Annotated in this window: 59 protein-coding genes, 2 tRNA genes and 1 other RNA gene (2 of these 62 running past the window's edge); 33 read left to right on the plus strand and 29 right to left on the minus strand. The window is 40.8% G+C overall.

Translation table 11 applies throughout. The features are described from left to right. The 5 genes from H6679_02325 to H6679_02345 all read right to left on the minus strand — a co-directional run. Nucleotides 1–653 carry the 5' portion of a site-2 protease family protein gene (locus H6679_02325; protein MCB9493089.1) on the minus strand. Its footprint begins 73 nt before the window's first position, so 653 of the gene's 726 nt are visible here — the first part of the coding sequence; its start codon is at nt 651–653; its stop codon lies beyond the left edge, outside the window. A 115-nt stretch (nt 654–768) separates the two neighbouring features. Then, nucleotides 769–2,040, minus strand: a complete 1,272-nt coding sequence (locus H6679_02330) for a hypothetical protein (GenBank protein MCB9493090.1) — start codon at nt 2,038–2,040, stop codon at nt 769–771. 92 nt (nt 2,041–2,132) lie between these two features. After that, nucleotides 2,133–2,678: a hypothetical protein gene (locus H6679_02335; protein ID MCB9493091.1), complete on the minus strand. Its 546-nt coding sequence runs from the start codon at nt 2,676–2,678 to the stop codon at nt 2,133–2,135. Between the two features lie 19 nt (nt 2,679–2,697). Next, nucleotides 2,698–3,405: a hypothetical protein gene (locus tag H6679_02340; GenBank protein ID MCB9493092.1), complete on the minus strand. Its 708-nt coding sequence runs from the start codon at nt 3,403–3,405 to the stop codon at nt 2,698–2,700. Nucleotides 3,406–3,455: 50 nt separating this feature from the next. After that, nucleotides 3,456–4,334, minus strand: coding sequence for a hypothetical protein (locus H6679_02345; protein MCB9493093.1), 879 nt, complete (start codon nt 4,332–4,334; stop codon nt 3,456–3,458). A gap of 354 nt (nt 4,335–4,688) precedes the next feature. Here H6679_02345 and H6679_02350 point away from each other — a divergent pair, with 354 nt between their 5' ends. The 17 genes from H6679_02350 (at nt 4,689) to lepB (H6679_02430) (ending at nt 23,246) form a co-directional block, all read left to right on the plus strand. After that, the gene (locus tag H6679_02350) at nt 4,689–7,082 is read left to right on the plus strand and encodes a tetratricopeptide repeat protein (GenBank protein ID MCB9493094.1); all 2,394 of its coding nucleotides are present in this window, start codon (nt 4,689–4,691) and stop codon (nt 7,080–7,082) included. A gap of 147 nt (nt 7,083–7,229) precedes the next feature. Beyond that, complete coding sequence (locus H6679_02355; protein ID MCB9493095.1) at nt 7,230–9,455, plus strand: tetratricopeptide repeat protein; 2,226 nt, start codon at nt 7,230–7,232, stop codon at nt 9,453–9,455. A gap of 93 nt (nt 9,456–9,548) precedes the next feature. Continuing rightward, a complete protein-coding gene (locus tag H6679_02360; protein ID MCB9493096.1) occupies nt 9,549–10,559 on the plus strand; it encodes an SIS domain-containing protein in 1,011 nt (336 codons plus the stop codon). 10 nt (nt 10,560–10,569) lie between these two features. Further along, complete coding sequence (gene rpmE / locus H6679_02365; GenBank protein ID MCB9493097.1) at nt 10,570–10,773, plus strand: 50S ribosomal protein L31; 204 nt, start codon at nt 10,570–10,572, stop codon at nt 10,771–10,773. A 111-nt stretch (nt 10,774–10,884) separates the two neighbouring features. After that, on the plus strand, nt 10,885–11,967 hold the full coding sequence (gene prfA / locus H6679_02370) for a peptide chain release factor 1 (GenBank protein ID MCB9493098.1): 1,083 nt from the start codon (nt 10,885–10,887) through the stop codon (nt 11,965–11,967). Nucleotides 11,968–11,986: 19 nt separating this feature from the next. Next, nucleotides 11,987–13,054, plus strand: a complete 1,068-nt coding sequence (gene mnmA / locus H6679_02375) for a tRNA 2-thiouridine(34) synthase MnmA (protein ID MCB9493099.1) — start codon at nt 11,987–11,989, stop codon at nt 13,052–13,054. 100 nt (nt 13,055–13,154) lie between these two features. Then, nucleotides 13,155–14,180 carry an ankyrin repeat domain-containing protein gene (locus H6679_02380; GenBank protein ID MCB9493100.1) on the plus strand — a complete coding sequence of 342 codons (1,026 nt, stop codon included), beginning with the start codon at nt 13,155–13,157 and terminating at the stop codon, nt 14,178–14,180. Then, nucleotides 14,146–15,000 carry an ankyrin repeat domain-containing protein gene (locus H6679_02385; protein ID MCB9493101.1) on the plus strand — a complete coding sequence of 285 codons (855 nt, stop codon included), beginning with the start codon at nt 14,146–14,148 and terminating at the stop codon, nt 14,998–15,000. The genes H6679_02380 and H6679_02385 overlap by 35 nt, the downstream gene beginning before the upstream one ends. 44 nt (nt 15,001–15,044) lie before the next feature. Next, a complete protein-coding gene (locus H6679_02390; protein MCB9493102.1) occupies nt 15,045–15,680 on the plus strand; it encodes an ankyrin repeat domain-containing protein in 636 nt (211 codons plus the stop codon). A 441-nt stretch (nt 15,681–16,121) separates the two neighbouring features. Then, nucleotides 16,122–16,517, plus strand: an RNA gene (rnpB, locus tag H6679_02395) — RNase P RNA component class A. Between the two features lie 126 nt (nt 16,518–16,643). Further along, the gene (locus H6679_02400; GenBank protein MCB9493103.1) at nt 16,644–17,261 is read left to right on the plus strand and encodes a PASTA domain-containing protein; all 618 of its coding nucleotides are present in this window, start codon (nt 16,644–16,646) and stop codon (nt 17,259–17,261) included. 108 nt (nt 17,262–17,369) lie between these two features. Next, a complete protein-coding gene (locus H6679_02405) occupies nt 17,370–18,056 on the plus strand; it encodes a hypothetical protein (GenBank protein MCB9493104.1) in 687 nt (228 codons plus the stop codon). Nucleotides 18,057–18,083: 27 nt separating this feature from the next. Next, nucleotides 18,084–19,175, plus strand: coding sequence for an ABC transporter ATP-binding protein (locus H6679_02410; protein MCB9493105.1), 1,092 nt, complete (start codon nt 18,084–18,086; stop codon nt 19,173–19,175). Continuing rightward, nucleotides 19,175–20,059, plus strand: a complete 885-nt coding sequence (locus tag H6679_02415; GenBank protein MCB9493106.1) for an ABC transporter permease — start codon at nt 19,175–19,177, stop codon at nt 20,057–20,059. Before H6679_02410 ends, H6679_02415 begins: the two co-directional genes overlap by 1 nt. Before the next feature lie 102 nt (nt 20,060–20,161). Then, a complete protein-coding gene (locus tag H6679_02420; GenBank protein MCB9493107.1) occupies nt 20,162–20,866 on the plus strand; it encodes an ABC transporter permease in 705 nt (234 codons plus the stop codon). Then, nucleotides 20,859–21,968 (plus strand): extracellular solute-binding protein, encoded by a 1,110-nt coding sequence (locus H6679_02425; protein ID MCB9493108.1) that lies wholly within the window; start codon nt 20,859–20,861, stop codon nt 21,966–21,968. Before H6679_02420 ends, H6679_02425 begins: the two co-directional genes overlap by 8 nt. 24 nt (nt 21,969–21,992) lie before the next feature. Continuing rightward, nucleotides 21,993–23,246 carry a signal peptidase I gene (lepB, locus tag H6679_02430; GenBank protein ID MCB9493109.1) on the plus strand — a complete coding sequence of 418 codons (1,254 nt, stop codon included), beginning with the start codon at nt 21,993–21,995 and terminating at the stop codon, nt 23,244–23,246. 74 nt (nt 23,247–23,320) lie between these two features. On the opposite strand, the gene H6679_02435 is transcribed toward lepB (H6679_02430), so the two are convergent. After that, on the minus strand, nt 23,321–24,454 hold the full coding sequence (locus tag H6679_02435; protein MCB9493110.1) for an NUDIX hydrolase: 1,134 nt from the start codon (nt 24,452–24,454) through the stop codon (nt 23,321–23,323). Nucleotides 24,455–24,935: 481 nt separating this feature from the next. On the opposite strand from H6679_02435, the gene H6679_02440 reads away from it, so the two are divergent. From H6679_02440 to H6679_02465, 6 genes are all read left to right on the plus strand, one after another. Next, nucleotides 24,936–26,240 (plus strand): APC family permease, encoded by a 1,305-nt coding sequence (locus tag H6679_02440; protein ID MCB9493111.1) that lies wholly within the window; start codon nt 24,936–24,938, stop codon nt 26,238–26,240. An 18-nt stretch (nt 26,241–26,258) separates the two neighbouring features. Next, nucleotides 26,259–27,506: a signal peptidase I gene (gene lepB, locus H6679_02445; protein MCB9493112.1), complete on the plus strand. Its 1,248-nt coding sequence runs from the start codon at nt 26,259–26,261 to the stop codon at nt 27,504–27,506. Then, the gene (gene metG / locus H6679_02450; protein MCB9493113.1) at nt 27,493–29,454 is read left to right on the plus strand and encodes a methionine--tRNA ligase; all 1,962 of its coding nucleotides are present in this window, start codon (nt 27,493–27,495) and stop codon (nt 29,452–29,454) included. Before lepB (H6679_02445) ends, metG begins: the two co-directional genes overlap by 14 nt. Nucleotides 29,455–29,576: 122 nt before the next feature. Further along, complete coding sequence (locus H6679_02455; GenBank protein ID MCB9493114.1) at nt 29,577–30,440, plus strand: methyltransferase domain-containing protein; 864 nt, start codon at nt 29,577–29,579, stop codon at nt 30,438–30,440. Nucleotides 30,441–30,463: 23 nt separating this feature from the next. Further along, complete coding sequence (locus tag H6679_02460; protein ID MCB9493115.1) at nt 30,464–31,330, plus strand: methyltransferase domain-containing protein; 867 nt, start codon at nt 30,464–30,466, stop codon at nt 31,328–31,330. A gap of 74 nt (nt 31,331–31,404) precedes the next feature. Beyond that, a complete protein-coding gene (locus H6679_02465) occupies nt 31,405–32,262 on the plus strand; it encodes a methyltransferase domain-containing protein (protein MCB9493116.1) in 858 nt (285 codons plus the stop codon). 39 nt (nt 32,263–32,301) lie between these two features. Here the strand turns inward: H6679_02465 and H6679_02470 are convergent, their stop codons facing one another. From H6679_02470 to H6679_02490, 5 genes are all read right to left on the minus strand, one after another. Next, entirely contained in the window at nt 32,302–32,901 is a 600-nt protein-coding gene (locus H6679_02470) for a hypothetical protein (protein MCB9493117.1), read from the minus strand. Nucleotides 32,902–32,932: 31 nt separating this feature from the next. Further along, complete coding sequence (locus H6679_02475; protein ID MCB9493118.1) at nt 32,933–33,511, minus strand: hypothetical protein; 579 nt, start codon at nt 33,509–33,511, stop codon at nt 32,933–32,935. Nucleotides 33,512–33,594: 83 nt separating this feature from the next. After that, nucleotides 33,595–34,074, minus strand: a complete 480-nt coding sequence (locus tag H6679_02480; protein MCB9493119.1) for a hypothetical protein — start codon at nt 34,072–34,074, stop codon at nt 33,595–33,597. Between the two features lie 11 nt (nt 34,075–34,085). After that, nucleotides 34,086–34,508 (minus strand): NUDIX domain-containing protein, encoded by a 423-nt coding sequence (locus H6679_02485; protein MCB9493120.1) that lies wholly within the window; start codon nt 34,506–34,508, stop codon nt 34,086–34,088. A gap of 78 nt (nt 34,509–34,586) precedes the next feature. After that, on the minus strand, nt 34,587–35,768 hold the full coding sequence (locus tag H6679_02490; GenBank protein ID MCB9493121.1) for a hypothetical protein: 1,182 nt from the start codon (nt 35,766–35,768) through the stop codon (nt 34,587–34,589). Between the two features lie 209 nt (nt 35,769–35,977). Between H6679_02490 and cyaB the strand changes: the two genes are divergently transcribed. Further along, nucleotides 35,978–36,640, plus strand: coding sequence for a class IV adenylate cyclase (cyaB, locus tag H6679_02495; protein MCB9493122.1), 663 nt, complete (start codon nt 35,978–35,980; stop codon nt 36,638–36,640). Between the two features lie 15 nt (nt 36,641–36,655). Here cyaB and H6679_02500 read toward each other — a convergent pair whose 3' ends face one another. The 7 genes from H6679_02500 to H6679_02530 all read right to left on the minus strand — a co-directional run bounded on the left by H6679_02500 (nt 36,656) and on the right by H6679_02530 (nt 41,034). Further along, nucleotides 36,656–37,144 carry a M48 family metalloprotease gene (locus H6679_02500; GenBank protein ID MCB9493123.1) on the minus strand — a complete coding sequence of 163 codons (489 nt, stop codon included), beginning with the start codon at nt 37,142–37,144 and terminating at the stop codon, nt 36,656–36,658. After that, nucleotides 37,145–37,501, minus strand: a complete 357-nt coding sequence (locus H6679_02505; protein MCB9493124.1) for a hypothetical protein — start codon at nt 37,499–37,501, stop codon at nt 37,145–37,147. Between the two features lie 240 nt (nt 37,502–37,741). Next, nucleotides 37,742–38,215, minus strand: a complete 474-nt coding sequence (locus H6679_02510; GenBank protein MCB9493125.1) for a hypothetical protein — start codon at nt 38,213–38,215, stop codon at nt 37,742–37,744. Nucleotides 38,216–38,439: 224 nt separating this feature from the next. Then, the gene (locus H6679_02515) at nt 38,440–39,099 is read right to left on the minus strand and encodes an alanyl-tRNA editing protein (protein ID MCB9493126.1); all 660 of its coding nucleotides are present in this window, start codon (nt 39,097–39,099) and stop codon (nt 38,440–38,442) included. A 9-nt stretch (nt 39,100–39,108) separates the two neighbouring features. Then, complete coding sequence (locus H6679_02520) at nt 39,109–40,038, minus strand: hypothetical protein (protein ID MCB9493127.1); 930 nt, start codon at nt 40,036–40,038, stop codon at nt 39,109–39,111. Nucleotides 40,039–40,052: 14 nt separating this feature from the next. Further along, complete coding sequence (locus H6679_02525) at nt 40,053–40,427, minus strand: TfoX/Sxy family protein (GenBank protein MCB9493128.1); 375 nt, start codon at nt 40,425–40,427, stop codon at nt 40,053–40,055. Nucleotides 40,428–40,593: 166 nt separating this feature from the next. After that, entirely contained in the window at nt 40,594–41,034 is a 441-nt protein-coding gene (locus tag H6679_02530; GenBank protein MCB9493129.1) for an NUDIX domain-containing protein, read from the minus strand. A 99-nt stretch (nt 41,035–41,133) separates the two neighbouring features. Here H6679_02530 and arfB point away from each other — a divergent pair, with 99 nt between their 5' ends. After that, nucleotides 41,134–41,562 (plus strand): aminoacyl-tRNA hydrolase, encoded by a 429-nt coding sequence (gene arfB / locus H6679_02535; protein MCB9493130.1) that lies wholly within the window; start codon nt 41,134–41,136, stop codon nt 41,560–41,562. A 1-nt stretch (nt 41,563) separates the two neighbouring features. Here the strand turns inward: arfB and H6679_02540 are convergent, their stop codons facing one another. From H6679_02540 to H6679_02560, 5 genes are all read right to left on the minus strand, one after another. Continuing rightward, on the minus strand, nt 41,564–42,412 hold the full coding sequence (locus H6679_02540; GenBank protein MCB9493131.1) for an SDR family NAD(P)-dependent oxidoreductase: 849 nt from the start codon (nt 42,410–42,412) through the stop codon (nt 41,564–41,566). A gap of 111 nt (nt 42,413–42,523) precedes the next feature. Next, nucleotides 42,524–43,015, minus strand: coding sequence for a cupin domain-containing protein (locus H6679_02545; protein ID MCB9493132.1), 492 nt, complete (start codon nt 43,013–43,015; stop codon nt 42,524–42,526). 42 nt (nt 43,016–43,057) lie between these two features. Continuing rightward, nucleotides 43,058–43,603: an acetyltransferase gene (locus H6679_02550; protein ID MCB9493133.1), complete on the minus strand. Its 546-nt coding sequence runs from the start codon at nt 43,601–43,603 to the stop codon at nt 43,058–43,060. 30 nt (nt 43,604–43,633) lie between these two features. After that, nucleotides 43,634–43,709, minus strand: a tRNA-Asn gene (locus tag H6679_02555). Between the two features lie 21 nt (nt 43,710–43,730). Further along, nucleotides 43,731–43,807, minus strand: a tRNA-Val gene (locus H6679_02560). 302 nt (nt 43,808–44,109) lie between these two features. Here H6679_02560 and H6679_02565 point away from each other — a divergent pair. Then, nucleotides 44,110–44,871 carry a hypothetical protein gene (locus tag H6679_02565; GenBank protein MCB9493134.1) on the plus strand — a complete coding sequence of 254 codons (762 nt, stop codon included), beginning with the start codon at nt 44,110–44,112 and terminating at the stop codon, nt 44,869–44,871. Between the two features lie 23 nt (nt 44,872–44,894). Further along, nucleotides 44,895–45,875, plus strand: coding sequence for a hypothetical protein (locus H6679_02570; GenBank protein ID MCB9493135.1), 981 nt, complete (start codon nt 44,895–44,897; stop codon nt 45,873–45,875). A 185-nt stretch (nt 45,876–46,060) separates the two neighbouring features. Here H6679_02570 and H6679_02575 read toward each other — a convergent pair whose 3' ends face one another. The 5 genes from H6679_02575 to H6679_02595 form a co-directional block, all read right to left on the minus strand. Continuing rightward, nucleotides 46,061–47,734 (minus strand): leucyl aminopeptidase, encoded by a 1,674-nt coding sequence (locus H6679_02575; protein MCB9493136.1) that lies wholly within the window; start codon nt 47,732–47,734, stop codon nt 46,061–46,063. Between the two features lie 112 nt (nt 47,735–47,846). After that, nucleotides 47,847–49,370, minus strand: coding sequence for a leucyl aminopeptidase (locus H6679_02580; GenBank protein ID MCB9493137.1), 1,524 nt, complete (start codon nt 49,368–49,370; stop codon nt 47,847–47,849). Nucleotides 49,371–49,392: 22 nt separating this feature from the next. Beyond that, a complete protein-coding gene (locus H6679_02585; GenBank protein MCB9493138.1) occupies nt 49,393–49,767 on the minus strand; it encodes an iron-sulfur cluster assembly scaffold protein in 375 nt (124 codons plus the stop codon). After that, the gene (sufS, locus tag H6679_02590; protein MCB9493139.1) at nt 49,709–51,010 is read right to left on the minus strand and encodes a SufS family cysteine desulfurase; all 1,302 of its coding nucleotides are present in this window, start codon (nt 51,008–51,010) and stop codon (nt 49,709–49,711) included. Before sufS ends, H6679_02585 begins: the two co-directional genes overlap by 59 nt. A gap of 39 nt (nt 51,011–51,049) precedes the next feature. After that, nucleotides 51,050–52,237 carry a WD40 repeat domain-containing protein gene (locus tag H6679_02595; GenBank protein ID MCB9493140.1) on the minus strand — a complete coding sequence of 396 codons (1,188 nt, stop codon included), beginning with the start codon at nt 52,235–52,237 and terminating at the stop codon, nt 51,050–51,052. A 78-nt stretch (nt 52,238–52,315) separates the two neighbouring features. Here H6679_02595 and H6679_02600 point away from each other — a divergent pair, with 78 nt between their 5' ends. From H6679_02600 to H6679_02610, 3 genes are all read left to right on the plus strand, one after another. Beyond that, a complete protein-coding gene (locus tag H6679_02600) occupies nt 52,316–52,774 on the plus strand; it encodes a rhodanese-like domain-containing protein (protein ID MCB9493141.1) in 459 nt (152 codons plus the stop codon). Nucleotides 52,775–52,887: 113 nt separating this feature from the next. After that, nucleotides 52,888–53,382: a hypothetical protein gene (locus H6679_02605; protein MCB9493142.1), complete on the plus strand. Its 495-nt coding sequence runs from the start codon at nt 52,888–52,890 to the stop codon at nt 53,380–53,382. A 24-nt stretch (nt 53,383–53,406) separates the two neighbouring features. After that, the gene (locus H6679_02610; protein MCB9493143.1) at nt 53,407–54,444 is read left to right on the plus strand and encodes a GDP-mannose 4,6-dehydratase; all 1,038 of its coding nucleotides are present in this window, start codon (nt 53,407–53,409) and stop codon (nt 54,442–54,444) included. Here H6679_02610 and H6679_02615 read toward each other — a convergent pair. Beyond that, nucleotides 54,441–55,193 carry an ankyrin repeat domain-containing protein gene (locus H6679_02615; GenBank protein ID MCB9493144.1) on the minus strand — a complete coding sequence of 251 codons (753 nt, stop codon included), beginning with the start codon at nt 55,191–55,193 and terminating at the stop codon, nt 54,441–54,443. The genes H6679_02610 and H6679_02615 overlap by 4 nt on opposite strands. A 174-nt stretch (nt 55,194–55,367) precedes the next feature. Here H6679_02615 and H6679_02620 point away from each other — a divergent pair, with 174 nt between their 5' ends. The 3 genes in view from H6679_02620 to H6679_02630 are tightly spaced (at most 19 nt apart) and all read left to right on the plus strand, a layout consistent with a single transcriptional unit that may run on beyond the window. Further along, the gene (locus H6679_02620) at nt 55,368–55,883 is read left to right on the plus strand and encodes an NUDIX domain-containing protein (GenBank protein MCB9493145.1); all 516 of its coding nucleotides are present in this window, start codon (nt 55,368–55,370) and stop codon (nt 55,881–55,883) included. Nucleotides 55,884–55,902: 19 nt separating this feature from the next. Further along, nucleotides 55,903–57,432 (plus strand): ATP-grasp domain-containing protein, encoded by a 1,530-nt coding sequence (locus H6679_02625; GenBank protein ID MCB9493146.1) that lies wholly within the window; start codon nt 55,903–55,905, stop codon nt 57,430–57,432. Beyond that, nucleotides 57,423–57,671 carry the start of a hypothetical protein gene (locus H6679_02630; protein ID MCB9493147.1) on the plus strand. 336 nt of this gene lie beyond the right edge of the window, so only the first 249 of its 585 coding nucleotides appear in the window; its start codon is at nt 57,423–57,425; the stop codon falls past the right edge of the window. The genes H6679_02625 and H6679_02630 overlap by 10 nt, the downstream gene beginning before the upstream one ends.

Consider the following 57,671-nt stretch of genomic DNA (forward strand, 5'->3'; position numbering starts at 1 on the left):
TCATTAACGCCAGGAGCAACAAAAATAAGTAAGATAATGATTAAAGAATACTCTTCAAGTGCATCAAACTTTGGTTGCAGTGACTGTGGGAGCGTGTAGCGTAGTGCCCGGCCGCCATCAAATGGTGGGAGCGGAATTAGATCAAGTAGGCCAAAAAAGATGGCAAGCTCAAGTGTCGTTCTGAAGATGTCGATTAAGGAAACCGTGATGTTTTGGGCGGCTCCCGATAGCAATGTATACTTTATAAAGATGGTGAGCAATGTTGCTAACATAAAGTTGCTTAGTGGGCCAGCAAGTGAGGTGAGTATCCCACCAATACGGTAATGCTTGAAATTCAAGTCGTTGACCGGTACAGGGATTGTCCAGCGAACTCCTAGGATGATAAGGACAATAAACAGCTCAGTTCGAGAGACGACATCTGGAAAGAGTGCGCTGGCAAAGAAAAAGAACAACAAAATTGCACAGAGCCCCATTAGGTCAATGTGAGCCAGAGGGTTAAGTGTTAGAAAACCGTATTCTTGTGCAGTGTCATCACCCATAACCTTGGCTATAAGAGCTTGAAAAAAACCTCGAAATGAGAACACAAGCAAAAAAGCAGGAAAGGCAATGGCAATATCTTTTGTTAATGCTAACAACTGTTGATTGTACATCATTTAAAATTTCCCTATTTGTATTTTTTAGAAAACAAAAAGATTATTTTAGGTAGCACAATTGAGTGTAGCAAGAACTGGCAAAAAGTACATGCAAAGCCTTTAAGGCAAAACTCTGTTATGAAGCGTGGACATAGCTGTAGTTATGAGCATTGTTTTCTTGATGTGCTCGCGTTAGGTAATTAATAACGTCACACCTGCGCTGTAATGCCCGATTCCTGCCTGGCGAGGTATTCTTTGACATGTGTATGTGGTATGCCAGTGGCCATTGGTATTGTGTGTTATCAAGCAGAGAACAGGCCGTAGTTTTGGCTCCACTTTTTACCAGTAAATCTACCACGTTCACATCGATAGTACAGTGTAGTGCACGTAGCCATGATTTTGGAAAAAATGGATTAGGAGTATTGGGGTCTACAAAGGCAAGGAGTGTTCTTATTTGGTCTAAAATTACATCACTTGGTTCATTGTTTTGTCTGGCTATAAAATAAAACAAAAGTGCGTCTCGTGAAATTTGACTCAAAGATCTAATGTCTGATCCAGTCACACAGGCGGAGAGCATTTTTTCTAGTGAAAGTGAGTGGCCGGGGTCAGCATCAGACAAAATTCTCAGAAGACCGTTGAACCACAAACCTTGAAAGTCTGAACTGTCAGCGGTAAAGTCTGCTCCGTGACTAATTAATGCGTTTGCTAAAGCGAAAAAAATTTGAGCATTGTCAGGATCTTTGTTTTGTTTGTCTATCACATAAAAAAGACAGATGTTTTTTGTCGTTTGTGTCAGCCTACTATAGTCTACTATTTCTGCTCCGTGATCGAGTAGTGCTTTGACTGTTTGTGAGTGCTCCGCGTAGTGTAGCGGCCGTTCGTTAAATGAGCTTCCATTTGGATTTGCTTTACTTTTAAGCAATATGCGTATCATCCAGTAATAGACCTTTGACAGGGTTGGTTGATCGATAGCTCCATTTTGTTTTTTGATTAAGAGCTCAAGGGCTCTATCCATTGCTTCTTGGGTAAAATTATAGCATTGAAGTGTGTGTTGGATTGTTTGCTTATACGTTTTTTCTAAGCAATTTTTTTGTGGGATATGAATGTTGTGAGTAAATGGAAGCTGGACTAGGCTGTGAAAGCTAGTAGCCAGTACAGCCAAAACATCCTCAAGATTTGCATTGTAATCAAACGCGGCTGGTTTGCTGTAGTATGGGATGTGCTCGCAGCTTCTACTGAGCGGTAATTCGTGTGGAAATCTACCCCCGTAAGGCTTAAGTGGTGGCGTGTAGCACTGTACGGTTCTTCTTTGTTCTAGCTCAAAACCATCCGAACTAAGGGTAAGTTCTGAAGCTTGGATAGTTATTATGTTAATTGCAAATAACGTGATAATTAAGTTTTTTTTCATTATTACCTCTCCTTGATGATTGCCTTCCCCAATTTTGTTTTTTCATATTCAGAAAAAAATAACAAAATAATTGAGGTGCTGTAAAGATTTTTTTAGTTCAAAATGGCATTTTTTGTTGTGGTGGTTGGGGGGGCATGTTTGTTGCTTTTATATGGTACATTCTGCTGAGAAAAATTGTATGACATTAGTATGTTCTTAATGCTTTGATTGCACGCTTTGTCTAGTGCTGTCTGACCAAGGGCATCGCTGCTATGTGGATTTGCCCTATAAATCATGAGCCAGATGATGGCCATTTCGTACCATGGTTTTGTTACAAGAATGTGCAGTATGGTATCAACCCACGTTTGAGGTGGAAAATTAAATTCATATGCCCTAAAGATTGTAAGAATTGCCCCTGAGTGTTCTTTATGTGTATGTATTTTGAAAATAAATGACTTAAGCATCTCAAATGGGATGAGATTTGGATCAGCGCCCTTACGCAGTGCAAAGCTCATCATTTCATTTGATTGCTCTTGCAGCGCAGCATTAAGCATCTGGTTCCAGCGACGTTGAAGCGATGGGGACTCGTGTATCACTTTAACGGGGACAAAACTTGCGATGATATGAATTATTTTACTGTAGTTTTTCTCTGACAACATGAATTGTACTTAATTTTTTCTATTTGTTTATTCTTTCTCTTTCTTTTGCCCTAAGAAAAGTCTTTAAGTTGATCAGTGTTTGCCTTGACTCCTCTTGATTGCACCGAGCGAGTCGATAAAGGCGAGCATATTGGTGTGGGCTATGGTCCTGATTGTTTCGTGCAAAAATATCAGCTCCATAGAGTACCAAAATTTCAGCGATATTGCGATCATACGCTTTGTGTAAGGGAGTGTTGCCACGTTCGTCACGACTTTGAGGTCGGGCACCCATGTGCAAGAGTTGTACGATTTCTTGTTGGTACCACGACGTTGTTACTAAGCAGTGAAGTATTTTGTTACACCACTTTTTGAATGCTTTCTTGGAACAGTCTATCGAGGTGAAGTTGAAAGAGTGAAAAATAGATTTTATGGCATTAACATGCGTTTCTTGGTGGTGCATTACGAGGATGAAATTGGTGAGCGTTTCAATAGGAATTAGGTTTGGGTCAGCACCCTGTTGTAGCGCAACAGAAATCATTGTGTAACTGTTGCCTTGGATGGCTTGCTGCAAATTCGCATTCCATGTTTCATATGCTTGACGTATCTGGGCTGCCTGGGGCGTGTCGTAGTAAGGTGCTGTAGAGTGAGGGGTAGCTACTTTGTTAGAAGTTCCTGTAGTAGCACAAAGACCGAACAGACTGGCAGAAAGCAATCCTGTATGTATGACAATATGCCGCGCAATATTCACTTTTGACTCCTTATTGTTGAATGATGAATTTTAGAAAATTACTTACTACTTTAATCCAGGATAATAGCAATGTTTTCTACAAGCTCGTCGGTAAATCCTGGGAAATCTTGTTGGCTAGATGCTGCACTATCAGCATTGTGCTGGACCGCTTTAAAATCTTGTTGTGCTTTGCGAAGGTAAAAGGCCAAATGTAGCAATTTGGCAGCTTCACAATTTCCCCCTGCCGAGCATTCCTTTGGTATTTTGTTGTAGCGTTTGTGGAGCGTCTCTAGTGGCGTCCACCAGTGTTTATTACGTAGGGTAGGGTTGGCTCCATATTTAAGCAATAACTCAGCAATTGCTTTGTTGTAGACAACATGAAGCGTTGAGTTTCCAGAACGAGATTTTTGGCAGTTAGGGTTTGCGCCCCATCTTAGTAATTTTTCAACAATCTCTGGGTGCAGTTCAGTTTGCACGAGATGATAGAGCATACGATCAAGCCATCTTTGAGAAGGCCGTCGTCCCTTGATATCAAGTTTTTCAAAAACTTTTTTTATAGCAAGGCTGTGTGCTGAATTGGTACAATTTTTTTTTAGGTAGCCACCGAGTTGTTTGTAGTTGCATCCGTTTGGTGTTGCACCAACAAGAAATGCTAGGCGTAAAATATCGTGAAAGAAGTATTGTGATTCAAGTCCTGCTCGTAGGCAGCCGTTGGCTATATCGGGTGAGATATATTTATTGAGTAGTAAAGTGATGCCAACTGTTAAAACACGAGGATCATGAACACCCTGCTCCTGACAGTCCTGGGCTGCTTGCATTTGTTCATTTTTTAAAACACGCTGTTTTTCATGCAGTGCTGCCTTTCTAATTTCGCTATCATTTGCTGCGTTTTGTGCGTGAGGTAGTGTAGCAATAGCAAAAGCGATAAAAAGATATTTTTTTTTCGTCATTACGTTCTCCTCTTCGTGCAGAATAAAAGTAGACCACGCTGGAAAGCGTGGTCATAACATGCTTAAAGCATTAAGTGTGTTGTGACAATCGATCCTACAGAATATCACTAACGTTTGAGATTGTCACTGTCTTAAGTAGTTAAGAGACATGATATTGTCAAGAAACATAGGCAAACACTATCGTAAAAATATAGTTATGCAAAGGTCATAGGGTTTGGGGGTGTTTTTTTGCTGAAAAGCAGTGCGTTAGCCTGTGGCCACATAGACAAATCATTTTTTTTCATTAAGATTTTGTTGTACGTACAAGTCAATTTTTTGTATCACACATTTTTCGTTTAAAAAAGGAGAAGGGTAATGGCACAAAAGAAGCGTGTTAGCCAGCATGATTTTGAACATGGCGTTATTTTGGAGCGTCTTAAGCAACTGTATGACAAACACCAGAAATCGTTTTTAGGATTATTCCCCTATTTTTTGCTTAGTTTGAGCACGTTTTTTTTGTATGTCTGGTCACTACATTATCCCTTTCAATTTGATGACATCGCAAATATTTCAAAAAAGTTTGCGATTCGTTTTGATAATCCTTTTTCTCGTTGCTTGACCAGCACGCGCTGGCTGGGGGAGTGGCTGAACAGCGTCAATTACAAAATTGGTATGTTTGATCCGTTTTCTTATCGCTTGATTAACGTGTGTATGCACATCGTTGCAGGAATCATGGTTTTTGTTTTGGTCAGACGCTTATGCCAGAGCCTGAAAGAGAATGCGTTTTTGTATAACAATGCATTGTATGTTGCGTTTGCAACAGCTTCCTTGTTTTTGCTGCATCCTGTGCAAACACAGACTGTATCATATGTTATTCAGGCGCGTTTAGAAGGGCTTGCGAGTTTGATGGTATTGTCCACGATATTTTGCTTTGTACGCATGGTTCATGCACAGGCTGGTGTACAAAAATATTTGTTTGGTGCCCTTACGTTTTTCTTTGCCTTTGTCTCATGTGGAACCAAAGAGCTTGTGGTGGTTTTGCCGGCACTGCTCGTGCTTGTTGATTGGTTTTTTCTCGCGCAGCAAGAATGGGATGAGTTTAAAAAACGCCTAGTTTTTCATGGAGCGTTTTGGGTGTTTTTTGCCAGTGTTATTATCCACTATCTTGGGCTTAAGTTTGTTACCGATGCAGTTATGGCAAAAGTTATTACGGGAAATAACCGCGGTAACGTGCTTACTGAAGGCGCACTTGACACAATCCGAGCTTCGGAGTTTTTTATTTCTGAGTTTAAGGTTATCGTTCACTATCTGTGGATGTTCATTTGGCCATTTGGTATCAGCGTTGAGTATGACTGGAAAATTGAACAAAGCATTTTTGCACTCAAGGTTGTAGGGCCATTTTTAGTGTTGGCAACATTATTTTTACTTGCCTTGTCGTGGATTAAAGTGCGCCGTATGGCTCCGTGGGCGTTTGGTATTTTTTGGTTTTTTATTGCTATTGCTCCACGAGCAAGCATTATACCGTCACCAGAGCTTGTTTGTGATTACAAATCATACCTAGCATCGTTTGGCATGATGTTTATGTTGGGCATTCTGTTGGTTAGACTGTTGCATACCATCTTGCCTGCACTACAGTGGGTGTATGAGTCAACATATGCTCGTGAGTTGCAGCTTATTGGTATTATGGTGCTTATGTTACCGGTAATATATTCTGCTTACCTACGTAACAAGTCGTGGGAAACCTGTGTGGCGTTTTGGGAAGACAATGCGGCAAAAGCCCCGGGTAAAGCACGAGTTCATAACAATCTGGGGGTAGCACTTTCAGAAGTTGGTCGCTTTGATGAGGCTATTGCATCATACAAGCGTGCTATTGATCTTGATAAACACTACTCCGATCCATTGAGTAATATTGCTGTTTCTTACTCGCTTAAAGGTGAGACTGATAAAGCAATTGAGTCACTCAAGGGGGCGATTCATATTTGCCCAAATTATCCTGAGGCGTACAATAATTTAGGTACGTTACTGTTGCAAAAAAAGGAATATGATGATGCAGAGCGTGCACTAAATATAGCAATTCAGCTTAGACCGTATTACGGAAAGGCATACTACAACCTAGCCCGCATGCATGAAGAACGTGGGGATAATGATAAGGCGTGGGAGTTTTTGAAGAAGGCAACAGAAGGTGACTTAGATACGCCAGAAGTTTTGCTCAAGCTAGGGCAGCTTGGACTTAAGGTTAAAAAGTACACAGAGTCGGCTCGAGCGCTTGAAAAAGTTGTTGAACTTGGTGTGTACAATGAGCAGGTTCAGTTCAATTTGGCAAATGCTTACTTCATGTGCGGTAAACTGGAGCGTTCATTGCAAATTTATGAAAATCTTGTCAGAAACAATCCTGTTGAATCACGCTATGCCTACAACTTAGCTGAGGCATATTTCAGTAATAACGAAATTGAACGAGCTATGGAGATGTTTAGAAAAACAACAACACTGCCAAATCCTATAGCGCAGGCATTTTTTAGAACTGCTCATTGCATGGAAAAACTTGGCAACTCTGACCAAGCACGAGCATATCTAAATGAATTACTGGAGCTCAATGCCCCAGAAGAATTTAAGAAGATTGCCAAAAATGAACTAACACGAATTGAGCTGCAAACGCAGGTTAATGAAAACGATGGTAAGCGTGTTAAATTTAGTCAGCTACAAAAAGCATTTGCAGACATAAATGAAAATACCAAAGGAGCCCAAGAGGGGCAGAAGGCAGGTGCATAGAGACAGGAAAAGGACAAGTTCTGGCCCCCCGATAAGTCATCACAGAAGTGGGAATCGAGGGCGACTCGGAGATAAAAATCGTCATCCCCGATGCTAATCGGGGATCCAGATAAAGGAAAAAGTCATTTTTCTAAGAAGGAGAGAGTGATGAGTGGTATTGGAACGCTGTTGTTTACACGATCAGCAAAGTCTGACAAGTGGCTCAAGGTGTTGGTTGCTGCACTACTAGCACTAGGAGCATTTGTTGTTTATTTTCCAACGTTGGTGTATGGCTTTATCTTTGATGACCTGCCAACAATTATTCGGTATCCGCATGTTCGTGTGCTTGATATTAAAGGACACCTGTTTACAAATTCTCGCTGGGTTTCTCGTATTCTTAATCAGCTGACCTACCACTTTTGCCAAACATCACCATTTGGCTATCGTATTTTTAATATTTTTGTTCATTTGGCTATTGGGTGTATGATTTTTGCCCTTTTATCGATGCTTTTTGCTCGTATGAAGCGAAATGAATTTTTCGTTAAGCACGGTTTGCTACTTTCTACCCTGACAACAGGATTATTTTTGCTGCACCCGGTTCAGACACAAACGGTAACGTATATTACACAGATGCGACTTGAAGGGCTGGTCGCATTTTTTACGTTCGCAGTATTATTAACATTTGTTGGTGCGGTGCAATCAAAGAACCAAACGACGAGGCGTATTTTGTATGGCATTTCTTTTGTTTTGGCCGCATGTGCTACAGGAACAAAAGAAATTGTAGTGGCATTGCCATTTTTGGTCCTGCTGGTTGATTGGTTTTTTATTGCTGAGGGTGATCACGAAAAAGTGTTACAACGGTGGATGGTACATGCTGCCTATTTTGCCATAGTGTTCCTTTTGATGATGAAATATGGGATTGTTAAACCGTCAAATGTAGCCTCACTTGTTAGTGCTCCTCTTTCAAACCATCGTGGTAATATTTTGACAGACCAAGCGTCGCAAGACATCACCTTTTTTCCCTTTTTTATTTCTCAGTTCAAAGTTGTCTTGCATTATCTTAAGATATTCTTTTGGCCATTTAATTTGAGCTTTGACTATGATGTTCGTCTTTCACAAAGCATTTTTGCAGCGGATGTCATTGTACCGTTTGTGGTATTGTTAGCGGGTGTGTGGTATGCAGTGCGTCGCTTTTGGCAAGATCGTTCTGATTTAATTGCTTTCTCTTTTGTGTGGTTTTTGCTTGCGGTATTGCCTCGTGCAAGCTTTTTTCTTTCAACCGAATTAATTTGTGACTATAAAACGTACCTGGCCTCATTTGGTGCATGCTTTTTTATAGCGATGATGCTTGTGTATGCCATCAATCTTGCTGCAGAGTACAAGCATCTTGTTTGGTCAGCGCAGTCACTGAACATGTTCAAGGCTGGGTGGACCTGCCTAGTGCTTATTTTTCTTGCTGTTGCAACCAATCAACGCAACCAAGTGTGGAGTTCAGAGCTAGCTTTTTGGGAAGATGTTATTACCAAGGCTCCTAAAGCTCGAGCCTATAATAATTATGGAACGTCATTGTGGGCACGAAATGACTGGCAGGGAGCACTGAAAGCTTTTGATAAGGCAGTTGAACTTGATGATTGGTATGCAGAGCCGCATATTAATGCTGGAGCTGTTAAGCAATCACGCGGAGATCAGAATGGAGCACTTGCGCATTATAAGCGAGCTATTGAAATAGGAGAAGGGCATCCAGAGTTATTTAATAATCTGGGCTTGCTTCATTTTGCAAATAAATCGTTTGATACGGCTGAGTATTGTTTTAATCAAGCGCTTCGTCTTAAACCAACGTATAGCAGAACGCTTTTGCATCTTGCTGAGTTGTATCACCAGAAAGATAACCTTGAGCAGGCCTATGAGTACCTTGAGCGGGCACTTGTGGGTGACAGGCAAGATGAGGAGATGTATTACCTACATGGTTGGACGTGCAATGACCTTGGTAAACACGACAAAGCTATTGCAAGTCTTTTGCGTGTTCCTAAAAATTACCGTCAAACGCAATTTTTGCTTGGCTGTGCATATTATCAAAAGCGTGACTACAAAAGTGCAGCGAGCCATTTTGACAATGCCTACAAACGTGATTCAAGTAATACAACATATGCTTATAACTACGCTCAGGCACTTTTGAACCTGCATCGATACGATCAAGCATTGCCTCTTTTTAAACAGTGTAGTAATCTTGAGGGCCAGTTGCCTTATATTCCTTTGCATATTGCGCGATGTGAGTATGAGCTTGGGCACAAGCAAGAGTGCAAAAATGTGATTGACCAACTCATTGCTCGAACACCGCACGAATGGATACGCAAAGACGCGCAGACATTCAAGCAGGAAAAAAAGTTGGCATAAAAATAACGCATTAAAAATTTTTATAGCTTAGTGTTGGATAGCCTCCCGAAAATGGGAGGCTATCTTTAATCGAAGAAACAGAAGGAACAGAAGATGCTGCAAGAACTTACTGCATGGCCTGATAAACTGCAAGCCGGACAAGATTTGGCATATACTTTTTTTCGTTCGTATCAAAAAAAAATGCCAAAAGATGTTACCAAGGTAGTCTTTGTTGGTATGGGCGGGTCGGGCATTGTTGGTCGCATAGCAAAGACGTTTCTTGATCGATCAACTAATATTATTTCTACAGTGCTTGATGGGAGCAAGTTTCCTGGTTGGGTTGATGATCAGACGTTTGCTATCGTTATGTCTTACTCAGGCAATACTTGGGAGACAAATCAGTTGTTTGATCAGTTGCTAAAACGCTCAGTTCCTTGTGTTGTTCTTGCTCATGGTGGGGTGCTTGAACAAAAATCTGCTGAATATGATATTCCATTTGCTTTGCTGCCAGCGTCACTAACTCCTCGTTCCGCATTGGGCAATTTTCTCGGTTTTGTTATGGAGCTATTTGATTTGATGGGTGTTCTTCCGGGTAAGGCATATCTTCAGGCATTTAAAAGTCATGCAGCTCAATTGATTCCAAAATTTTCTAAAAGACATTTTTTTGATGATTTTTTACCAATAGTTGAACACTATGATATTTTTCAGGTGTGGGGTGTGACTGGTGATAGTGATGTTGCAGCCTATCGAGCTCAAACACAGTTCAATGAAAATGCCAAGGTTTTAGCGTTGCATGCAAGCTTTCCAGAGCTTGCTCACAATGTACTGGAGGGGTTTTCAGGGCTGCGAGAGAAGGCTTTTGTAATTTTTGCCCATACGCAGTTTTTACCAGACAACTTGTCAGTGGCGGTAAAAGCAGTTGATAAGGTTTTGCAACAAAAGGGTTCGGTACTTTACAAAGTGCCTATTTTGGGGGATACTTTTGAGAAGCAGTTTTATAATATAATCTTGTGGTCCGACTTTGCTTCTATCTATTTGGGGCAGCTGAAAAACCTTGATGTGGTCAGCGTACCGACGATAGAATCTTTTAAAAAAGAGCAGAAGCAACAAGGTGTAAATATTTGAGGTTTAAAACATGAAAAATCAAATACATCCAGAAGTACACGAAATAGATGCTCGTTGTGTATGTGGAAACTCGTTTGCAACGATTTCGACATCTTCTCGTTTGGAAATTGACATTTGTTCAGCGTGCCATCCGTTCTTTACAGGTCAGCAAAAGTTTGTTGATACTGCAGGACGTATTGAGAAGTTCCAGCGTCGCTACGCAACAAAAAAATAATTATACGTTTTGGACTTAATGGGGGTTTTCTTGTTTGTATGCTGAGCATACTGATGACAGTTGTGGCTCAGCTTATTTTCTTTTATCCACCCGAAATACTAAAAAAGTACAATGACAAAGTTATCAACATTTTCTGTTGATTGGGATCAATTGACAGCTCAGCATGAGTTGCTGTTGCAAAGGCTTGCAGATCCGGGGCTTGATGCTCGGGAACGTGTTGGGGTACAGAAAAAAGAATCAGCGCTTTCGTCGTTGCTGGAACTGTACAAGCAAATAGTCGGTCTTGAAAATGATCTGGCTGAAAATAGAAAGCACCTTGAGCATGAGCAGGGTGAGCTGTTGGAGCTTTATCAAGAGGAAGTCACACAGGCGGAACAGCAGCTTGAGCCTCTGTACAAAGAGTTGGAGGATCTGTTGTATCCAGCCGACGAGCATGATGACAATTCGGTGTTTCTCGAAATTCGTGCGGGAGCAGGGGGACAAGAGGCAGCACTATTTGCGACTGATTTGTTTAGAATGTACAGTAACTATGCATTGGCAAAGGGTTGGACTGTCAGCATTGTGGAGTCCAACGTCACAGATATTGGCGGCTATAAAGAGCTTGTTGTACACATCAAGGGCAAAAAAGTATTCAAACATATGAAATTTGAATCAGGGGTTCACCGTGTTCAGCGTGTACCCAAGACTGAAACTGCTGGCCGTGTTCATACCTCAACTGTAACGGTTGCTGTAATGCCAGAGGTGGAAGATGTTGAGGTTTCAATTTCGCCAAATGATTTACGTATTGACACCTATCGCTCAAGTGGCGCCGGTGGACAACACGTAAATACCACTGACTCGGCAATTCGCATTACCCACATACCCTCCGGGCTTGTGGTTACCTGCCAAGATGAGCGTTCTCAAACAAAAAACAAATCAAAGGCGATGAAGGTTTTGCAAGCACGCTTATATGAGTTTGAACGTGAAAAACAAGAAGCTGAAATGAGTGCAAATCGTAAGCAGCAGGTAGGCTCTGGTGATCGTTCAGAAAAAATTAGAACATATAACTATCCACAAAATCGGGTGACTGATCATCGCATTAATTTGACGCTTAAAAAGCTTGATATCATTATGGAAGGTGATCTTGATGAGATCATCGCCGGCTTGCTTGACTGGGAAATGGCTCAGCGACGGGCTAAGGGTATTGAGTTGTGATAGCTTGTGAGTGGAGGCTATGGATAAAAAGAATATAGCAGTGCTTGTCTCGGGGGGTGTTGACAGTTCTGTCGCACTTGCGTTACTTAAAAAACAGGGACATTCTCTTACTGCTTATTACCTTAAAATTTGGCTTGAAGATGAGCTTGCCTACCTTGGTGACTGCCCGTGGGAGCAGGACCTTGCCTATGTTCGGCAGGTGTGCGAACAACTTGATGTGCCATTGCGTGTTGTTAACTTGCAAGAAGAGTATTGGCAACATGTGGTACAGTACACTGTTGATCAGGTAAAAATTGGAAATACACCAAGCCCTGATTTGTTGTGTAACCAACGCATCAAGTTTGGCTGTTTTGTTGACTATGTAGGTGATGAGTTTGATGCTATTGCCACCGGTCACTACGCGCAACTTGAGGCCCATGGTGATTTGGTGACGCTCAAAAAAGCGTGTGATCCCGTTAAAGATCAAACCTATTTTCTTTCGGCCTTGAGCCAAGATCAGCTTAAACGGCTCATATTTCCCATCGGCCACTTACCTAAGGCACAGGTGCGTGAGTTGGCTAAAGAATTTAATCTGCCTAACCAAACACGTAAAGATAGCTATGGTATTTGCTTTCTTGGCAAAATTAAGTTTAGCGAATTTGTAAAACACCATCTTGGCGAGCAACAAGGTGAATTGCGTGAGTACGAGACCGACAACGTCTTGGGAATGCATAACGGTTTTTGGTTTTACACCATTGGCCAACGCAAGGGTATTGGCCTGTCTGGTGGTCCATGGTTTGTTGTCGCCAAAGATACGAAAAAAAATATTGTTTATATCTCAAATCAATATTACTCGCCTGAAAAACGACGCAATGAGTTTACTGTTGCAGCGCCATATTGGATTGCAGGGATCAAGCCAAGTGTCGATGATGCTGTGCAGGTAAAGGTTCGCCATGGCGAAAGTGTGTATGCTTGCACGCTTGACTGGAAGGCTGATGGTGGTATGGCTGTTCACCTTGAGCAGGACGACCAGGGGTTAGCTCCGGGGCAATTTGCAGTTTTTTATCAGGACAATGTTTGTCTTGGATCTGGCGTTATCTCTTCATAAAATTCCTCTTTTTTCTCGACACTTGAGCCTCTTTATTCTTTTTTTTTACACTACTGAGTAGCTGTAATCAGATTAAGGTTGTTGCTCGGGGGGAGAAGACATGGGGTGTCGATTAGCTCTTTTATTGGGCTTATGTGTTGCTGTTATATCGTGTTACGCTGCTGAACACAGTGGTGGATCTGTTGGTTTGAATGCTGCAAATTGTATTGATGCATTGAATGCTGCAATTGCTGGAAATGATATTGGGCAGGTTAGAACCATTTTGGCGATAATAGACCAGCAGGAGTTGATTGGTTGTGAGCATGCGCTTGCATGTAGAGCAATACGTGAAAAGCGTTTTTTTGATATTGAGAGATTATTCAATCGTCTCAGTGGGTTCATTAACCAAGTGCCGGTTGATAAAAATGGCCTTACGCCACTTGATTGGGCTTTGTACGTTGGCAACCCAGAAATAATTAGGCTTATTACCTACGACAAGCGTGCAGGGTACCGGCTACTGCTTCATCAAGCCTATAAATATCGTTATCTAGCGGCGGCAAAAAAACTTATTGTGCTTGGAGCAAATGCTGAACAATGTGATGGTCTTGGACGTAATGTGTTGCATGCACTTGCCTTGAGCGAGGGTGAATCATGTTGGGGTGACTTGAATTACCTGCATGATGTTTGCTTTCGATATCACAGGCTACAGAGAAAGAGATTTAGCGTTTTTGAGCATTTGATGGGATTGCCATCAATACTTGATCTTGTCGATATTGCTATGGCAGGAGGCGTACGGATTAATGTGGTCGATAGACAGGGGAAAAATCCCTTACATTTTGCTGTTTGGTCTGGCGATTTGGGCATGGTAGAAATATTGCTCAAAGAGTACGGCGCACGAGCTCGTAGCTACGATTTTTTTGGTTATTCTCCCTTGCATTATGCTGCCGCTCGTGGGCAAAACGGAATTGCTGCATTGTTGCTTGACGAGCAATGTAATGAATTTGAAAAAGACGAAGAAGGTAAGACGGCTTTGTACTGGATGTTAAAGTTTAAAAATCAAGCTGCTATTAGGCATGTTATAGCAGCGTACGGTTTGATGCGAAGGGAGTCTGATGAAGAAGTTACTGATGATGCTGTTGCTGAGTAGTGTCAGTTTAGCGTTACATGCAATGTCTCGTGAAAGGCCAAGGATTTATGATGGTCGTTTGGGCAAAACTATGCAGTTGCACAAGTTAGCAGCAGCAGGCGAGGAAGAGGTAGTTTTTCACTTGCTTGTGCAGGAAGGTGAGTGTCCAAATTATCCTGACGAGTACGGTCTATCACCCCTGCATATTGCGATACAGCACGACCAAACACTGATAGCTGCATATTTGATGCAGTATGGCGGAGATATCAACGCTCGGGATAATACGCTTAGAACTCCGTTGCATGAGGCCGTTTATTATGAACGGCATGATGTGGTAGAAGCTTTGCTGCAAATACGCTGGATTGATATTAATGCGCAAGATGGTTGGGGCCAGACGCCAATACATGAAGCTTCTGATTTAGATGATCCCACAATGTTTGGCATGCTTGTTAAAGCTGGGGCGGCGTGTAATGTTGTCGATACCAATGGCTTTACGCCTTTGCATCGGGCGGCGAATTTTGGATGTCTGGAAATAGTTACGTATTTGGTCATTTGTACAGACCTGGATATTAACCAGCAAGACAATACTGGCTGGACTCCACTGCACTGGGCTGTTATGGGTGGCGATCTTGAAATTATTGAAGTATTGCTTCGTTACGGTGCTGATCGAAGCATTACAAATCAACAGGGGCAGACACCCCGACAGTTAGCATTAGATTTTTGTTTTGATGAAGAGGCGGCGGCCTTGTTCGAGCAAATTAAGGAGCCGGATAGGATTGAAGGGCGGGAGATTACGGGAGATATTTATTCAAATGTTGCTTCTGTTGGTTTGATCAGATAACCTAGGTGGTCAATAGTGTTACATAGTCATCATATGGGAGAGTCATGAAGTATATGGTATCTTGTAGTCTTATTTTTGTATTTTTTGTGAGTGTTGCGCATGGAGCTGAGGGGGGTGGACAAGGTCAGGCTGATGCACCAAGGAAAAGAAGCGCTTCGTTAAGAGACTTAGTTTTAAAAAAAAGTCATTCAGGGGGAAGTCTTGGTGATACAGAGCAGGAACAATATGAAAGGTTATCTACAGAATCACCCACTGATGTTGATTTTAAACCGGGTGATGTTGGAGATACCGCTTTGATTATGTCTGTAAAAAAGGGAAGTAGGAGTTTGAGCGCAACAAATTTATTGCTTACTCATAATGCTAATCCTAATGTGGTCGATAATCAAAAGATGTCGGTATTGCATCATGCCTTAAGGAATAAAGATCGACAGCATTTTAACCTGTTGGTGACTAAGATGTCTTTGGGAAGTCTCAATGGTTTGGATAGCAGTGGCCTAGCTCCTTTGCACTATGCTATTTTGTGGGGTGATTTAGATGTTGTTGCAAAGTTATTAGAGAAAGGCGTAAACAAGATGCTTTTGACAGAAGCGGGACAGACTCCTTTGCAGCTTGTACAAAGCGCTGGTCATGATACTAAAACAAGTGTTATTCTTGCTGAGATGTTAAAACCTGAAAACTAGAAAAGATAGAAGGGTAAATCACGCAAATGGTAGCTGCTATTATGTTCTTTTTTTTGGACCTTGTAGCATTTATATTTTTTGAAGGCTGGTATGTGCATGCATTACTAGCCTACTTTTTTTTACAGTTGTTGGAAGGCTCAGACGAGTTTTGGTATGTTGCCCGCCTTGCTGGCATATTGCTGCTTCTTCTCGTGCAGGATAGCCTACGATTTGCCCATTTTGGTTTGAGTCTGAGCTACCTAATTCCCCTAGCACTGCTTGCTTGGTATGGTAGGCAGATAGTCTTGTACGCCCCTTGGAGCTTGATACATCTGCTTGTGCCGTGTGCTGTGCTAGCGGATAGCCTTTTCTTGCATCCTAAAAGTGTGCTTTCAAATGGCATTTTTTATTTGTCAATTCAGAAAATTTTTATTACTCTAATGGTAGGATATATGATTCTTTTGGGTACGCGGGGTAGTCGCTTTTTAGCTCATATTTGGGCCAAAAAGAGGAAAGTCTGGACTCCTTACAGATAGGATGCCTTGTTAGACAGGCTTCAGGTCGTCAAGCAAGGGGGGCGTGAGCCTATGGAAAGTGCCACAGAAAGCTATACCGCCAGAGAGGGTTACCTTTTCTGGTAAGGGTGAAAACGTGCGGTAAGAGCGCACGAACAGCAGCGGCAATGTTGCTGTTGGGAAAACCCCATTCGGAGCAAGACAAAGTAGGCAGGTTGTTACGGGTTGATCTGTTCCCAATACCTGCGGGTATGTCGCATAGATAAATGATTGCCACTTGTTGTCAAAAGCCTTAGGCTAATGGCAATAAGTACAAAATCCAGCTTACAAGTGTGCCCAAAACATATATCGAGAATATCTCATGAGTGTGTGGTTTATTAGGTTATTAAACCTTCATTTTTGGTTAATACCATTCTTTTTTTTCTTGTTCGGCTATACAGCTTCCTATTTTTACTTTCAGCGACAAGAGGTGCGTACGCCCAACGTGATAGGCAAGAATATCTATCACGCTCTACTTTTGGCCCAAAAGAGTCGCTTAGGTCTTCGCTTAGCCGCTGAACGTGAAGATAGTGTTTTGCCAGAGGGAACAGTTCTTGATCAGGTGCCACGACCATCGTTAGCCTCTCGTGTCAATCAGGACATATTTTTGACCGTATCAAAACGACCAAGCTTTGAGCAGGTGCCCGATTTTTGGGGGCAAGAATACAAGCAAATACGCTCATACACTCGGAAAAATGATGTTTCACTTAAAGTTATCCATGTTCAGAGTAAGTATCCCAATGGTACCTGTATTGCGCAATATCCCTTGCCAGGTATGTCGCTGCAGGAAAAGAAAATGGCCGTCTGTTTGTCAGTGGGCACCGCCCCAATGCACATTGTGCCGGATGTACGTGGTATGGAGATAGAACGTGTTGCAGCAAGCCTGCGCAGTTTTGGTGTGCAATTTGAAAAGGTGCATACAGAGCCTGTTGAGCAACAGCATGAGTGTCATGAGTGTGTGGTTTTAGAACAATTTCCTCTGCCTGGCTCAGTAGTTGACCGTAGCAAGGGGGCATTTATGCAGTTGCAAATCAAGAAAATAGTGTGAAAAGCTTTTGACTTTGTACAAGAATGAATTATTATTGAAGTTCTCTCTTTTTACATGTTAAAGAGGTGTATGTGGCTATTTTTAGTAACAATTTTGAGGACTTAGTACATGAGTAATCACGGGCATAATCATCACGATCAACTTTTAGAGCATCATCATGGTGTATTGGACGAAATAATCTGCCATTTCCCGTATGCAATTTTTTCAGTAGCATTCGCTATGATAGCGCTTAGCTTGCTGGCATATACAACTGATGATCAGCTTAATTCGTACATAACATTCACGCATCGATTGTTCCACAATTTTCACTTTCTACACTTGTTATTTGCAGCAACCGGAACGGTTTTAGCGTTAAGGCGATTCTCAAAAAATATAGTGTTAGATGTTCTCTTTGGCTTCTTGATTCCGGCATTTTTTTGTACAGTGTCAGATGCGATTATGCCGTACCTTGGGGGCAAGCTCATCAACCTTGACATGCATTTTCATTGGTGTTTTATCAGTGAATTACAAACGGTACTACCGTTTTTGTTTGTAGGGATTATAAATGGTATTGTGATGAGTAATCATTCCAAGAATCATCAGCTTGTTTATTCTGTTGGGTTTCATTTTGTGCATATTTTTGTCAGTTCTATGGCATCAATGTGTTACCTTGTTAGCTTTGGTTTCTATCAATGGTGGGATAGAATGGCATTTGTCTTCTTGTTTTTAATCGGTGCTGTTCTTATTCCGTGTACACTTGCAGATATCGTTGTTCCTGCCATTGTTTCTAAGGCAAAACGTTCTTTTAAGTCTTAAGCTAGGGTTTTTAAGAGGTGAGCTTGGATGAGATGTATTAGAGTTGAAAATGTATCTAAGTCCTATGATGGTGAGTTAGTTCTTGATAATCTCAGTTTGGAGATTCCAGCGGGGCAGTTTTTTGCATTGCTAGGACCTAGCGGGTGTGGTAAAACAAGTTTGCTTCGTCTCATTGCAGGCCTTGAAACCGTTGACTCGGGAAAAATTTTTTTAGGTGATGACGACATCACTCATCAGCCGATTTACAAGCGTCGTATTAATACTGTTTTTCAGCAATATGCGCTATTTCCTCACTTAACAGTTGCTGAAAATGTTGCGTATGCTCTACGAATCAAAAATGTTACAGAAAAAGAAATTAGCAATCGTGTTCGTGAAGCGCTTAAGATGGTCAGGCTAAGTGGATTTGAGCAAAAGCATCCGCGAAACCTGTCTGGAGGGCAGCAGCAACGTGTTGCGATTGCACGGGCCATTATTAGCCAACCAGACGTCCTGTTGCTTGATGAACCGCTCGCAGCGCTTGATCTTAAGCTTAAAGAGCAGATGCTGATCGAGTTGAGTGAATTGCAAGAAAAATTGCAAACAACTTTTGTTTATGTGACGCATGACCAATTTGAAGCATTGACAGTAACTGATCGTATGACGATCATGAATGTTAATGGGCGTATTGAGCAAATTGGCACGCCCAAAGAAATTTATGAATTCCCAGCATCACGCTTTGTAGCGACATTTGTGGGTAGTACGAATATCATTGAAGGTGTGTTTAGACTCGAATACAACGAGCAATTGCTCGAGGTTGAAGGCATTGGCATGTTTAAAGTTTATTTTTCTGCTCAGAAACCTTGGATGATTCCTGGATGTCGTTTATACATGAGTATTCGTCCTGAAAAAATATTGATTAGCAAAAAAGAGATTGCAGGCTTTTCAAATCACCTGAAAGGCATTGTGGTTGACCGTGTGTACCATGGTCGTTCTACTCAGTACCGTGTTAAGCTGAAAAATGGTAGTCTGCTGATTGTATTTGAACAGAATGAGGAACACTTCCCGCACGAAACAATTGACTATGATGATGAGGTAAATCTCTACTTTCAAAAAGAGAATATTGTTTTGTTGGAGCACTAATGAAATTTTTGACAAATATTTTTGTCGAGGAACCTCCATTTTTGTTTGCATGCCCTGCACTTATGTGGCAGGTACTATTTTTATATTTGCCGCTATTTGTTTTAATGCTTCATAGTTTCTCTTTTTTTGATCCAACCACGTACACTATTACTTTTACTTTTCAATTTTACCGGCAGGTTTTGAATTGGCTTTATTTTAGCATCATTGTTCGGTCATTTATTTTGGCATGCGCGACATCGGTGGTAACGCTTTTAGTAGCCTACCCTGTTGCCTATTTTCTTGCCATGAAAATTCCTAAGCGCTTTAGTCCAATTTTGCTCTTTTCGTTACTGCTACCTTCATGGATAACAATTGTAGTACAAATATACGCCTGGTTTTTCTTCCTTGGTAGGAATGGACAGCTGAGTTATTTTTTATATAAAATTGGTATCTTTTCTCAGCCGTTGCACTTGTTGAATAATTATTTTGCGGTTTTAGTTGGCATGACTTCGTTTTTTTTGCCATTTATGATTTTGCCCATCTATGCAGTGCTTGAAAAAATGGACAAGAGATTGCTAGAAGTTTCAGCTGATTTGGGGGCAAATAGAATGCAAACTTTTTGGCGCGTTATTTTTCCATTATCGCTGCCTGGGGTATATGCGGGTCTTTTTCTAGTATTTATCCCTGCATTTGGCGAATTTGTCGTTCCCGCAATGCTTGGCGGGGGAAAGTATTTGCTGTGGGGCAATGTTATTGTCGACAAATTTCTGCGTATTAGAAATTGGCGTGCAGGTTCTGCGGTTGCTGCAATGGGAATTGCTTGTATGATTTTAGCGCTGATAATTTTGTATCTCTTGCTTCGACTGATACGCTTGTTGAATAAAAAGTCATCACTAGCTCGGTAGGAGAAAAAAATGATGACTGAGCCTCAAAAAAGCTTTTTTAAGCTTTTACATCCTTTTTATGTAGCTTTTGTTTATCTGTTTTTGTATTTGCCCATTTTGATTATGGTGCTTTTTTCATTTAATGATTCGGCAGACTCTGTCCACTGGGTGGGGTTTTCACTTCGGTGGTATCGCAAGTTAATCAATACTCCTGAGATTTTGAATGCACTTAAGGCGTCACTCATCGTAGCCGGCTTTACTACGGTGATCAGCGTTGTATTGGGAACATGTCTTGTGATGGCAAGTAAATGGTGGCGATCATCGATATTGTTTAACTTTTTTTATGCAAATGTCCTGCTACCAGAGCTTATTTTGGCCATTAGTGTTTTAAGCATATTTACCTTTTTTCAAATACCTGTTGGTTATGGTAGTCTGATTACCGGCCATACGGTACTTGGGCTTGGTTTTGTTATACCTATTGTGCGCGCACGGTTTATTGAGCTTGATCCAATGCTTACCGAAGCTTCGCTTGATTTGGGTGCGACGTATCCTCAAACGGTTCGTAAAGTGGTTCTACCACTTCTTAAGCCATCTTTGATTGCTTCCGCTTTACTTGTTTTTACACTATCGATGGATGATTTTTTGATTTCATTTTTCTGTTGTGGGCCTGAGGTACAAACACTTTCTGTGTATGTGTATTCTATGATTAACATTAGTATTGATCCAACGATAAATGCTGTCTCTGCGGTGTTTCTGGCGATTAGTAGCTTGTTGGTTCTGCTTTTGTCGTCACTTAAAGTCATTGACCAGGTTATAACGTATGAATAGTGGAAATTTTTTTGTAAGTGCAATGCGTAAGTTTTTTATAGTAATGGTATATTTTGCGATACTTGCAGGATTTCTCTATTTTCCGGTACTTAAGGATTTTCTTCGTAGAGATGTTACGCTGAATGTTTATGTTTTGCCTGATCGCATATCATCACAGGCCATCAAGATTTTTGAACGGCATACGGGCGTCAAGGTTAACGTCAAATTTTTTGAATCAGATGAAGAGCTTTATGCAAAGTTTAAAATTACTGGCGGAGAGGGTTACGATGTTGTTTTGGCATCAGATTATACGGTGCACCCTTTAATCAAGGACGGTATGCTGACAAAGCTTGATCATGAAAAAATCCCTAGCATGAGAGAGCTGAATAAATTGCTTGTTGGCAAAGACTTTGATCCGCATAACACGTATTCACTTCCCCTTGGTTGGTTAGTGTATGGTGTTGTTTTCGATCGCAAACTTATTGTTGACCGAGATCTAATAGATGGTTTCGAGTTGCTTTATGCCAACCCTGCAGAGCTAGTCAAAAAAGGGATAGTGAAGAAGTCGTACAAGATTGCAATACCCGATGAGCCGCGGGAAATCTTTATGATGACGGCCCTGTCGTTGTATGGACGGGTAGATGGTTTGCGTGATAAAAATTTAAATGAAATACAGAATTTGTTAATTAAACAGCGTGCATGGGTTGAGAGTTACTCTTTATCAAATATGCCACATTTTTTATTGAGTGGTGTTGTGCCGGTAGCACTTTTCCCGACAGTCTATCTCAAACGTATATCAGGTGGCGCAACAAGCTTTGAATTTGTTGTGCCTAAGCAGGGTGGGCTTATGGTTCTTGAAAGTCTTGCGATTACTCGTACATGTAAAATTCCAGAACAAGCACATCAATTTATTGATTTTATTTTGTCGGAAGACATTGCCCGTATTCATGCTGAGACGTACAACTACTACGTTTCAAATCAAGTAGCGTATGGTTATCAGCGCGAGTTACTGGGGCCAGACCTTACTCCAGATGACCAGACCCTCGATAGGCTTTATTCCATAAGTCAGTATGTTCCGCTTGAAGTTATCGAAGATATTTGGCTAGCAGTGCGAGGCTCGTAAATTATTTAAGAAAAGTGAGGATGCATGAATCGAGTTATAACGCGCTTTGAAAAAATTAAGAGATTGTTTTTGAACAAAGAGGGGTACTTTGAAGAGGTTATACGTGAGTTTGAAAACAAAAAATCTAAGCGCTTATACCAAGAAGCATCACAACTTTTGGCCAAGGCACGAAATGAACAAGAAAGACTTAGTGAGCTTAAGCGGGTCATAGAGCGGGATGATCTTGCAGGAGTCGATGAGTTCAAGGCCTTGTTAAAATCTTTCAAGAAAAATTACAGGGACTTAGTTGCTATAACCAAGCCGTTTTGGAAAGAGCTTCTTGAAGAGTTAATTATCCCACTTGCAATCATTATCATTTTACAAATGTTTGTTTTTGGTCTGTATCATGTTCCTTCCGGTTCGGCTGAGCCAAATTTGTTGGTGGGTGACCGCATCTGGGGAAATAAGACTGCCTATTACTTTAACCCCGTGCAGCGTGGCGATTTGGTTTTGCTTGATAACCCAGAATTTGTCTATGACAAGTCAAGTAAGTTCAAGTATCTCTGGCAGCGGTATATTGGTATAGCAGTACCATTTTTAGGGATAGCAGAGGGGCCAGAGGTTCCAAACATGGTTAAACGAGTTATAGCCATCCCCGGAGACACCATTGAAGGTAGAGTTGATGAAAACAATCACCCCGTTATTTATTTGAATGGTGAAGTGCTTAAAGAACCGTATGTCAATCAGCATCCACTGATTGTACTTAAAAAAACAGCTGGCCTGATAGATCAGTCCTGGGTGCCTTTTTTTAAGGTTCCAGATTTTATTCGTAGGCAGGAAAAGCTTGTTCGTTACACGCACGATATTACTCGTCCATATGATAAGCAGCCTTACTATTGCGTTGAAGAGGATGAAATAAAAACAAAGCCTGGCAGTAATATGCCCATTTTGATTCAGCCAAATACTTCAACATCGAGTAGCGCGCTACTATGGGGAAGCGTTCAACGCATTAATCGTGATATCTTTGGACCCATTACTATTCCTGAAGGAAAATATTGGGTTATGGGAGACAGTCGCAAGAATAGCGCAGACAGCCGTTGGTTTGGCTTACTAGATAGAAGTTTGATTTATGGGCGTGCGAGTTTTGTTTTGTACTCGGTTGATAGTGAGGAATCGTTTTGGATTTTTGATTTGATCAAGCATCCGGTTGCTTTTTGGACCAAGCATGTGCGATGGAATAGATTCTTTAAGCCGTTGTGGACGTACAATAGATGGAAAGGTTCAAAGACTGAGGAATAAAAAAGCGGGGCTGGGAAAAAACCCGAGCCCCACTTTGTTGAGGTTGAGAGCTTAGATAAATCCAAGCTTTTTTATTACCTTGAGCTACGGCCTTTTCTGCTTGCTCTGGCATCGCGTGATCTACCACCGCGACCTTTGCTACGACCGCCACTACGACTGCTTCGTCCTCCACCGCGACCACGACGAGAACCGCTTCTGTCACCTCTACGGCTTTGTTTTTCCATTCGTCCGCCTCGGCGACCACCACGACCTCTGTCATGACGTCTTGGTTTATCACTTTCTTCTTCTGAGTCAGCATCTTCGCTAATCTTTTTAATGTTAGGATTTACAGAAAGAAAACCTTTGATCATCTTTTTACCAGCATGCTTATTGAATTTTTTGTAAGCATCAATAGCCATTTGTTTGTGATCTTTTGCAAACCATTCTGAATCAGGGATAGCTTCAATTTCTTCAAGCGTTGCAATGCGTACCTGGCCAGCTTCAGCAGTCTCTTTTGGAGTGTCTGACGTGATACCCGCATAGCAGAATGAGACGATATGTTGGCGAGCATCACGATGAGGATCGTCATAGACACCAATTAACTTGGTACTTTCAACAGGAACGCTAATCTCAACTTCTTCTGCCGCTTCGCGAATACCGCTTTCTACTGCAGTTTCAAAGTATTGAGTAAAGCCGCCAATTGGAGCCCATTTTTTATCTGCCTTACGTTCGATAATGATTAAGCCTTCAACCTTGCCTGTTGCTGGGTTCATGTAAAAAGTAAGCAAATCAGTCGCAGTGTAAGGACCCTCTTGGGTTGTTAGCATCCAATGAAAGGGTTCTGTAAGTTTTTCAGCAATTTCTCGGAATTGGTGATGCACTGCCAGGTAACGCATAACATCGTTAAATGAACAATCATAGCGTCCAATCGTTTTGCCTGGAAATTCATGTTCAAGTTCCTTTTGAAGATCTTCAGATAGCTGATTTTGGTCGATTGACTCTAAAAATTGTTTTACTGGACCTTTTTTGAATTCAAGTAGTAAGTTGCGAAGTTCTTGGAATTTGTCGTAGGCGTATGATGTGCCGCGTTCTGCAGCACTTGCTTTGGCAGCATCAAGCTTTTTTTGTCCCAGTTCTTCAAGCTTTGCATTGAAAGTTACTTCAGCGTGTGCAAGGCCTGAAGTACTCAGTAAAAGACCTACTAGAAACAAATATCTTTTGGAGTACATAATATCCTCTCTCGGAAATGGGTTTGACCTATGGTTAACTATCATAAATATGCCACAAGTTTATTAATAATTTCAATTATTTAATATTTTTAATCAGAGTTCGTCTTACATGTATCGTTGCCATTCTTTAAAACGACCAAAAAAACCTTGAAAAAAGCCCGATTTTACGGCATGATTGAGTGGTAAAATGTTATATTACAGGTTTTAGGGAAGGATTATAACGTGGGACAAATAGGTAAAGTCGGCAAAAAGAATGTTTCTAAATGGACTAGAACCAAGCGTTTGAGCTGCTATATTTGTGTGCTCATGTCCCTCTCTCTGCTAAGCACGGTTTTTCAAAACCTTTTCATGATGCGCTTTGGCGCATAATTTCCGATATATCTCTCGACACTTTTGTTACTCGTATTTAGTGCTATTTTTGTTTACAATGCAAGCAGCATTGTAGGCTTGTTTTCTTTCTATTTTTATAAGGAGTTTTCTTATGTCTTCGCATACAAAAATATCGTTTTGGAGCGGTGTTTTAATGACTTTGAATATTATCATCGGTGCTGGTGTGTATGTTAGCTCTCAAAAAATGGCCGAAATATCTAAAGATGCAAGCTTTTTTGGCTGGGGCGTTGTTGGGCTTTTGTTGTTACCCCTGGTATGGAGTTTCTCTTATTCGACAAAAATATTCACCGGCGAGGGGGGTGGCTTTTACCAATATTGTACTCGCGGTATTAATGAGACTGCCGGGTTTTTGGCGCATTGGTTGTATGTGCTTGGCTATATAGCTGCAGATGCTGTACTCGTAGTGGTTGTCAAGGATGAGCTTGCAAAAATTGAAGGATGCTCATTTTTTGCTGATTACGGCTTTTTGACGAGTGTAGGTCTAATTCTTGTTTTCTCGCTGCTTAATTTAATTGGTTTGCAAACGATCAGCAAGATACAGAGTTATGGTACAGTACTAAAAATAATCCCATTATTAATGGTTATTGGTTGGTTTATTTTGCACCCTAATATTGGAACCATCAATATTGCCACGCCAGACCTCATGAGTATCCGCTATACAATTCCAGTGGCTATTTTTGCATTGTTTGGAACAGAAGCTTGTTGCAGTATTACTCATTTGATGGAAGGGGGGCAAGCACAGGCATCAAAAGTTATCTTTACTGCATTTGCCCTTGTTATGATCCTATACACTTCTTTTCATCTGGGCTTGGTAAGCATGATGGGAGGTTTTGGTCTTGCAGATTATGGAACATCTCAATTCCCACAGTTTTTTGAATTCTCTGGTCCGATAACAGCTTTTTTACAAACATTTGTTGGTTTTGCGATTCTGTTTAGCATGATTAACACGTTATTTGGCATCATGCTTATGAATGTTACTAACTTGCAAACGCTTGCGGACAAAAAATTACTTCCGGGATCAGATGCATTGGTGAAAATGAATCGCCACCACAGGCCTGTAAGGCTTGTTTGGTTGCACGCTGCAGTGTTGACTGTTTTGGTTGCTTTCGTTTCTAATTTAGGAATCTTGATGGCATTGACCAGCCTTGGCCTGTGTGCTACGTACTTGCTCAATGTCGTAGCTGTTTTGAGAACGTCATGGTTGAAAAAAGCATACGTTGGATTTGTGGGCTCACTACTTGCAATGGGATCGTGCGGTGTTTTGATGTATTACAGTTGGATCAAAATTCATGATGATGTGTTTACGCGATTTGTATACGCATCTCCAGTTATGCTTGGGGTAGTGCTTGGGCTTGTTTTATATAAAGTGGCAAAAAGCCGTCATGTACATGCATAAGGTTAAAAGGACAGTATCGTGGAAAGATTAGTTCAAGTATGCCAGAAGCTTGTTGCAAAATATCGATCGAAAAAATCATTTTTTGAAGAGGTGGTTGAGCGCTTTGGAAGCAAAGGACGTACGAAAGAGTTTGAGCAGGGTCAGGCGCTGTTAGAACAGGCAAATACCGCAGTGAAGAATTTGCGTTTATGGTGTCAGGACCTAGCGGATCATCCAGAGCGGATTAGTGATGTTAAAGCAGTTCGAATTGATTTGAAAAAAACGTATAAGAAACTGGTTATTCTGACCAAGCCATGGTGGCAAGAATGGACCGAGGCAATCATTGTAGCGCTATTTCTTGCGCTTATTTTACGCAATTTTCTGTTTGGGTTGTACCATGTGCCAACAGGGTCGGCAGAACCAAATATTTTGGTAGGAGATCGAATTTGGGGCAATAAGGTTGCCTACTACTTGGACGAAGTCAAACGCGGCGAGCTGGTCATTTTTGATAACCCTGAGTTCAGATTTGATCGTTCAAATTCTTTCAACTACTACTGGCAAAAATATATAGGGTTTCCAATACCACTGCTTGGTCTTGGTGTTGGTCCAGATAACTGGGTTAAGCGTGTTATTGGTGTGCCAGGTGATACGGTTGAAGGGAAGATGGATGAAGATGGCAAAACTGTTGTGTATTTGAATGGGCAACGACTGAGTGAGCCTTATGTCAACACGCTGCCATTGATCAGGCTTAAAAAGAATCCAGGACTGATTAATCCTGCCTGGGTTGGCCCGTTGCCGTTACCGAGTTTTTTGGCCAGCACCTACAAAGAAGTGCAGTATACATATGATCCATCAAGGCCTTTTGATCAGCAACCATATTACTACGTAGAACCGTATGAAGTTGTTTATGAGTCTGGTGGCCAAAATCCAAAACTTGTTCAGCCATTTACACCGATGTATGAAAAAGTTTTAACTGCTGGCTTTAAAATACAAGAGTTTAACCGCGATGTCTTCGGCCCAATCACCATTCCTAAGGGTAAGTATTGGGTTATGGGAGATAGCCGAAAAAATAGTAGAGATAGTCGCTACTGGGGCTTGCTAGACCAAGGTTTGGTGCATGGACGAGCAAGTTTTGTGATTTACTCAATTGATAGTGAAGAGGCATTCTGGTTGTTTGATTTGATTAAGCATCCAATTGATTTTTGGGCAAAACATGTCCGTTGGAACAGATTTTTCAAAGGTTTAACACATTACAACGGAAGAAAAGATCTTCATGAAAAAGAATAAATTTTACATTACAACACCAATTTACTACGTTAACTCAAAACCGCACCTCGGTACGTTGTATTCGACATTGCTTGCAGATGTTGCAGCACGCTGGCACAAGCTAAAAACAGAAGATGTTTTTTTCTTGACCGGAACCGACGAGCACGGCCAAAAAATTCAGGAGAAAGCTGAAGAAGTGGGCATGGATCCCAAAGCTTTTTGTGATTCGATGATTCCTGGATTTGAGAAGGTATGGAAACAATATGGTATCGAATACAACAAGTTCATTAGAACGACTGACGAGTACCACGAGAAAGCCGTTGTTAACTGGATAAAACAGTTACACAAGCAGGGTGATATCTATAAATCAACGTATACAGGGCTTTACTGTGTGCCATGTGAAAACTTCATTGTTGCCTCGCACGATTCAGAACAGAATGAAGAAGGTAAGTCAGTTTGTCCAATTCACAAACGAGTGCTTGATGAAATTGCAGAAGAAAGTTACTTTTTTAGACTTTCAGCTTATCAAGACCAGTTACTTGAATTTTATGAAAAAAACCCAAACTTCATTACGCCGCAAGAGCGTATGCAAGAAGTTCTTTCGTTTGTAAAATCAGGCTTGAAAGATTTGAGCATTTCGCGAAAGAGTGTAAGTTGGGGAATTCCATTTCCTGGTGACTCTGAACACACGGTATATGTATGGGGTGACGCTCTCAATAACTATATTACCGCCATTGGGTATGGCCAAAGTGATAAAAAGAGCAAAGAAAGCTTTGAGCACTGGTGGCCTGCCGACGTACACGTAATGGCAAAAGATATTGTTAGGTTTCATGCGGTTTACTGGCCAGCATTTTTGATGGCAGCCGGTGTGCCATTACCAAAAAAACTGCTTGTACACGGTTTTATTTTGATGGGGCAGGACAAAATGTCCAAGTCTCGCGGCGGTATGGTTGACCCTGGGCAGCTTGCCGAGTGGTGTGGTGTAGAGCCTGTTCGTTACTACCTCATGCGTCAAATGCCAATTTCTCACGATGGTCAATTTACACTGAAAGAACTTGAAGAACGTATTTCTGGTGATCTTGCAAATAACTTGGGTAACTTGCTTAACAGAACGCTTGTACTTGCTCGAAACAACAAGATGAACGAAATTGTTGCTCCTGAAGTGTTTGAACCAGAAGCTGCTGCATTACGTAAAAAGTGCAAAGAGATGGTGAGTTTTTACAGCGAAGAAATGGATAAATATCATTATCATATTGCACTTGCTCAAATGTGGAAATTCATCTCTGAGGTTAATGCATTCTTTCATGCTCAGGAGCCGTGGAAATTAGCTAAAGAAAATAAAGAACTTTTTGTTGAGATTATTTCTGCAGTGTGTCACAGTTTGTATACCGTTGGATCATTGCTTTGGCCTGTTATGCCAAATAAAATGGAAGAGTTACTTGCAGCTCTAGGTCATACATTTGATATTGGTAGTAATTATGAAGCACAAGCTCGTGCCAACGAGTGGAAAATGACCTTTACCTTGCAAAAAATGGATAGTCCTCTTTTCACAAGACCTGAAATTCCCGAGCTGGCTCAGGATAAGCAAGAAGACAAAAAAACATCTAAAGAAAAAGAAGTGAAGAAGGTTGAAACGCCTGATCAGATTACCATTCACGACTTTATCAAAGTTAAGATGATTGTAGGTACTATTAAAGCTTGTGAACCTGTTAAGGGTTCAGACAAGCTTTACAAGCTTCAAGTTGACTTGGGAAAACATGGTATGCGTCAGATATTTTCTGGCATTGCAAAAGACTTTACCCCAGAACAGCTTATCGGAAAGCAGGGTACGGTCGTTGCAAACCTTGCACCGCGTAAAATGATGGGTGAAGAGTCTCAGGGTATGATGCTTTTTGCCAAAAACGAAGACGGATCGCTTCGATTACTAACCGTGGGTGAAGCAGCTTCTGACGGTTCTCTTGTTAGTTAAGTATATTGAATTTAAAGAGCCCTACATCTGTGGGGCTCTTTTTTATTGTTTTTAGATTTTGTGTTATGCAAAGATCCTTTTGGAAGTAAATCATATAACTTTTCTTTAAAAAAGGAGAGGACGTGAGGATTATTGTTGCGTTATTTTCGATGGTGCTGCTTTGGGGTAATGCTTTTGCAGCTGAACATCAACGGGAAATGTATCGTCAGGTGACTGCTCAAAAAAAACTTGTAGCGAGTAAGCAGTTTTTGGACGCACTGCACAGCTTAGGGCATGATAAGTTCGAGAATCTTATGGAGGTTGGATGTGATTCGGGCGATCTTGCTGTATATGCTATGCAAAAGTTTGGGGCATCAAGTATTAGAGCATTGGATAAGTCAAAAGAAAATATTGAAGAAGCGAGAAAGAAATGTGGCAATCTAGAGGGTTATACCTTTCTTTCAAACTCAACTGAGCATGACGTTTCTGCTGCAACTGTTGATTTGGTATATTCATTTGGCGCATGGCATTGGTTTGCTGATCATAGGCAGGCATTGGAGGTAGTTGCAAAGGCTCTCAAGCCTGGCGGCGTGTTTTATATGAATGCTTCATGTTATTTGGGTGATGATCATCCACTTGTGCAGTCTTTTAATGAGGTCATGCAAATGGAGTGTTGGCAACATCTTTTTAGCGGCAAAAAGGCAAGAGATTTGTATAACCCAGTCAGACAAGATGAGTTTGTAAACTTGTTAGATGAATTAGGCTTTAAAGTTGAAAGTACTCAAGAAAGTGTTATGTCAGTTCCTTTTCCCTCTGTTGATGCTTTCAAATCGTTTTTGAGTGTTATTCTTGAAAAAATAGAATTACTGACTTTGATTCCGTTAAGCGATAAGATTTCTTTGCTTGATGATATTTGCAATCGCTTGGCAACGAAGATCAAGAGTGATGCGAATGGTCAAATACTTTATGAGATTCCATCGTTAATTGTTTTAGCGGTAAAGAAGTAGTCTAGTTCTTATGAGGAGAAAGTATGAAGTTCTTTAGTGGACTATTACTGAGTTTAGTAGTATTTGCGAGCGTTTGTGGTGCTGACCCGGAGTATCACTATAAAAATTCTGACCATCAAAAAAAAAGTGCACAGGATGCTTTGCAAAAACTGGGTGACTTAAGTCAGTATAAAAATATTCTTGAAGTTGAGTGTCGTTCAGGTAAGACCGTCACATGGATTGCACATCAAGCACCAGAAAGTTTTGTTGTAGGTATTGACCGATCGAAGGAATATATCGATTTTTGTCAAGCAATGCATTGTGCCAAAAATCTTGCCTTTGTTCATGCAGCTATTGAAAAATCTTGCGAAGTGAGTGCTGCAGAGCAATTTGACTTAGTGTTTTGTCATGCCTCACTCCAATATTTTCCAGATCATAAAGCAGCATTACAAGGAATGGCTCGAAACCTTAAGCCTGGTGGATTATTGCAGATTAAAGGGGCATGCTACTATGGCGATGAGCATCCCTTGGTCAAAGCATTTAATGTTGTTAAGCAATCTGCTGAGTGGAAGGGTGTGCTTGCTGAGTTTGAGCCTTCTAAGCTTGCTAACTATATTAATCCTGAAAGGCTTAATATACTCTTGGTAGAAGCTGATTGTGAAGTTAATGAGTGTGAACAATACGTTCAAGAAGTTCCTTTTGATTCGCTCAATGATTTTGCGGCTTGGTTTAAAGGGTTTGTTGGGCAGGCTGAGTCGTTTTCAAAGTTGCCAGGAGCGATGAGAGATGCTTTGTTGGCTGCAATTTTTATTGCATACGATGAGCAGCTCAAGGCTCTTGGGATTAAAAAAGGTGATGGATCATTTGTTTACACGGTTCCAGCCGTTCGGATTACCGCAACAAAGAAGTAATAAGCGGTAAGTTAGTATTTGTGTTCAGGTGGCCCTATGTTATGTGACATGGGGCCATTTTTTATGGAGTTGCTATGAAAAAAATAGCTGTTATCTTTTTGCCGTTGGTCTTTTTGTTGTTACCTCACAATTCTGTTCGAGGGCAAGAATGGTGTGGTGATATGTATCATCCTAACTCATTACGTCAGCATGCTCGGTCACTTAAAATTCTCGAGGGTGTTGATTTGTCCAGGTTTAAAAGAGTACTTGATGTTGGCTGTGGAACTGGTAGGACGATTGCCCATATTGCCCAATGCATTGGGCAGGGCTCAGCGCTAGGGGTTGATTTATGCTCGTCAATGATTGAGTTTGCCCGTCAAGAACATGCAAGTATTAAAAATCTTATATTTGAAGTATGTAGTGCAGAAGAGCTTTCTTTTGATAGTGAGTTTGACTTGGTCGTTTCGTTTGCGGTATTTCATTGGATCCAAGATCAACAGAAAGCATTACATGCAGTGTATAAAAGTCTTATGCCTGGAGGAGATCTAGTAGTACGTACATCGGGAATGGTTGACCCTGCTCACCCTATACGAAAAGCTTTTTGCGAAGTTGCACGGTCTGAAAAATGGAAAAAGCAATTTCCTGATGCGAATATTTTTGGGGCTTATTTTCCTCGTGAAAAAAGTGAGTTTGAAATAATGCTTCAGGTGGCGGGGTTTAGTGTCATAGATGTTGAACAAACCTTGGAGCAAAGAGTATTTGAGTCTGCTCAAGAGTTTAAAGAGTGGATTAGTGGTTGGGCTGGAGGATTTCCCGTTGTTGCATTACTTTCTGCTAAAGATTTAGACAGGTATTTGACTGATGTCGTACAGCGTTTTGAAGATCTTACAAAAAGAGAAGATGGTAAGCTTGAATACTTTATGCCATTGATTATTGCTAAAGCTAAAAAATAGCGAGAGGAACTATGCTCCTCTCGCTATTTGCTGTAAAATTTATTGAGCTGTATTTTTATTGTTTTTACTCATGCCGAAACAACAGTCAATGCAACTTGTTAGTGGCTGTATCATGACAAACATGAGAATTGATGCTGCAAGTCTAATAATAGTAGAATACAGTTTTGGTGTTGCAAGGTTAAGCATACCTACAACAAAGCAGGGAGCAGTCATGATGAGTAATGGGACTGTCGCCCATACAAGGCGTTTTACAATGCAGAGTGGGCTGCATCTTGTTGTGAATGTAAGATAGACACAATAGAGTAAGTAACATACTGCCATGATCATCAACAAAAGCATACCAAACCAAACAACCATGCCAAGCAGGCCGAGTGTTTTGTCAATGATAGCATTGAACATGGTTACTTGAGCGGCTCCCTCTACTGCTTGTGCAGCAACTCCACCAACCACGCCTCCACCAATTTGATCAAAAAATGTTGTTGGGCTTGGAATAGCGTCAGAGCTTAATATTCCTTCAAATGGTAGATCATAACCTGGCATTTTGACATCGCGTAGCATAAGCATGCCAAAGGCAATAAGATGTACTATGATGCTGATGGTTAGAAATGCTTTGTAAAATCGACAGTGTACACTATTCATAAGCATAGCTCCTTATTTTATAACGATTTGATTAAGGGTGGTTTTTTTTACACATCATAATCGAGCCATAGCAGCAGTCTACATAACTTGTAAGGCTGTCAAGCCAGATGAGCAGAGCTCCTGAGATAATGAGTTTGAAAATACTCGCGTACAACTTTGGATATGGAATAGGTAGTATTGTTAGTACGTATCGAGGTGCTAGGAGAAGCAATAGTGGGATACACGCTAAAAGTAGGCGTTTTCCCGCGCATATTAAACTCCCGCTTGTTGTCAACATTTGGTAAAGGCAGCAAACTAGATAGCATCCTGCAGCAAATGTAAGTAAAAGCATACCGAACCAAACAATTATACTGAGTATGTTGATACCTTGCGTGAAGAGTCTACTAGTGGCTGTGGGCTCAACATCTTCTTGTGTTACCTGGTCCTCACTGTCTACGCTGGTAAAACTTGTTATATTTTTTAGTGCTTCATGAGTCAATAGCGAGGTGAAAGGGAGTTCAAAATCAGGCATTCTAACATCGCGCAGTGCGAGTATGGCTGAAGCTGCAAGATGCACAGTAAGACTCACTATCAAAAATGGTTTATAAAACTTTGCATGTATACTGAGCATACGTTTCCTTTCTTATGAAAAAAGCTATCTTCCTAAGATAAGAACGTAAAGAAGAGTTTAACCGTCTGTCAAGATTCTACCATTCAGCCGAGTGTCTGCTCAATAAACAGACTGATTTTTTTTAGCTCAAAAAGAAGGATTATATATACACCAAGCGCAAGAAAGGGGAGAAAGTTTGCCAAAAGTAAAAGCATTGCGGGTAATAGCGCGAGTGTAAGGGCGATTAAAATATTATTGATGTGTTTCTGTTGATAGTTGAGAAAAACATTATACAGGAAGTAGATGCAGTAGATGGTTGCTGCGGCCTTTAGTAAAATAGCAGCATAGATGACAAGTGTTGCAAAAATAACACCTGAAATGCCGGGAAAAACCTGTAGAGGAAATACATAGTTGAGCGCTTGAGCTTCCCAAAGTGCGTTATTATCAAACGTCATGGTTTGGATTGATGCCATCTGGTATAAAGAAAGCAATGAAAAAAGTGTAAATAGCATTGTTGGAATCAGGTAAAGCGTGATTAACGTGATTAAAAATACCTGATAAAAACGATAATGAAAACTCTCCATATTTCCTCCTTTTAGCGGATGGGACTATAGTTTTGTTTGAGCAGTTCTTGGATGGGGAAAAAAAGTGGTTGTGGAAAATCATCAGGTTTCCATGCAACCCAACGCCACTCTTCACATTTGTCGGGTTCCATAATTTTTTCGGTTCCGGAAATATAATCGGCAGTAACGTAGAGTGTTATTGAGTGTCTGTTTTCGTCTGGGAAGATATTATTGGTATATGTTCCCAGACGGATGTTTTTGATTTCTAGACCCGTTTCTTCTTTTACTTCTCGACGAGCACAGTCTTCAATTGTTTCACGATTTTCTAAATGACCGCCAGGGGGAGACCATGTTTCATGACCATGAGAATTCAGGCGCTTGCCAAGCAGTACCTTGCCGTCTTTTACGATAAATACGGCAACGCCAACGGCGATATTTTGGTTATGGTGAGTCATGACTACGATCTTTGCTTTGAGGATTTATTGTTTTTGTATGCTACTTTGGCAAAGCTTAGTCTGAAAGTAGTTATGTGGTCAAGAAAAGAGAAGTGGTTGATTGCAAAAAAAATTAGCTTTGTTCATCTTCTGAGTCATGTCTTTGATAAAAATAAGCCTTTGAATGAACAGAGCATTGAAAATTGAGGAACTCTCATATTTTCCCAAAGCATCTTTGTGTCTTTCAAAAATAGAAGAAAGTATAAATTTTATTGAGGGCGTCAATTGAAAATCTCTTTCATAAGCTAGGGACTTGAGCAATGTTTGTTGTTCTTGGTCTGTGAGTTTATTTGTGAGGAGTTCGATGGTGTCAAGATCTATGTTTTCTTGCTTCATGGCGAAAACAACTGGGCTATCAGTATACGTGGTAAACAAGCCTTGAGTTTCTAATGAAAGAAAACTTTTATGGCAGCAGTTATTAAGCATTTGCTTAAGAGTTTGGCCTTGCTTGTTTTTGCGTTTTTCGTGGTCGTAGAGTGGCGTGATATTACTTTTTTTTATTGTTTCAGCATTATTTTGTTTTATTGCTTGGTAAAGTTCCTTGACTTGCTGAAGAAATGGCGCCAAATAGAGAGCTGGATTACAGCCGCTTTGTAGCGCTTGTTTTACTAGTTGGTGTTCATACCAATCGCCTTTTCTATTGGGTGTTGTGTGAATTAAATCTTCGTTTATAACAACGTTTGAACTTGGTTGTGGCTCTGTTGTATCAAGTTGGTTAAAGGTGACAGTACGAGATTTTTTTAAAGGGGACGATTGTTTGATCGGTGATAGAGGAGCTCTTTTTCTTTTTTCTCCATTCTTACAAGGATTCGTTGGATCTTTGAGTTGGTTCTCCTTGTTATTGGCTGTACCCTTTGTTTTGATTGGGCTTATTGAAAGTAGGGGTAGATACATTGAGCCCACATTCGTGTCAACTTTCTCATATCCAGGTGGGGTTCCTAGTTCGATTGAGCAGCCTGTCAAAACTGTTGTGCCATCGAGCGTGTCAGACTCATTTGCTATGGTGCTCTGATCTGAGGCATCTGCAAGTAGCGTTGCTTTGTCGAGAAATGATGAGTCATTAACCTCTGTTGTTTGTTCAAGAAAAGATAGCTCATTTTGGCTGCTCGTATTCAACACAGTTGTTTGATCAAGATACGAAGATTCTCCTCGTTCTGCACAAAAAAGTTGCATTGAATATCCGAAAGTGATTATGAAGACAAATTTTATATAAAGTTTCATAGATTCCTGTTATTTATTTTTTAAATGCTTGCCTGCTTATATTTTAATTATCTCTATTTTAGTAAAAAATTGGATTGCGATTATAACGATAATTGGCATGAGTGCAAGAAATGTTTTAAAAAGACAATTTTTGCATTGTTCTGAGTAGGAAAGCGCTTTAAAATGAGTGGTGTTGGATAGAAAGTTTGAAGAGAAAAGAAAGGTATGTAATGAAAAAGTCTGTGTTCATCGGTGTAATTTTGTTGACTTTAGGATTAGGTTTGAGTGTAGTTGAAGCTGCAAAAGAAATAGAAATTAAATTTCAGCTTTCCAAGAAAGATGAAGCATTGTTTGTTGTATGGCTGGAGTGTAACAACGAGTTGTATGAACAGCAAAAGCAGATTGAAAATTATTTAAACAATCCAGATGAATCGTTCTTTGAAGAGAGTAAATACGGGTATATTGATGCATTGACTGCACTGCGTGTACGAGAAACTGATTCTGGCTCATGGTTGTGTATGAAAAAGGGCAATGTTGATCCAGTTACAGGACACACTCTTTCAAAAGATGAGCATGAAACATTGATTGAAGATCCCCAAGAAACGATTTTGATTTTTGAAAAGCTTGGCTATACCGAAAAAATTCTTGTCAAAAAAGATCGCCAAATCTACAAATACAGTGACTTTGAGGTGATAATTGACGATGTTGAGGGATTAGGCAGGTTTTTTGAGGTTGAGCTTAAGAATGGCTGTCAAGATGCGGCTGAGGGGCTTGCCAAAATTAAATTATTTCTTAAGTCTGTAGGGCTCAAGTCAATTAAGCAGTTTGAGCGTAGTTACATACATATGTTTAAAAACCCAGGCTACGACTTTAGTCACGAAGTTATTTTGTAGGACTCAATTGTTTGACTACTGTTTTGAGAGAGCCTGTAAGCGCTTAATTCTTTTTGCTACTGCCGGATGCCTTCTGAATGTTGAAAAAAGCAGACTTGTTTTCATGAACCAAGAACTCAGTCGTGAAGAAAAAGAAGCATTGCTTGGTGCTTTGCACATGGTGTTTATTTCAGAGGTAATATTTTTGGTAATATTGCTCATAACATGGTGAACGTTTGGCAGGTTAAGATCATCAAAGCATTGCAAAGAGAATCTATCAGCTCGGTACTCTAAATGCCTGAAGTAAGCTGCAAGTAGGATATGTTTGAGAGAGAAATAAGTGAGCACTCCTGCAGGGATTATAAGGATTCGAGGCTCTAGGAAGCCTGTCACCAGAAAGAATCGTGCAACTGCATAAAAGAGTGAGAAGCGGGCGGTCATGTCAAGCATGAGCGTGGGGTAATGTGTCTTGGCAAGTATTTGGAAGCGGTTGTCGTGTAGGTGTCCAACTTCGTGAGCAAGTATTCAGTTAAACTGTTGTACAAGTGCTGAATGGTTTGGCGCGGAGACTTTCAGGATTGTTTCCCTCATAAATTGCGCACCAATGATGATGCGTGTAGCTCCGTTGACCATGAGCTGCGCTTCAGCTTGATGGTTTTGGATTCCCGCAAAGATAATGAAGATGTCCGGTTTTGCTGTGCATGAGAGTGAGGCAAGGTGTTGCTTCATAATACCATCGAGCAGATTATAAAGCGTGGTATGCATTGTTGACCAATTTTGTATGAGATGTTTTTCAAGTTCGTTAAGTTCATGCGCTGCTTGTATGAGCGTCTCAATATCAAAAATTGCTTGCACTTGTGGTGATTTATTGCTTGTTTGCATTTTATTATGTTCCCCCAATGAACAAAAGTATTGTTTTGCATAAAGTCTGAACTGTCAGGCTATCATAATCATTTGGGAGCGCAACTGGTAGGTATGTCCTTTTTGTGAGTATGTGGCAAATGTTTAGCAGGTTTAATTTGAAAATGGTTGTGAAGAAATGAGGGCCACAAAAAAAGTGGCCCTTCATCTTATTGATTACTGTTCTTGAATAATTCGGTTTTTACTTTTCTAAAAGTAGGCTTAATTTTCACCATCACGTTTTCTTTTTTTAGAAAGATCCGGGTTAGGTTTGATGGGACTGATATTAGGAACGGGTATTCTCTTTCGCTGAAAATCAGCAATTACTTCTTCGTATTCCAGAGGGGCTTGATCAGATTCATTATCGATTATTTGAGTTGTTTGGTCGAGTAATCTTTCCAAACTATCCTGATCCTGGTTGAGGCTTTCATCAATTATTTGAGTCGGCTCCTCCATAATTGACAATTCAGTTGGTCGCTCAAAAAACAAGTCATCCAGACTGTCCTGCCCATCGTCTTCGCCAATTATCTGAGTTGCTTGTTCCATGATTGACAGCTCAGATGGCTGTTCAAAAACGGGTTCATCGCTTGAGTTGAGCTCTGTTGATTGGTCCAAAATAGGATCATTTTCTGCGCCAAAAAGCGTGAGTGATATGCTAAAAATGCTGAATAATAAGAGTTTTGTACTATTTTTCATCGTAAACCTCCATGTATGTGACCATTTTTTATTACTTTCTCCATCTACTACTATTCTATCACATCTGTTATAAATTTCAAATGGGATATATTTTTTTTACAATAGCATCGGCTGAATCGTGATTATGGAGATATTTGCAGGGAAGAGAAAGTGGGTTAAAGAGATGTCTTTTTATTGTTTTTATGGGACGTTTGTTTACTGAGATGCTCGTAGTAACGCCCGTGTTAGGCAGGTTTACCCGTAGGGTTGTCGTCAATGAGGCGAATCTCAATTCGTTCGATATTTTTACCGCGACGGTCTCTTTTTAGGGTGATAAAACCAACTTCTGTAGTTGATTTTACATGTGTCCCACCACATGGGACTTGTGCAAAACCATCGATTTTCCAAAAACGTCGTTGATTGGCAACATTGGAGTAGCCTTTTTCGATTGATTTATCTGCCTTAATAATTGCATTATATTGTTCGAGAATGTAGTCAAAAGTGGATGAAATATTTTCAGGGCATATAAAGTCAATACGTGCTTTATCTTCGGCTATGTGTGCCCCAATTTTTTCAAAGCCAAATTGTTGTGTGACAAGCTCTAACACGAGTTCGGCTGCAAAATGCAGTCGCATCAACCGGTTTCTACGCGGCCAGTCAATGGTCATTATGACTAGATCTCCTAGTTTGAGTCCATGGTTTTCTGGCAGTGTATAATAAATAAGATTGCCTTCGCGTCGTGAGTTCAAGATGGGAATATTGTTAACGGTAGCTTTATCGCTTTCTTGTCCGCCAGCAAATGAGTATGCGATAGTTTCTTCAAAAAGGACTTCGCTGTCATTTACAGATCTAACGGTAGTATTGAGTGTGCATTGATATGGATTATCCCAAAAGACTTTACGCATGGTTTTTTCCTATCGAAATAGTTGGTGCCAGTTATGCCTTACAGTATCACCCAATTCAGTTCTTTGAAGCCATTGTAGTGTTTGGGTTGCTTTGTTTGTTGCATGCTCATATGTCCCAGGGAATAGCCCAAAGCTAATACAAGAAGCGCACTCATCTGCAATACGCTTTGCTTGTGGTCCACGATTTGACAGTATATCTAATGGGGTTTTACCGTTTTGATTGCGAGCATAGAGAAATTTTCTTTTTCCATACGTTTTAAACAACCACTTCGTAAAATCATTATCAAATGCAAATAGAGCAGCACAATGGAATATATTCTTTCCTGCTTCGGTAAGTTCTAGCCAAGCGTTCGTATTCTGCAAGACCGATGCACATCTCCAGGTTCCATCAGCATTACGATGCCATTCTTCTTTGTAATCTGGAAAATAGTTTTTGTGCAGTAATTCGACCATTTCTTTATTTTCACTGCTGACTGCACAAAATAGGCAGCGTGGAGTAAATTTTGCGCCATATTGTATTAAAAGTTTTGCAATTAAAACTTCTCGCCTAGTTCCATCACCATACAAACGATTGTAGTCATAGTTATTATTACTTGCCCGAATGGTCACGGTTTCAAGAGGCGATTCAAGTAAAAGGTCGTGTAAGCTTTCGATATTTGGATCCGCTCCATGGCTAAGTAGTTGGTTTATTTGAGCGGGTTCGCTGAAGGTCAAATGGCACAAACGTACTAATTCCAAATCTAGCCTTTTTTGTTGATCAGCGATTGGTTGAGCAATGCATTCTGCTAACTCAGAGTAATCGATATGACAAGCGAGTATTGTGTCGCGACAAATTTGTTCTAACTTGGGTATTGTTTTGGTTTCTGTTCCATATATATAATTCATTGGCAAAGCCAGAAGTGCGAGTGTAAGTCGAAGTGGGTACATTTTTTGTTTCATATTATGTTAGTATCCTATTTTTTGCGTTTGCCAACCTTAGCTTTTTTTGCCTCAAGAGCAACCTGAATAGCTTTGTTTGCCCAGTCTATTAATGCTTCTTCATTCTCAAGAATGCTTGCAGGTACAGACCAGTAGTGAAGTGAGACCTGACCGTTTTTTCCATCGTAAGTAAAGGGAAATGACTCATGATTTTCGTAGTCGATACGAGTTGTGTCGTTTACTTTAAAGTACAAAGTATCATAAGCGATGAGAGCAAAAAAAGTGTCATCTTTGTAAATACCATAACCGCCAAACATTTTTTTTGCTGTTACGTTTTGAAGAGGAGCAAGAAGATCTAAGACATATGCGACATAGTCGTTATCTATGCTGGAGGTAGTTATTTTTTTCATAGAAGCCTGTGTGAGGTTTATTTTGGCTAGTGGATGTTAAAAAAAGAGTGAAGCTTACTTTTATGACAAATGTTATCTCATTTAGCAGCTTATTTCAAGTTGCTCTCAGGGTTATTCTCATCGTGAAATAACGACCAGTTGGGGATTAGTACGACTAAATATAATCTTATGGTTGTTCAGAATAAAACTGCTTTTGCATAATGAGTTTTATTGCATTACGGTGTGCTGGGATCATCAATGTCGGTAAATTTTCTAAATCAAACCAAGCAACTTCGCTGTGTTTATTTGGCTCTTTGTTGAATGGTTCACCGGTCCAGTTTGTGCATTCAAAGACGGCTGCAACAAGTTCATGGTCAGTTCCGTTGCGATGAAACATGTGAATAAAATGTAAGTCTTCTTGTTTGGCGGTAATGCCTATTTCTTCGTTAATTTCTCTGGCTAACGCTTGGCGAAATGGCTCATTTTTTTCTAGAAGTCCTCCAACCATGGAGTAGTGCCCTGGGCGAAATGACGCTGAGTCAGAGCGTTTGATTAATAGTATTTTGTTGCCGTTACGGATGAGTGCAAGAGCGTATGCTGCTAAGCGATTTTTTATTTTGTTTTGCATGATTATTCTTTGCAGTGTTTATTAAGCTATGAAAACAGTTTAGTGTAAATCAAACTTCATGCTACTCTGTTCCAGAGTATTTGTGAAGGAGAGGTTGCGATGAAAAATGATGTTGCAGTAAAAAATGGAATTGTGATTCCTGCACATGAAATTGAGGTGACAACCAGCAGAGCGGGTGGCCCGGGCGGGCAACATGTTAATAAAGCTGACACCAAGGTGACGCTTCATTGGAACGTTGAAAATACTCAGGTGCTTAATCAAGGCCAAAAAGAACGGGTATTAGGCAACTTGCAAGCAAAGCTAACAGAAGACGGCTACTTGGTTGTACGTGATAGTACAACGCGCAGTCAACAGCAGAATTTGCAAAATGCGCTAACAAAACTAGCAACAGAGGTGCGTAAAGCACTTTATGTACCCAAAAAGCGGATGAAAACACGGGTGCCAAAAGCAGTAAAGCAAGCACGACTTGAGGAAAAAAAGCGACGTAGCGATGTAAAAAAAATGAGAAGTAAAAAAGATTTCGAGTAGATCAAAAACCTCCAATTTTGTTATAAAGCCATGTTGGACATACTTGGTATAGAAATGCAATAAATTCCCAGCGTTTGGTGATGTAGGCTCGTTGTTTCTTTTCTTTGATGGCTTCAATAATTTCATTTGCAGCATCTTGAGTTGTCTCAACCCAATAAGCGTTGGGTATTTTATGAACATCTTCAGCCTCTATCTCAACCCAACCAGGGACAATGTCAGTGACATAAATGTTTGATAAGTTATTCTGTTGAATGTAGTTGTAACACCCCTCCAAGTATCGTTGTATAAAAGCCTTACATCCACTATAAACCGGACTTGATGCCTCACCTACTAGTCCAGACATAGACGACAGGCCAACTAGGTGACCGTGCCCTTGTGTTTTAAAATATTCAAATGCTAGATCGGCCATATGCCAAAAACCCAGTAAATCAACATTGAGTCTTAGTAGGTTGGCTTCGTGGTTGTTAGTTTCATTCACATTATCATTTGCAGCGCTGACGCTGACGATAAACAAATCCAGGCCACCCAGTTCCTCAATTAATTCTCGAATTGCTCTTTTCGCTTCATCTGGCTTGGTTACATCAACTTGTTTTATGTGTGCTTTTTCTCCAATTTCTTGCTTGAGTGACTCGAGTAAATTGAGGCGTCTTCCGGTAATGCCAACCTCATAACCTTCTTCGGTTGCAAGTTTTTTTGCAACTTGTCGTCCCATGCCTGATGTTGCCCCAACAACTATAGCCCTTTTGTGATAGGCAGCTGATTCGTACTTGTCTTTTGAGTCCTCCATTGGCAAAACAGTAGTTTGATTAAAAAGATTGATCAAAATAATTGAAAGAATTAAAAAGAACATGTGAGCCTTACGCATTTTGTATAAAGATGGTTTGGCGCGATACTTGACCTGAAGGTAATTTTTGTCAGCAGGTTAAGTCAATAGTATCCATGTGAACAAGAGAGGTATGTTTTACACGGCGTGTTGTTTTGTGTGGTTATGACTTCCAATGAGGCGATAATATTGGGTTTTATCAAATTTAACGGTGGGGTTGGTGTGATTAACATAAACCATATTACGCGGATTGAATGGTGGAGTATTGATGACTGCTAAAACGAGATTGTTTTTTGGCAAGGTGTAGTGTGTGGTTTCAGGAGGTGTGATAACAACAGAGCCTTTTTCTATTTGGTGTTCTTGGCTGCCAACAACCAAAGTTCCGTTACCTTGTAAGACAATGTAGATCTCATATTCTCCACCGGTGTGGTAGTGTGGCGGGGCCAGGGCTATGGTGCTCATATCAACAATGGCAAAGCTTTCATTCGGTCGATTTATTGGATTTGGTATCTCGTAGATAATGCCACAGGTGTCTTGTAGTGGAGTGATATTAGTAGTCAGATCCTGCCAGTTTTGAATGGTCTTTAGGTACTCTTGCCATGCTTGAGCTACTGTTTGTATTGTTAACATCTAGTCTTTCTCCTTCTAAAATTACGAATGATATTCTGTTGTTTAAAGATTGCAGTCAGCTCGCTTTAAAACCATAAGTAGTGTCTGCCCCCATGGAGCGGTAAATTCTCCTACTGGTTTGAAGCAGGCCTTTGTGTAGCACTTGATAGCAGGAGCATTACTTGCATCAGGATCAACAATAACATGGTTGATTGTGTGGTCGGTGAGAAGTTTTTGCACAAAAGCCTTGATGAACAAAGCTCCAAAACCTTTATATAAATAATCAGGTTCGCCAATAAATTGGTCAATGCCAAATGAATGTTGATATTCTGTTGGTAGCCATGAGTCGGTTGTGTTAGCGATATATGATTGGATATAGCCAATTGGTACGTTACTATATACAACAAGATACGGTTTGGTGCCTGATCTGATCCGTGTAATAAATGAATCTAAAAAACTTTCTGCTTCCTTTGGAACTGGCCACCATTTGCTTACGTGGGGCTGAGTAAACCATGATTGAAGTAATGGCAGCAGTGATTGAATGTTGCCTTCGGTGATAGACGTGAAATTAAAGTTAGAAACCTGTGATTTCGACGTATTTTCCTGCACTAAAAGTCCTGAATTAAAGACTTATAAGAGTGGCTCCCCGGGCAGGACTCGAACCTGCGACCCAACGATTAACAGTCGTTTGCTCTACCAACTGAGCTACCGAGGAACACAAATTTTATTCTAAAGATGGTGGGCGAAACAGGACTCGAACCTGTGACCCCCTGCTTGTAAGGCAGGTGCTCTAGCCAACTGAGCTATTCGCCCGTGTATTTGATGCATGCTTTGCTCAGAACAAGCTTTAAAAGCATTTATTTCAAAATATACAGGTAATACTAATCGAATTTTGGGCTCCTGTCAAAGTATTTTTTGCTAGATTTAGAGTGCCTTTCTTTTGATTTTACAGTTAATATTGATTTCTATTTGTATATATCTACTCATTTGCCATGTGTAAATATTTTTGTTAGAATATTAGGGCTTGAAAGGTTGCAAAACAAGGTCTTCTTTTATTATATCTACAGGTGGTAAAAGTATCGAATAGGAGCTACCTAGTGGGTAAGGAGATGGTTATGAACTTTGCTCAAGCTTTGACATTATATCTTTTGGTTTACGGAACATTATTGGCTAGCCAAGTAAGTGCAGAAAACAGGCCGGAACAGCAGCAATTAACAGAAAAAAATAATGGGATTGTTATAATTCTAAACGGTTCCTCTGCGGTTGGTAAGTCAAGCATACAACGGGTTTTGCAAGAAACATTTACGGACGATCCGTTTTTGGCCATGGGAATAGACAAGTGTTTTGTTGAGTTATTGCCTAAGCGGTATATCACAACAATAGCTAAAAAGAATAAAGAGGTCATTTGGGGAAGACCATCGATGGACGAAGAGGGCAATCCGCTTTTCTATGTCGATTTTGGTCCTAAGGGTAGGAAAATTATTTTAGGCATGAATAGTGCTATCGCTGCTTATGTACGACGAGGTAATAGTGTCATCGTTGATTACATAGCCTACGAACATGCCTGGCTTGATGACTTAGTACGTGAACTACATGACTGCACTGTTTACTTTGTAGCGGTAAAAGCCGACATTGCAGTGATTGAAAAGCGAGAGGCTGATCGTGGCATCTCACCGCGGGGACATGCACGTACACACTACCAGACAGTTCATGAAAATGCGATTTATGATTTTGAAGTTGATAACACTGAGTTAACGCCTGAGCAAGCTGCAGAACAAATTAAGGCGTTTATAGATCAGACGCCTGAGCCTCAAGCTTTTAAAATGATGTATACAAGGCTTGCAGAAAGGGAGGCAAGCGTAGTACCTGCGGCATAAAATTTTTAGAAAGGATTTAATGTATGATGGGGGTTAGTGCAAGAAAGCTTATACTTTCACTTTTTGTGTTTTCCTTTGTTTGCCTGTGTACAAGTGTGGCGGACTGGTGTTTTAACCCAGATACTGCTTACTTTCTAATTTCATCAGACTTTGAGCAAGTAAAGCCGCTTAACATGACTTCATACGAGCATGTCGCATTGTCTGACTCTAAGGTTTTAAAGCAAGAACCTGTTTATGCGCATGATATCGTCCGTGTTAGCAAAAAAGTTCGTATCAATGTTGAATATTGTGATAACGGCAAAGATAAAATTTTAATTATAGGTCCGGGCTACAACAATAAAAAAGAGCATATGCAAGTTTATGCCCAAAAATTTAACCCCGAGTATGATATTTTGTTGTTTGACTACCGTTGGGCAAAGCTTAAGAAGTACTACATGAAGCTTTCAACAATTTTTCATCCACTTAATAAGCTTGTGTATCATCCAGTTCAGGAAGTTGAGGCCGTCGTAAACTATGCAAAATCGAAAAAAGAGTATCAACAGGTCATTGGCTTAGGAAAATGTTATAGTGCAACCGCCTTTATTATGGCCGAGCAAAAAGCACAAGAGGCTGGGGGGCGTTTATTTGACAAGCTCATTCTTGACAGTACCTGGTTGTCGCTGCGTGGCTTTATGAAAAGCATCTATAAAAAATCAAGCATTTTTGCGACGCCATTTCTTGGCTTTGCAAGTTTGTTTGTTCCTAAAGTTGGTGTCGAACGGCATATTCCCTACATTCAGGGTGTTCCAACACTTTTTATTCATGGATCTGGTGACAGTCTGGTCCCGCTTGATCATTTCAAACGCATTTGGCAGTCCGCTGTAAATCTTAGCCAAAAGGCTGTTTTAGTGACGCCGCATGAGCATGTGGAGCATCTTAGTAACACGCCATTTTATAAAAACGTTATTGACCAATTTATTAACTACGAATTTAGTGACTTTGTTGAAAAAATCACGTTAGCGTGAAAATAAAAAATAGGCGATAGATAAGCACTATCGCCTATTTTTTATTTCTTGCTTGCTTTCGTTCTTGGACCTTATGCATACTCATAATTGTCATTGGTAGCCAATGATGCCCACTAGAACAAGTAGGGTTGGGGGACTCTCTTAAAATGGTGTGAGTGTTATAGGTGGTTATTATTTTTAAGAGGTTATATCTTATAATTCATAATAAAGTCTGTGAGCAGACGTACGCCTGCACCGGTACCACCTTCACCGAGGTAGTTGATCCCTGGAACCCTTTTTGCTGTGCCAGAGGTATCAATGTGTGCCCACTTAGTGTCGCGGATAAATTCACTTAAAAAACAACCACCAGAGATGCAGCCCGCAAGATAAGTATTTGAAGGTGTGTTGGCGACGTCAGCAACGGATGATTTATTTGCTTGCTTGTAGTCTTCGTCAAATGGCATTTGCCAAACTCTATCACCACTACGTTGTCCACTGGTAACAAGTTGATTGGTAAGATTTTTGTCATTACTCACAAGGCCAGCATAAAAGTGTCCCAGAGCATGTTTGCAAGCTCCAGTTAGGGTTGCTATATCGATAATAACATCTGGCTGATAAAAGCTTTCAGCATAGCAAAGTGCATCAGACAAAATAAGGCGACCTTCAGCATCGGTATTTTTAACTTCGATACTTTTACCATTCATCGCTCTGATAATATCGTCTTGACGAGCTGCATTGCCATCAGGCATGTTCTCAACCATGGGGGTGATTCCAACAACATTGACGGCTGGTTTTAGTTGAGCAATTACGCTCATGGTTGCGATAACTGCAGCAGCGCCACACATGTCATACTTCATGTCTGTCATGCCGGTGGCTGGTTTCAAGCTAACGCCACCAGTATCAAAGGTTACACCCTTGCCGCACAGGGCAATAGTTGGTGCGTTTTCAAGGCCAGAATCGTACTCAAGAATAACAAATTTTCCATCTTGTTGTGAGCCGCTGGTAACCGCGAGGAAACCGCCCATTTTTAGTTCCTCTGCATCTTCTTCCTCCAGGATAGTGCAGCTAAAATCATATTTTTCTGCAAGTCTTTTTGCTTCTGTAGCAAATTCTGATGGAGTTAAAATATTTGCGGGTAGATCTCCCCAATGACGTGCCATATTAGTTGCATTTCCCAGTATATTGCCAAATTCGACTGCTGTGTTGTTTTCGTCAGTTTTTTCAAGGCCTGTCAGCCAAACCACACATGGGTTATTTTTTGCGTCTTCATTGTTTGATTTAAATGTGTCAAATGAATAGTATGCCAAGTGATAAGCACATGTTGCATGATGTATTAAGTTTTGCGTATTGATATCAAAAAAACTTGCATCGGGTAGTGCTAGAGCGACATTATTTGCTTGTAATTTTTTTGCTTCTTTCACCGCATGGCCAATTGCTCGTCTGAATAGCTCAAGGTTACGCTCTCCTGTGTGGTGGAGTTCGCCCAGCCCGACGAACAGACAGTGAGAGCGGCCTTCATCTGTTGGTGTATAAAGGTAGGTTTGGCCTACTTTACCCTCAAAATGAACTCGTTTGAGTATGGTTATAATTTGCTCTTGCATGCTTTCTTCAATGTTTTCCAAGGCTTGTGCTGTATTGAGTGGTACTAACTCGTGGTTGACAAAAACGACATGAACATTTGCTTGAGTCTGCCATAGGCTTTGTGGACTGAGTTTAACGGCTACATTGCTGTTATAGATGGCAACATCGGGGCAACGTTTTTGTTCGCCATCTATTCGATGCTTACGCAATGATTGTTTTGTTTTTGCGGTTGCCGACGTAAGACTTACAAACAACGCCATGATACAACACAATGCACGAGCTAAGGTCATCTGTTTCACGATTTTCTCCTTTTTTTTTAAAATAAAAAACCAGCCTTCCTTATACTTTGTGTTTCAGCATAAAGAAGGCTGGTGAATCGTCAACGAGAAAATGCTGTGATGTACTGAGGTGTTATTTGTAGCTCATCACAAATTCGGTTAAAAGTCTGATGCCTGCACCCGTTGCACCCTTTCCTAGGTAATTTACAGCTGGTACGTCGTTTGATGTTCCTGCTATGTCAATGTGTGCCCATTTTGCTTTATCAACAAACTCGCTTAAAAAGCATGCGCCAATGATGGTACCTGCAAGGTATGCTCGTGAGCCTGAATTGTTGACGTCGGCAACGTCAGAATCATTAGATTTTTTGTAGTCTTCATCAAATGGTAGTGGCCAAACTCGATCACCAGTCAAGGTGCCGGCTTCGACAAGTTTTTTGCTCAATGCTTCATCGTTGCCCATGATGCCCGAGTAAAAGTGTCCAAGTGCATGGACGCAGGCGCCGGTTAGTGTTGCGATATCGATGATAATTTCTGGAGAATAAAATTTTTCAGCATAGCAGAGTGCGTCGGCTAAAATAAGTCGACCTTCCGCGTCGGTGTTTTGAATCTCGATGGTTTTACCGTTAAGTGCGGTAACGACATCGTCTTGACGTGAGGCATTTCCGCCCGGCATGTTTTCAACCAGCGGGGTAATACCAACGACATTAACTTTAGGCTTAAACACAGACAAAATACTCATGGTTGCCAGTACCGCAGCAGCTCCAGACATATCGTATTTCATGCCGGTCATGTAGTTTGATGGCTTCAGGCTAATGCCCCCGGTGTCAAACATGACGCCCTTTCCGCACAAAGCAATGGTCGGGGCATCTTTTTTATCAGTATGGTATTCAAGAACAATAAATTTGCCTTCCTGCTCAGAGCCTCGGTCTACAGAAAGAAATGCTCCCATGCCAAGCTCTTGTGCTCGTTCTTGGCCAAATATGGTCGCCTTAAGTCCATGTTTGTCAGCCAGCTCTTGTGCTTGTTTGGCAAGCTCGGTTGGGGTGAGAATGTTTGCTGGTAGGTCAGCCCAGTGACGTGCCATATTCATAGCTTGCCCAATGGTTTGGCCGTGTGTAAGGCGCGGAATAAAATGTTCCTGCTCAATTGCACTGTCAACGGCGATAAAAAGTTTGCCGTTCCATTCTTTGCCTTTTTTGCCTGTTTTAAAAGTAATAAATTCATAGTCGGCCATATAAGCAGTGATGACGAGTTGTTTGAGTAGCTCAGTATCGTTGACATTAAACTTGTCTACTGCTGGTAGGGCAACAACAGCGTTTTGAATGGAAAGTCTTTTAAGCTGGCCAATGCCTGAGCCGATTGCGCGGCGTAAGATTTCCAGGTTGCGGTCCCAGCTGTCAGGTAGGCTACCAACTCCAATAAAAATGAACTGAATGAGCTTGTCATTTTTACTTTCGGTTAAAACAAAAGACTGGCCTTTTTTCCCTTCGAATTGATGCTTTTTTAAAATATCTTTTAGTCGGGTGTAGTAATTCTGTTCAATATGTTCAAGATTTGCCTCGGGTGTCAGAGAGCTTAGCTTGTCATCAAGCAGCAAAATATAACCCTCAACGTCGTTGTCCCAAAATTTTTTTTGGCTTAAAGCAACGTTCAACATAGAAAAACCTTTCTGTTGTGTGTTATTTTTTCTCGATATTTTTTAGCGCATCATGAAGTGCATGAAGGCACAGCAGGGCGCACTTGAGGCGAGTTGGTCCTAGATCAAGTCCAACCATAGTTTTGATTGTTGTCTGATTGAGATTTTTTGCGTGATCAACGCTGTTGCCAAGACATTCTTCTGTCAGCATAGATGCAGCTGCCTGACTGATAACACATCCCGAGCCTTGAAAGCCGATGTCTGAAATAGTGTGTCCGTCCAGTTTTCCCATAATGCTGACTTTATCGCCGCATGATGGATTGAATTGTGCACACATAAAGTCAGGTTGATCAACCACTTTATTGTTGCTGGGATACTTGAAATGTTCTATCAGTTCTTCTTGATACAGATTGTTCATGGCTTTTTTTATTTGAAAGTGACCTAATGCTTGTCAGTGTTTGCTCAAGTCCTATGAGCAATTTTTTAATATCTTCTGAGTTATTGTAGGCGCAAAGGCTTGCTCGTAGCAGTGACTGAACGCCCAGTAGGTTTGCCAGAGGCTGTGCGCAATGATGTCCGGCGCGTAGCGCAACGCCGTGCATGCCTAGAAATGTTGCTACGTCATGTGCGTGTGCGTCTTCAACCCAAAAACTGACCAAGTGGCCTGATGAGCGTAGTTTGTTCTTGTTGCCAGCTATATGAACGCCATCAAGTTTTTCAAGTCCGTCAATCAGTTGAGCACATAGTCCAGCTTCATGCTTTTTTAGTTCGTCAAAATCTATATTTTTTTCGATGTAGTCAATGGCAGCGCCAAGGCCAATAACGCTTGCAATAGGCGGGGTGCCCGCTTCAAATTTTTGTGGTGCTTGTGCCCAGGTGGCATCATTGAAGGTCGCAGAAAAAATCATCGAACCACCAACCTGGTAGGGCCGAACGTCATCATGCAGTGCTTGCTTGATGTAAAGAACACCAACCCCAGTTGGACCAAACATTTTATGCGGCGAAAAAACAACAAAATCTGCACCAAGCTTTTGTACGTCAAGTCTTGCATGCGCAGGTGTTTGTGCTGCATCAACCAGTACTCGTGCACCAACGGCGTGAGCTTTTTTAATGACAGCTTCAAGTTGGCCATCCTGCCAGATGTCACCGATAACATTTGAGCTCTGGGTTACTGTAATCAATCTGGTTTTACTTGTAATGACAGATTGTGCGTCATCACATTCAAACGTTTGTGTGTTGAGTGGGACAAACACGAGCTTAGCGCCAGTTTGCTTTGCCACTAGTTGCCATGGAAGCAGATTTGCATGGTGCTCTGTTTTGGTTAAAACGATCTCATCACCTGCTTTGAGATGATCCAGTGCCCAGCTGTGCGCTACAAAGTTGATACTTTCTGTCGTACCCTTGGTAAAGACAACTTCACATGAGCTGGCAGCATTGATAAATTTTGCTACTTTTTCACGTGTTTGTTCATACAGCATTGTGGCACGCTCGCCTAGGGGATAGATTGCACGATGTACGTTTGCATTAGCCTCTTTATAGTAGTTTGAGATAGCATCAATAACTACTTCAGGCTTTTGGCTTGTTGCGCCACTATCCAGGTAGCTGAGTGCAGGGTTATTTGCAAGTAATGGGAAATCGTTTTTTACTTTTTTAAAGTCCATACTGTAATTTATTTTTTGATATGGGATATAGATTTTTACCTAGTATAAACGATTATCACTGTTTTTGTAAGCGCTGCTTGGTGGTCCATTAAGAAATAACATCAACTGAAAATTTATTTTCATCATGGAGAGGCAGCCTGCATTATAGGGGTTAGCCAGTAGATGCAAAGAATCCTGCGATATTTTATCAGATATATCAACTTGTTCTTTTTTTTCAAAGTCAAAAAAGTGTACATCAAAGTATTCTTGATTGAATTTATTGCAGTGGTAGCTTGTTATAGCGATTAATGATTTTCCAGATGTTGAGAAAAAAAGATCAGTAAATCTGCATTTTTTCCAACTACTAAAGCTGGCTATGTGCTCGCCAGTCCTATCATAAACATAAATAATGTGTGGATCGTCTGGTGTTGTGTATGCGGCAAACTGGCCGTTGGGGGCAAAGGCAAAGCATGAGATGTTCTTTTTTGTAGGGCGGAGTTCACCGTTTTCAAGAGCAATCATGGAGACGTTAGTGCCATGTTGTACAGCAAGCAGTGAACTGTTTGGATTGAAGCCTATGAGTTTTATAGGCTTGGTAAAGCTTAAGCATTCATGTTCGTTTTTTTCTAAGTTGAAAATATAAATACAGTTTTCGGTTTCGCTGCGTGTTTGAACAATCAGAAAGTTGCCGCAGGGGCTGAAAAGCATTGTAACGAGTTCGCTGTTGGAAAAGGGGGCTGAGAAGTCATGTGTTTGTTCATCGTCTTTGTTGTAAATTGCTATCTTATTTTCATCGTTGTGTGAGTAATATTTTGCTAAACCATTGTGTAATGGATGAGGCGCAACATAATGTATTAACTGATCTTGTCCGAGCTTGTTGCAGCTTTTTTCTTTGCCAAAACTGTATTTAGATTTTACACGTTTTACATCTTGTATGATTGTTTTTCCACATCCTGTGTAGTAATATTCGATATGAGTATCGAATACTAAAAGAAATGAGTCTCCATTATAATTAAAAGCAAACTGTTTGAAGTTTTTGTTTTCAATCTGAAGCTCGTCACGAAGATATTCGCCTTTTGCATTCTTTCTGTAGATAGTGATGGTTCCATGGTCACAAATTGCCCTGTGATCGCCACGTGGGGTCTGAAAAAAACCATATTCAAAACAATAGGATTTTTCGCTTGCTTGTATGAAGTTTGGTGACAAGATAGATATGATGGAGAGAAAGACTGGTAAATATTTTTTCATTAGAACCTTGTTTTTTGTTTGGACACTTTATACCTTACGAAATTGTACCAACAATTATTTTTTAAGAGGAGTAAGTTCATGAAAAATGTTGGATATCTTTTTTTATTTGCAGGCTTTTTACTCACCAGTAGTTATGTTGAGGCAAAAAAGAGAATGAAAGGAGATGGAATGGTAGCGCAAAATCATTTAGGCATTCGTGAGGTTAAAGCAGAAGCGTTAAAAGACGAAATGGCCAATAATCCAAATTTGGTCGTTATTAATGTTTTGGCTAAGGAGTATTTTAATGATGCTCATATAACTGGTTCAATTAATAAATCACTTGATAATCTTGATGAATTACTCAACGAATACAGCGAAAATACCCCGCTGGTTGTTTACTGCGCGTCATATCAATGTAGTGCAAGTCGTGATGCCTATAAAAAGCTTGTTGAAATGGGCTTTACTAATGTGCGTGCTTATGAGGGCGGCATGAAAGAGTGGCTGGCGAAAGGCTTTTCCCATGAGGGGCCTGCTGCAAAGGATTATCTCAAAAAGTAGGGAAAAAAACTAGCGTCGATTAAAAAGCCCCCATTTTCGGGGGCTTTTTTTATTGGTGAGCTCTTGGTAGACTTGGCCACATACTTGTATTTTGAATTAGACGTAGAGGTATTATGGCAAAAAAGATATTTCTTTTTATTAGTTTTATTACGCTGTTTACAGTATCAACAGCTGCCAATGTTTTTGCAGCAGAGCCTTTGGAAAATGATAGTTTGGGGGCAATAGGGAATGCATTGCGGTTGTCAAATGTTACAGAGTTTGAAAAAATTATTCCTAGTTTGTTATCTGCTGGTGACGAATTATTAAAATGTGATACTAATTTTTTTATCAAAATGAGTCCTCGTAGAGATAGGCATGTTATTCAAATAGCCTTGTTATGGGCTCTAAATCTTCATGAACGGTTTCGTGAAGCTGCTGAGTTGTTTGTTTGTCTTGACTCGAAAACGTGCGCGTTACTTATTATTAAAAGTGAAGAGAGGCGTTATCAGGGATTTGCAAAAAAGCTTTTTGAGCAATTATCAGCAGGCAAGAAACGAGAGGTCCATGGTGAACTTTTTGAGCAGGAATATGGCGTCTTAGCTACAGGGTTAATTAATCAAAAAGATTAAAAAACTACGGAGAAAGGAGAACGTATGGCAACACGAGCGATCGTTACTGGAGTGTTTGGGCAAGATGGGTCGTACCTGGCTGAGTTTTTGCTTGGGCAAGGGTATGAAGTGTATGGCGTCTATCGCCGTTGCATTGCTCATGGTGAGGATGAAAATGTTGCACATCTAAAAAATCACCAAAATTTCAAACTTGTTGAAAGCGATATTCTCGAGTATAGCTCATTGACTGAATTGATCAGCGACACTAAGCCAGAGTTTTTTTTCAATCTTGCAGCACAAAGTCATGTAGGTTACTCTTTCAAAGTTCCTATAGAAACGTTTCGCGTAGATGCTGAGGCGGTTATTGCACAGCTTGATATCATTCGTCGTGTCTCGCCAAAAACACGATATTATCAAGCAAGTACCAGTGAAATGTTTGGGGGTATTGATTGTCCCAAACATGGGTATACAGAGCAGCACCCACTTAATCCTTGCTCGCCTTATGCAGTAGCAAAAGTTGCCGCTCATCATGCGGTTAAAAATTATCGTCAAGCATATGGTTTGTTTGCTTGTTCGGGAATTTTGTTTAATCACAGTAGCCCGCGACGAGGGTATGATTTTGCAACGCGCAAAATTACTCACGGAGTTGCACAAATTGTCGCAGGTAAGCAGCAATATCTACCTATGGGTAACATGGATGCATTTCGTGATGAGGGGCATGCAAAAGATTATGTAAAGGCACAATATTTGATGTTGATGCAAGACAAAGCTGATGACTATGTTGTAGCAACGGGCGATGGTGCAACTATCAGGCAAATGCTTGAGTATGTTTGTCAGCTTGCAGGCCTTGCCTACGATGATGTCTATCGCATGAACCCAGAGTTTATGCGGCCAAGTGATGTACCGTTTTTACTCGGTGATTCGTCAAAAATACGTAGCATTGGTTGGCAGCCTGAGTACGATTGGAAAAAGCTGCTCAAGGAGATGTTTGAGCATGACTGCAGTTTGCAAAGCTCTGCCAATGTAAATAGTCTGCAGATTAAAAGGACACAGGAATTTACAAGCAAGACTGCTAGGACTTAGTATTTGTTGAGAAGGTCTTGAATTTCTTCACAGACAGGTAAGTCATCTATGCTAATCGTAAAAATGTTGCTGTCCAGATCAAACCTTGTGAGTGCTGCTTCTTTGTTTGCGCCCATCGCAAGCAGACTTCTTACGACATCGGTGTTTTGAGATTCGCATGCGGTATAAAGTAGGGTTTTACTAAGGATTGTTGGCTGGTAGTTGATATTTTCCTTAAATGTTGGATGCCTGTTAATTAGTTTCAGTACAACTGTCCATGGTTGCCATTGACAGGCTGCATGTAAGACAGATGGAGCATCTGATTTTTTAAGCTCTATGGTAACGTCTGCGCCATGATGTAAAAGAAGGTCAATCATTTCTTCATCTGCGTATAAAACAGCGCAATATAATGGAGTTTTTCCCTTGTGATCTTGTACGTTTACTACGATTTGAGGAGATTGAGTATTCTCTAAAATGTGTTTTGCGTGTGTGTAATCGTTGTTAAAAATTGCATCGAAGAGTTTTTCGGCGCTTGAAACGTCACCAGAGACAGTTTTTATAAGTTGAATTTCTTTTTTTCTAGTTGTAGAAATTGTTTTCTCGGGGCTGTCACTCTCAAAATAAACACCCCCATATTTTTTTATTATAGTTCTGTAGTCTTTTGAAAGTTTAGTTTTGGGGTAGCTGTAATTTCTCCTAATTTGTTCGAGTGAAAAAAGCGAAGCAGCGCAAGCATTGATAATAAAAATAGTAAATATGTATTTTTTCATGGTCATAATATGTTCCTAATTTAGAATTTTGGACAACCAAAGTACTCTATGTTTCAACCGTTTACAAGTAGAATTTTGCAAGCAATGCCACTTGGGTAAGCCTTCATTTTTTAGTAAACTGTCAGAGTCAATGGATTGGGTTGGTGTAAAAAGTCTATTATAAAAGGGTTTTGTGTGCAGGATGGGATTGAATGGGTTGACCTAGTCGACCAAAATGATTGTGTGGTCAAACAAGTCTGTCGTAATCAAGCTATGCTTGATGGACTTAAGTATATTCGTGCCATTAACGTATTTATCATAAACCAGCAGGGAAAGTTGTGGATTCCTCGTCGGGCAAAAACAAAACGTTTTTACCCAGGGTGTCTAGATGTTGGGGTTGGTGGATGCGTGCAAGCAGGCGAGACTTACGACCAAGCTTGTAAGCGTGAGCTTCAGGAAGAAATTGGTGACAGTTGGAAAAACAAACATATTCGTTCGGTTGTCAAGCTAAGCCCAGTCAATAACCCGGTTTCATCATTCATGCACGTCTATGAAATGCTTGTTCCAACCGGTTTTGAAATTTCTTACCCTTCTGAGGAATTTACGGAGCATTTTTGGCTAACGCCTTATGAGGTTATTGATCGTGTTGCTCGTGGTGACGGGGCAAAAAGTGACTTGCTGCATCTCATAAAAATAGTGTATAAAATTTGATCTAACAGCGGGAACGGTCATGCAGCATAGTTTTTTCAAAGATCAAAAACATAAAATCACAAAAGTTCTCATTGCCAATCGTGGCGAGATAGCGCTTCGTATCCAGCATACATGTGCGATGTTGGGTGTTAAAACAGTTGCGGTGTATGAGCAAAGCGATCAGTACTGTAAATTTGTGACTAGTGCAAATCAAGCTTACCAACTTTCAGGGCAGGGTGCGTTGGCCTACATGGCCCATGAAGAAATTATCGAAATTGCATTACGTGCTGGTGCTGATGGGCTCCACCCAGGCTATGGCTTTCTGTCGGAAAATGCCATTTTTGCTCAAAAAGTTGTTGATGCCGGGCTTGTGTGGATTGGGCCACGACCAGAAGTTATTGAGTTGATGGGAGACAAGGCACGCGCACGCAAATTTGCGCTGCAGCTTAATATTCCACTTGTGCCGGGCAAGGCGGTCTCCGTAACAGATGCTGACGCCAATCAGCAAGCGCGTTTAGTTGCCCAGGAAATCGGTTTTCCATTATTGCTCAAGGATCCGTTAGGAGGTGGCGGCAAGGGAATGCGTTGTGTTATGCAGATGCAAGATTTTGATAAGGCCTGGCAAGCGCTGTGTGGGCAGGTACAGCGTACGACAAAGGCTCAATCGATTGTTATTGAGCGCTATGTTCCGGTAGCACGGCACGTTGAAGTGCAAGTTGCAGGAGACGGGGCTGAGGTGCAGCATTTTTATGAGCGTGAATGTTCAATTCAACGTCGGCACCAAAAAATTATTGAAGAAGCTCCATGTCGGTTTGTAGCGCAAAGTGTTTTGGAAAGAATGTACAAGGCCGCATGTCGACTGGCTGTTGCTGTTGGTTACGATAGTATTGGAACAGTCGAGTTCATGGTATGTCCTGATGGTCAGTTTTATTTTCTTGAAATGAATACACGTCTGCAGGTTGAGCATTCGGTTACAGAAATGACCACGGGAGTTGACCTGGTTGCCTTGCAGCTTGAGCTTGCAGCGTTTAAAAAATTACCTGTGTGGGCAACCACTGTGGTGCGACAAGGACATGCAATTGAATGTCGTGTGTATGCAGAAGATGCGGCTCAAAAATTTATGCCATCAACAGGCATGGTCAATGTCGTCAGTATGCCAGGTGGACCAGATGTGCGCATAGACGCTGATGTATTTGCAGGTTTTGAAGTATCGCAGTTTTTTGATCCGATGATTGCAAAGCTTACTGTGAGCGGGACTAGTCGAGAGCATGCTCAGAGCAAGATGGCACATGTATTGCAGCAATGTATCTTGCTTGGTGTTAAAACAAATTGTGTATTCTTGCGTAATGTTCTTGGCTCACATGAATTTGTTCGCGGTGACTTTCATACTCGTTGGCTAGAAGACCCTGATGTACTACAGCGTTTAAATACTACCGATCACAATGAACTGGAAGAAATACTTGCTGCTTGTGTTGTTTTACTCGTTCAATCAAAAGAAAAAAAGCAAGTGAGTGGTGGTGGCGACCAGCGAGTATGTGCATATGGGTGGAGGAGACAAACATGGGGTTGAAAAAGTTTTTTGTTAACGGTAAATCAGCTCCAGTTAGCGTTGTGCAAGTTAATGACATGGTAGCTGTCGAGCATAACGACAAGAAATATCAGGTTGAGCTCATTGCTTATGATGTCGTTACTGGCAGAGCTGTTGTACGAGCCAACGGTCAGCAGTATGTTATTTTTATTCCCTGTGAAAACGTTAACAGAAAAGAATCGATTGATGTGAGTGTTAATGGAAACATGCACGTTGTTGAG

The organism is Campylobacterota bacterium (assembly GCA_020633995.1).
Lineage (GTDB): Bacteria > Babelota > Babeliae > Babelales > RVW-14 > JACKCO01.

Excerpts from the sequence above, each read along its gene's own strand:
- H6679_02440 (MCB9493111.1), top strand. The coding sequence starts at position 24,936 with ATGTCTTCGCATACAAAAATATCGTTTTGGAGCGGTGTTTTAATGACT.
- H6679_02380 (MCB9493100.1), top strand. The coding sequence starts at position 13,155 with ATGGGGTGTCGATTAGCTCTTTTATTGGGCTTATGTGTTGCTGTTATA.
- H6679_02330 (MCB9493090.1), bottom strand. The coding sequence starts at position 2,040 with ATGAAAAAAAACTTAATTATCACGTTATTTGCAATTAACATAATAACT.
- H6679_02490 (MCB9493121.1), bottom strand. The coding sequence starts at position 35,768 with ATGAAACTTTATATAAAATTTGTCTTCATAATCACTTTCGGATATTCA.
- H6679_02625 (MCB9493146.1), top strand. The coding sequence starts at position 55,903 with ATGCAGCATAGTTTTTTCAAAGATCAAAAACATAAAATCACAAAAGTT.
- H6679_02585 (MCB9493138.1), bottom strand. The coding sequence starts at position 49,767 with ATGAACAATCTGTATCAAGAAGAACTGATAGAACATTTCAAGTATCCC.
- H6679_02425 (MCB9493108.1), top strand. The coding sequence starts at position 20,859 with ATGAATAGTGGAAATTTTTTTGTAAGTGCAATGCGTAAGTTTTTTATA.
- H6679_02570 (MCB9493135.1), top strand. The coding sequence starts at position 44,895 with ATGATGGGGGTTAGTGCAAGAAAGCTTATACTTTCACTTTTTGTGTTT.
- H6679_02475 (MCB9493118.1), bottom strand. The coding sequence starts at position 33,511 with ATGCTCAGTATACATGCAAAGTTTTATAAACCATTTTTGATAGTGAGT.
- H6679_02405 (MCB9493104.1), top strand. The coding sequence starts at position 17,370 with ATGAGTAATCACGGGCATAATCATCACGATCAACTTTTAGAGCATCAT.
- H6679_02415 (MCB9493106.1), top strand. The coding sequence starts at position 19,175 with ATGAAATTTTTGACAAATATTTTTGTCGAGGAACCTCCATTTTTGTTT.
- sufS (MCB9493139.1), bottom strand. The coding sequence starts at position 51,010 with ATGGACTTTAAAAAAGTAAAAAACGATTTCCCATTACTTGCAAATAAC.
- H6679_02465 (MCB9493116.1), top strand. The coding sequence starts at position 31,405 with ATGAAAAAAATAGCTGTTATCTTTTTGCCGTTGGTCTTTTTGTTGTTA.
- H6679_02385 (MCB9493101.1), top strand. The coding sequence starts at position 14,146 with ATGAAGAAGTTACTGATGATGCTGTTGCTGAGTAGTGTCAGTTTAGCG.
- H6679_02435 (MCB9493110.1), bottom strand. The coding sequence starts at position 24,454 with ATGTACTCCAAAAGATATTTGTTTCTAGTAGGTCTTTTACTGAGTACT.
- H6679_02390 (MCB9493102.1), top strand. The coding sequence starts at position 15,045 with ATGAAGTATATGGTATCTTGTAGTCTTATTTTTGTATTTTTTGTGAGT.
- H6679_02355 (MCB9493095.1), top strand. The coding sequence starts at position 7,230 with ATGAGTGGTATTGGAACGCTGTTGTTTACACGATCAGCAAAGTCTGAC.
- H6679_02520 (MCB9493127.1), bottom strand. The coding sequence starts at position 40,038 with ATGAAACAAAAAATGTACCCACTTCGACTTACACTCGCACTTCTGGCT.
- H6679_02470 (MCB9493117.1), bottom strand. The coding sequence starts at position 32,901 with ATGAATAGTGTACACTGTCGATTTTACAAAGCATTTCTAACCATCAGC.
- cyaB (MCB9493122.1), top strand. The coding sequence starts at position 35,978 with ATGAAAAAGTCTGTGTTCATCGGTGTAATTTTGTTGACTTTAGGATTA.
- H6679_02615 (MCB9493144.1), bottom strand. The coding sequence starts at position 55,193 with ATGAAAAAATACATATTTACTATTTTTATTATCAATGCTTGCGCTGCT.
- H6679_02610 (MCB9493143.1), top strand. The coding sequence starts at position 53,407 with ATGGCAACACGAGCGATCGTTACTGGAGTGTTTGGGCAAGATGGGTCG.
- H6679_02410 (MCB9493105.1), top strand. The coding sequence starts at position 18,084 with ATGAGATGTATTAGAGTTGAAAATGTATCTAAGTCCTATGATGGTGAG.
- metG (MCB9493113.1), top strand. The coding sequence starts at position 27,493 with ATGAAAAAGAATAAATTTTACATTACAACACCAATTTACTACGTTAAC.
- H6679_02505 (MCB9493124.1), bottom strand. The coding sequence starts at position 37,501 with ATGCAAACAAGCAATAAATCACCACAAGTGCAAGCAATTTTTGATATT.
- H6679_02480 (MCB9493119.1), bottom strand. The coding sequence starts at position 34,074 with ATGGAGAGTTTTCATTATCGTTTTTATCAGGTATTTTTAATCACGTTA.
- H6679_02460 (MCB9493115.1), top strand. The coding sequence starts at position 30,464 with ATGAAGTTCTTTAGTGGACTATTACTGAGTTTAGTAGTATTTGCGAGC.
- H6679_02565 (MCB9493134.1), top strand. The coding sequence starts at position 44,110 with ATGAACTTTGCTCAAGCTTTGACATTATATCTTTTGGTTTACGGAACA.
- H6679_02530 (MCB9493129.1), bottom strand. The coding sequence starts at position 41,034 with ATGCAAAACAAAATAAAAAATCGCTTAGCAGCATACGCTCTTGCACTC.
- H6679_02510 (MCB9493125.1), bottom strand. The coding sequence starts at position 38,215 with ATGAAAAATAGTACAAAACTCTTATTATTCAGCATTTTTAGCATATCA.
- H6679_02605 (MCB9493142.1), top strand. The coding sequence starts at position 52,888 with ATGGCAAAAAAGATATTTCTTTTTATTAGTTTTATTACGCTGTTTACA.
- mnmA (MCB9493099.1), top strand. The coding sequence starts at position 11,987 with ATGGATAAAAAGAATATAGCAGTGCTTGTCTCGGGGGGTGTTGACAGT.
- H6679_02350 (MCB9493094.1), top strand. The coding sequence starts at position 4,689 with ATGGCACAAAAGAAGCGTGTTAGCCAGCATGATTTTGAACATGGCGTT.
- H6679_02485 (MCB9493120.1), bottom strand. The coding sequence starts at position 34,508 with ATGACTCACCATAACCAAAATATCGCCGTTGGCGTTGCCGTATTTATC.
- H6679_02345 (MCB9493093.1), bottom strand. The coding sequence starts at position 4,334 with ATGACGAAAAAAAAATATCTTTTTATCGCTTTTGCTATTGCTACACTA.
- H6679_02580 (MCB9493137.1), bottom strand. The coding sequence starts at position 49,370 with ATGTTGAACGTTGCTTTAAGCCAAAAAAAATTTTGGGACAACGACGTT.
- H6679_02600 (MCB9493141.1), top strand. The coding sequence starts at position 52,316 with ATGAAAAATGTTGGATATCTTTTTTTATTTGCAGGCTTTTTACTCACC.
- rpmE (MCB9493097.1), top strand. The coding sequence starts at position 10,570 with ATGAAAAATCAAATACATCCAGAAGTACACGAAATAGATGCTCGTTGT.
- H6679_02595 (MCB9493140.1), bottom strand. The coding sequence starts at position 52,237 with ATGAAAAAATATTTACCAGTCTTTCTCTCCATCATATCTATCTTGTCA.
- H6679_02525 (MCB9493128.1), bottom strand. The coding sequence starts at position 40,427 with ATGAAAAAAATAACTACCTCCAGCATAGATAACGACTATGTCGCATAT.
- H6679_02545 (MCB9493132.1), bottom strand. The coding sequence starts at position 43,015 with ATGTTAACAATACAAACAGTAGCTCAAGCATGGCAAGAGTACCTAAAG.
- H6679_02540 (MCB9493131.1), bottom strand. The coding sequence starts at position 42,412 with ATGTTCTTTTTAATTCTTTCAATTATTTTGATCAATCTTTTTAATCAA.
- H6679_02515 (MCB9493126.1), bottom strand. The coding sequence starts at position 39,099 with ATGCGTAAAGTCTTTTGGGATAATCCATATCAATGCACACTCAATACT.
- H6679_02420 (MCB9493107.1), top strand. The coding sequence starts at position 20,162 with ATGGTGCTTTTTTCATTTAATGATTCGGCAGACTCTGTCCACTGGGTG.
- arfB (MCB9493130.1), top strand. The coding sequence starts at position 41,134 with ATGAAAAATGATGTTGCAGTAAAAAATGGAATTGTGATTCCTGCACAT.
- H6679_02335 (MCB9493091.1), bottom strand. The coding sequence starts at position 2,678 with ATGTTGTCAGAGAAAAACTACAGTAAAATAATTCATATCATCGCAAGT.
- prfA (MCB9493098.1), top strand. The coding sequence starts at position 10,885 with ATGACAAAGTTATCAACATTTTCTGTTGATTGGGATCAATTGACAGCT.
- lepB (MCB9493109.1), top strand. The coding sequence starts at position 21,993 with ATGAATCGAGTTATAACGCGCTTTGAAAAAATTAAGAGATTGTTTTTG.
- H6679_02360 (MCB9493096.1), top strand. The coding sequence starts at position 9,549 with ATGCTGCAAGAACTTACTGCATGGCCTGATAAACTGCAAGCCGGACAA.